Raw genomic sequence first — 43252 nt, forward strand, 5'->3', positions numbered from 1 at the left:
TACTCATCTACCTTCCCTTTGGAATTTATTTTGAAGAGAAAAAACTGCTACAAACCTTCGGCAAAACTTACGAGACGTATCAAAAAAATGTCACTGCTCTATTCCCTAAGCTCAAAAAATAAAAGGGCCGAAGCCCTTTTTATTTAATCTATTCCTCTGAAATCTATATCAAATCGTAAGATTGAATTCTCAGGTATTCTTTCATTGATCTTTTGGTTTCGATAAGCATAAGGTGAAGGAATTATTAACACCGCTTTAGACCCCGGTCTCAGCCTCCTATACCCAATATCCCAACCTTGAATAACCTGCCCAGTTCCCAAAGTGAATTTAAGAATTTCATATGTCGCTGTCTCAACATAGATATCGTTATCCCTGGCGACCTGCTCACTAGTAGTGTCAAATACAGAACCATCACTGATTAAAGAACCTGTGTAGTCTGTATATACTACTGTTCCTCCTGTAGGTCTGGAACCAACTCCTTCTACCTGTACGATTATAATAACCCCACTTGGATCATGGATTCTTCTGACACTGTCAATCTCTGCAGTTTTCAGATACTCATCTATTTTTACTCTATCAATTGCCAGATTGGCCTCCGAATCATAAATAGGGCCTGTTGCAAATGGATTGGTTGGTTCACAACCGTACATTAGCATCATTGCAAATAGAAGAGAAAAAAGAATTGAATTACGCTTTATCATTAGTTCTGTGGTCCTTTCTTTATTTCAACGAACTCGATTTCAAAAATCAAAGGTGTATTGGGAGCAATATTATCTCTTCCGGCAGGCCCATAAGCGAATGCAGAAGGCATTAGGACAGTGGCTTTATCTCCAACTTCCATGATAGCTACCGCTGTCTCAAAACCCTCGATCAGTTGCCTTCTCCCCTGCACATATCTGATAGGGCCATATTGCCTACTTTCAGAGAAAATATTATTCGCTCTCGCTACTGTTTCAATAGTAGTATCAAAAACCTTATTGGTTAGGAATTTTCCTGTGTAATTAACACGAACGGTATCACCTGGAGCGACCATTCTACCACTATTGGAAAGCTGTTGCCAAATCACTCTATAACCAGTCAACTCATCTACAAAATCCTTGGGTCCTGTCAGGGGGTTAGCTGCCAGATATTCCTCAATTGCCTTTTTGTCTTTTTCTAAAATACCTTGAAAAGTGGAGTCTTGATCAATACAAGCCATCATAGCAAAACCACTAGCAAGAATTAGCAATAAGGAAGTTAATCTGAGTTTCATAGTTTTTGAAATGAATTGGAATCTAGGTTACTTATTTTTGAACGTCTGTCACTTCAACGTCGAAAACCAAAATGGAGTTTGGACCTATCAATGCTCCCGCTCCGTTTTCTCCATAAGCTAGAGGAGAAGGAATCAAGAATTTAGCCTTGGATCCTTTTTTCAACAACATCAAACCTTCATCCCAACCTGGAATTACCTGACCCATTCCAACATTTACTGGAAGTGGTTCATATGGACGCTGTGGGTTATACATGTTGTTGTCTTTGGCAAGCTGCTCATAGGAAGTATCGAAAAGAGTTCCGTCGATTAGGTAACCCGCATAGTTCACATACATGGTAGTTCCTGGAGTGATAGCTTCGCCTGTTCCCTCTTCTTGAATCACATAATACAACCCGTTTTCAGTCTTCTGCACATCCAAACCGTTCTCTTTAGCGTACTCTTCAATGGTTTTTCCTTCCTCCACGATCAATACTTTTGCCCGCTCAGCTCTTTTGGCAGCTTCTGCCTCATTCGCTTTTGTGAAGAAATCCATCAAAGCCTGCTCTGACATGATATCAAAAGCTCCCAATCTGATTTTCACAGTTTCATTTTCTTCCAAGAATGGAGGATAGTTTTCTCCGAAAATGGTTTTAGCGGTAGATTCAAAGTGGATGCTATCTCCTTTTCTCAAAGACATAAAAATTTCATCCATCCCATTGTTGGTAGGCATGGAATCATTAGCCATCAAGTAACCAGGTACCGGTTGATCAATGGTAGTGTAGATCACAGAATCTTTGGAATTCATAATTTCCAAATGGTACATCAGGAAGTCACCGTTTGCTGGCTTCTCACTTCCTTCTTTGATATAAGTATATTCGATTCCATCCTTCTCGGTTACTTTAGTTTTTTTACAAGAAGAAAGAACAAGTGATCCTGTCAAAAGGACCAAAACTGCCAAAAGGCTAGATTTATTTTTCATAAAGATTAGGTGGTTATTCTATTTTTAAGGTTGCTGAAATCAATTGCTGGAAACAGGCTCTTGATCAAAAAGCTCATCCTGATGCTCTTCCACTAGATTTTCAAATTTTTCTATGGTCTCCTTCAGGTTTCTTTCGGATTTACCTCCTGCTGCATTTTTATGTCCACCTCCGTTGAAGTAAGACGCAGCAAATTTATTAACCGCTACTTCACTTGAGGATCTGAAGGAAATTTTTATTCCGTCTTCTCTCTCTGAAAACAATGCGGCTAACTTGATTCCGTCCAAAGATAAGGCATAATTGACCAATCCTTCTGTATCTCCGGTGCGGCTTTGATATTTTTTAAGATCTTTTTTGCTGATCGCAAAGTAAGCAGTATGGATATCTTCTCTCACTACCAGTCTTCGGCTAATTGCAAAGCCGATAAATTTCAGGCGATTGACAGAATTGGAATCATATATCCAATTTGCGATCTGTGAAGGGTTGGCCCCTAAATCGATCAGTTCGGCAACGACCAAGTGAACATTTTTAGTAGTGTTGGGATGGCGAAAACCACCCGTATCCGTCATAATGCCTGCATAGAGGCATTCTGCAATATCCTTGTCAATCAACTCCTTATCGCCTAATTCTACGATAAGCTCATAAACCAACTCGCAGGTGGCCGCAGCTTCGGTACTCCAATATTTGAAGTCAGCGAAGTCCTCCGGATCCTGATGGTGATCTATATTGACAATAAATGCATCCGATTGACGGATCATTTCACCCAATTCATTGACTCTGTTGAGCACAGAAAAATCCAGACAGAAAACGACATCCGCTTCATTCAAAGCTTTTGTTGCTGATTTCTGATGATCTTCCCTACTAAAGTCCAAGACTAAATCGTTCCCTTCCATCCAATTCAGGAAAGAGGGATAATCTGTCGGAGTCACCACAGTTACCTCGTGTCCTTTCTTCAGCAGATAGTTGGCTAATCCCAAGGAGGAACCCAGCGCATCCGCATCCGGCTTGACATGAGTGGTGATGAATATTTTTTTGGGTGAAGAGATTTCTTTTTTAAACGAGGCTAATGCTTCCATTTATATAGTTTCAACGGCACTTAGGCACTAGTAGTCCGCAAAGGTCAGGATTTTTTTGACAATTCCCAACTTAGTCATTTTATTGAAAATGAACGAAATAGAGGATTATTCCTCGGAATTTCTCGGATTCTGAATTCTATTCCCCTATTTTTGCGCCCGAATTAAACCAATGTAAACTCAAAACACATGGCAGGAAACAGAACATTCACCATGATCAAGCCTGATGCATTCGAGGCTGGTAACTCTGGAGCAATCCTAAAGATGATCGAAGAAGCAGGTTTTAAAATCGTGGCAATGAAAGCTACCCGATTGACTCCTGAATTGGCAGGTAAATTTTATGAGGTTCACAAAGAAAGACCTTTCTACAAGGATCTTTGCGCATATATGTCTTCTGGACCTATCATCGCCGCTATCTTGGAAAAAGACAATGCAGTAGAAGATTTCAGAAATTTGATTGGTGCTACCAACCCAGCAAATGCGGCTGAAGGTACTATCCGTAAAATCTTCGCTAAGTCTATCGAAGCTAATGCAGTTCACGGATCTGACTCAGACGAAAACGCTGCAATTGAAGGTAACTTCTACTTCTCTCAATTGGAAAGAGTACTTTAATCCGAGAGCAAGAATCATAAAAAAAAAGCGCCATCTGGCGCTTTTTTTTTATTAAACTTTTTTCAAAGTAGGGCTTTACCAGCTTCCACCGGCTCCTCCGCCTCCGAAGCTTCCGCCTCCGAAACCGCCGAAGCCTCCGCCGCCCCCACCAAAGCCGCCAAAGCTTCCGCCTCCTTTGGAGAAGTCTCCAAACTTTCCGCCTCCGCCTTTCAGCAAATTGGCCAGCATAATGGTAGTCAGGAGATCAATTCCTCCACCTCTTCCTCCCATGTGGTTGTCATTGTCATTCCGGTTTTTCAAAAGAGGTAAAATCACAAAGAGGAAAATGAACAACAAGAATATAAATATGGCCCCACCATGATTGCCATTTGAGATTACCTCCTCGGCTTTATATTCACCTGAAGCAAGCTTGATAATCATATCCGTGGCCTGATCCAAGCCTTGATAATATGACTGCATCTTAAAGTTGGGGACAATCAAATTATCGACAATTCGATTTGCCAAAGCATCAGGAACTACTCCCTCCATCCCGTATCCTGTAGCGATAAAGACTTTGCGATCGTCCATCGCTGCCAAAATCAGAATTCCATTATCACTTTTCCCCCCAATTCCCCATTGATCTCCAAGTTGAAAAGCATAATCAGATATATCATACTGCCCAATAGAGCGAATCATGACAATGGCTATCTGAGTGGATGTGCTATCGTTATAGGCTACAAGTTTGCGCTCCAGCCTTGACACTTCGTCCTGAGATAATGTTTGGGTAAAATCATTCACCAGTCTGGGAGGATTCGGAACAGGAGGAAAATCCTGAGCAAATCCCACAAGACTTACCAAAGAAAAAAGAAATAAAAACAGCGTTATGGATTTAAGATCCAAATGAAATCTCATCGGGTAGTTCGTTTTCGTCTGAATCCCCTTGGTATGGGAAATGCTCGGCAAGAGCTTCGCCGGCTTGATGGATTCCATCAATCAGACCTTGGGTGAATTGACCTTTTTTAAACAAATCGGTCATGTGGTTTTTGATATCTTCCCAGAAATTTTTGGGTACAACTGAATTGATCCCTGCATCTCCCAAAATGGCAAACTTGTGGTCTTTGACAGCCAAGTAAAATAAAACCCCGTTTCTGTCTTTGGTTTGATACATTTTCAAGGTTTCAAACACCTCAGCCGCACGGTCCAATACATCAATCTTACAGTGATTTTCTATATGAACCTGAATCTCTCCGGAAGTGGTAACTTCGGCAGTTTGGATCGCTGATACGATCAGCTTCTTCTCTGCCGAAGTGAATAATTTTTCTGCCATAATTTAGAATTCTACAGTAGGTGCATTTTCTGCTCCTGCTGCTGCTTCAAACTTCCCTTTGGTTTCAAATCCATACCAACCTGCAAAGAGGTTGTTCGGGAAGGTTCTTAAGGTGGTATTGTAAGCAACCACTTCTTGATTGAAATTTCTTCTGGCCACAGCTATTCGGTTTTCAGTTCCTTCCAACTGAGCCTGCAAATCCAAGAAGTTTTGATTGGCTTTCAGGTCAGGATAACGCTCCACGGTAACCAAAAGTCTGCTTAATGCACCTGAAAGCTGCTCTTGGGCTTGCTGGAATTGCTGAAGATTTTCTGGAGAAAGATTGTTAGCGTCCACATTGATAGAAGTAGCCTTCGATCTTGCTTCGATTACTCCTGTTAGAGTTTCTTGCTCAAAATCAGCATATCCTTTCACGGTGTTAACCAAGTTAGGGATCAAGTCTGCTCTCCTTTGGTATTGAGTCTCCACCTCAGCCCATTGACCGCTGACCTGCTCCTCGGCCTGAACAAAAGTATTGTAAGTGCCAACAGCTTTGGTATAAATAAAAATACCAACCACTGCCAGAATCAAAATTGGAATTAATAGCTTTTTCATTTTTTGCATTAGGGTTATAAAACTGAACTATTGACGAAATTACCTTAAAATAAGTTTCCCAGAGGATCTATTTCCCAAAAATAGGGAAATTTCAAAAGGAGAGAGAAATGGGCTATATCTGCTTTTCCAGCCTGATTTTATAAGTAAAGTCTTCATATCGGGTCAATTCTTCATCGAAATACCTTCTCACTTCGATCTCAATGACCTTTCCTTCTTTAGAGCGAAACAATTTGATTACATCCGAAAGCTCCCAAATCAAGGTTGGAATTTTATTAATGCTCAATATTTCATCAAGAGCCTCAACTCCAGCTTCATCTGCTGGAGAACCCTCACGAACCTGACCAATGTAAAATCGCTTATCGTCTGTGGGAATCTTTTTAACATTGAGCCCACTCATATCGTACTCATAAGGGGCATAAAAACTATCTCCTTTTTTCATCATAGCACGCTTCCTCGGATAGTCCAAAATCAACCTTGTCCTGCCCAAAACCTCTGATCCAAGACTCCCCATTCTTCCGGATTCCTTGATGATATAGCTGAACGCTGTCTCATCCGGGTAGGAAGTCAAGACCTCCTTTTGCTTCAAGCTTTGGATTTTCAACCAATCCACTCTTCCTATGTATCCATAAAGCAAGCCTCCCAAGCTTTGGCCCAATTCGGCTTCCAGGTTATCTTCAGGCAAATCTATTTTCTCGGATGTTTCCCGATTGAGAAGCAGTCCATGATTGGCTCCCGTATCTATCAATAATTTTGATTCCAATACCTTCCCGTTTTTCTGCTTGATTTTAGCCCGGATATAGGGTTTGTTTTGATCTATTTCCAACGGCATCTTTTTGTAAAGAGGAGGCCTCCACTTCATGGCATCCGTCCTGAAAAACTCTATTCTTTCATCATCATAATTGATTTTGACAGGATTAAATTTGAAAAATTCATAGCCAATGATGCCATAAATAGGTATTCCTACCACCGACTCCAATTCCAAAAAATCCTCTTCCAAAACCAATAAGCTTTGAGCTAAACCTTCTATCGGGCCTAAATCAATATGATTGACAGGAGATACCGATGCCATTATTTCTTCAGAACCGTCAGCCCCCATCAAATTCAGTCTCCGAGTATATTCCAGACCCATCGCATCCCCCAAATCTTTGCTGAATAAAATATTGGACCTCACACCAGTATCGATCAGGAAGTTTACGGGATAAGCTCCATTGATAGAGACCGGAACGATGATCAGAGAATTTGAGGCATAAAATGGAAGAATGACTCTTCTCTTGTCCTCTTTCATGAAGAAACCAGGCACTTGAGCTTGGGTATCAATAAGAGTTAGCCCAAGAAAGAATATGATCAGCAGGGTCTTTTTTATCATTCGATCCACAATCGGGTGATTGGTATAAGTTAAGGCTTTTTCAGAAACCTTTTTTCTATTTTTATAACCATTTTCTTCGGGATATTTGTTCAAATGAAGGGAAACAATCCTTAATTAGACTGAAATCAAATTAGCCTTCACAAATCCTGTATTGTTGCCAAAAATTGGAGAATACTCCATCTTTATTTTTACAAAATATTGGAAATGGCAGACAAGGCACTGATCGAGAAAGCGAAAAAAATCTTTGAAAACTTCCTCATTAAACAAGGAAGCAGGAAAACTCCGGAGCGTTTTTCAGTGATAGATGAGTTATACTCTCTTCCAGAAGATGAGCATATGGACGTGGAAGGCTTATTTTTAAGTATGAGAAATAAGGGTTACACGATCAGCCGAGCAACTATTTACAATACCTTGGACTTGCTGGTAGAAAGTGGCTTGGCAGTGAAGCATCAGTTCAAAGATAAAGTTGCCCTATACGAACAGGCCTTGACCTACAAGCATCACGATCATCACGTATGTAATCAGTGCAGAAAAATCCGAGAGTTCTCCGATCCAAAAATCAATGAGATCAAAGAATTAATCGGAAATGAGTTTGGCTCCTCAATCACTTCTCATTCCTTGGTTCTTTATGGGGACTGCAGGATTGAAAACTGTGAAAATCTCCCAAAGATTTAACTTCTGCTAAACACCTTTTTATAAATGGGCTTTCTGTAAAAAAACTGACCCAACATCGCAGGGTATAGCAAGAATGTGAGCAGCTTGTTAGGCCCTTCATACTCTATCTCATCCCGGATAATACTGCCTTCTCCCTTTTTGATAATCCGGTGCTTGTGAGTCCACTTTTTGAGAAAAAAGGGCAATACAACTCCCCGGTCAATGAAAAAGAATTCCTCTTCATTGGTTTGGTCCTCGGTAATTTCACTGGTCCACTTTTGCTTAAAAAAGATAAAATTCAACTCCAAAGAAACCATATCTCCCTTTTTGGAACCGTCAAATCTTATGAGTTTGACCGGAGGAAAAGGAGGACTCAGTCGCTTAAAAAGGGCTTCGTTGAAACCTTCTTTGACTGATAAATAATCCTGCTCTACTGGAGACTCTATGGTGAGTTTCATGATTTTCTTTTTAAAAGCTCAAAACAAATAGCATGAATAAGATAAGCCAAATTGCATCCATAAACTGCCAATAGACAGTAAAAAGTCGAATTCGCATTTTTTCATAAGGATTAGTCAACAAAATCAGATGCTTGATACTATCCTCCTGATTTTTTTGAAGCTGAACCCAAAGTATCACGGCAAAAATCATAGCTCCTAAAAGGTGGAAAATATGAATCCCAGAAAGTACGTAAAGAAAACTTCCACTAGGAATTCCTTTGAAGTTGATTCCCATGGCTTGTAGCTCCAGCCATCCAGTAAATTGTAAACCCGTAAAAACCAAACCCAAAAAGAGTGTATTCCTCAAAGACTGAAGGACCTTTTCGGTTCTTTCTTCTTGGTAAAATATTCTCATCCGGGTAGCCGTGTATCCACTAATTACCAGCAAAAAGGTAGAAATCATGAATGAAATAGGTATTCGCTGATTCATTCCTTCCAGCTGATCCAAGCCCGAGAATAAAAAAGCTGCCACCATAAATAGGAAAATAAGCCCACTACCAATCATCCCTAAATACAGTAAAGTTTCATAGGGATGAAGGCTCTCCAGTTTTTGAAACCAGGTTTTCGGTTCGTTTACATTGCTCACGTTGGCAAAACAATTTAACAGGCCTTAGGTTCACAATTTTATCGAATCTCTCTTCGATAAGACTCAAAAACGCGAAAAGCCCTAAATTGCGCTCCCAAACTTAAACCAGCTTACCTCTTGGACCGACAGGCATTCCTATCCATCTATCAATCGGACCCTTTTTTTCAGACCTTTTCCGAAAAAATCCTTCAGGAAGGAAAGACCGATTTCCAAATCAAAGGTCTTTCGGGAAGTCTTGATATGGTCTTGTTTGCCACCTTTTTCCAAAAACACGGTGGCTTTCATCTGATTATTGCTCAGGACAAGGAGGAAGCAGCTTACCTCAATTCTGATCTTCAGAGCTTATTGGCTACTGACGAGCATATGATTTTTCCTTCCAGCTTCAAAAAGCCTTATCAGTACGAGGAAGTAGACAATGCCAATGTATTGCTTCGCTCCGAAATTCTAAACCAGGTTCTGGATGCTAAAGAGGGTTCAAAAATAATCATCTCCTACCCCGAGGCCCTCTACGAAAGGGTGATCAATAAAAGGTCCCTCCAAGAAAACACTTTCACTGCCAAGGTTGGAGAGCAAGTGGATATGGAGTTTGTGTCAGAATTGCTTGCGAGCTATGATTTTGAGCGTACGGATTTCGTTTACGAGCCGGGTCAATTCGCGATTAGAGGGGGAATTTTAGATGTTTTTTCATTCTCAAATGAGCATCCCTATCGTTTGGAATTATTTGGAAAGGAGATCGAAAGTATCCGAACCTTTGATGCAGAATCTCAGCTTTCCATCGCTGAGGTTGAGCAAATTTCTCTCATCCCCAATACCCAAACCAAGCTATTACAGGAAGTTAGGCAGTCATTTCTAGGCTTTTTACCAGAGCAAACCAAGCTATGGATCAAGGATTATCAACTGACCATAGATGTGATGACGGAGTGTTTTCACAAAGCAGAGCAAGCCTTTGATTCCATTCTTGCCAAAACCAATCAAACCAAAACCCTATTAAAGCCGGCAGATTTATTTGAAACCGGGAAGGATTTTAAAGAACAGTCCGCTCAATTCAGTATCGTCGAATTCGGAAGACAGTTTTATTTGAAAGGCAGTGAGTCCATAACATGGGATTCCCAGCCCCAACCTTCTTTTAATAAAAACTTTGACCTGCTGGTGGCCAGTCTGGCAGAAAATGAGAAAAAGGGATTCTCAAATATTATCACTGCTGAAAATGAAAAGCAGATTGACCGCTTAATCGGAATTTTCAAAGAACTTGACCCTACGCTCCATGTGCAGAGTATGCTCTTGGGCTTGAGAGAGGGATTTGAAGACAGACAAAGCAAATTAGTCTGCTACACCGATCATCAGCTTTTTGAAAGATTTCACCGTTACAAGTCCCGAAAAAAGGCGAGCAAATCCAAAGCTCTAACGATTAAAGAACTTAAGGCCCTACACCCTGGTGACTATATCGTGCACGTGGATTATGGAGTGGGAAGATTTGCCGGATTGGAAAAAGTAGAGGTTGGGGGTAAAATGCAGGAAGCCGTTCGATTGGTGTTTAGGGACGATGACTTGCTTTATGTCAACATCCACTCCCTTCATAAAATCTCCAAATATTCCGGGCAGGAGGGGCAAGCTCCTTCCATGTCCAAGTTGGGTTCACCGGAATGGGAAAATAAGAAGACCCGTGCCAAAAAACAGGTCAAAGACATTGCCAAGGATTTGATTGAGCTCTATGCTAAAAGACGTGGTGCTCCCGGTTTTGCCTTTTCGAGAGATTCTGTTTTGCAGGTGGAATTGGAGAGTTCATTTATTTATGAAGACACTCCAGATCAGGCATTGGCGACCTCAGATGTCAAATCGGATATGGAAAAATCCTATCCAATGGATAGGCTAGTCTGTGGAGATGTGGGCTTCGGGAAAACTGAAGTAGCTATTCGAGCAGCATTCAAGGCTGTAAATGACCGAAAGCAGGTAGCTGTACTAGTTCCAACCACCATATTGGCTATGCAGCATTATCAGACCTTCAAGGAGCGTCTGGAAAATTTCCCCGTCAAAGTTGATTTTATCAATAGGTTCCGCACCACCAAGCAAGTCAAAGAAATTGTAGAAAAAGTAAAAAGTGGGGAAATAGATATTTTGGTAGGAACCCACAAGATTGTCAACAAGGATATTCAATTCAAAGATTTAGGACTTCTGATCATCGATGAAGAACAAAAATTCGGTGTTAAGGTCAAGGATCAGCTGAAAAACTTACGGGTCAATGTGGATGTGCTTACGCTTACCGCCACCCCTATTCCCCGAACTTTACATTTCTCTTTGATGGGAGCAAGGGACCTCTCGGTTATTGCTACACCTCCGCCTAACAGGCAGCCTGTTACTACCGAAGTTCAAACCTTTCAGGAAGAAGTTATCCGTGATGCGGTAGCATATGAATTAAGAAGAGGTGGACAGGTATTTTTTGTGCACAATAGAGTGGGTGAGATAGACAGCATTGCCAATTTGATCATGAAACTGGTCCCAGAAGCCCGTGTAGTTGGGGCACATGGTCAAATGGATGGCAAAAAACTGGAACAAGTCATGGTGGATTTCATCAATCATGAATACGATGTGCTGGTTTCAACCAATATCATTGAGTCCGGTTTGGATATAGCCAATGCAAATACCATCATCATCAATCGGGCCCATATGTTTGGATTGAGTGATCTGCATCAGATGCGGGGAAGAGTGGGTCGAAGCAATAAAAAAGCTTTCTGTTATCTCTTGACTCCACCTATGTCTGGTTTGACTCCAGAATCCAGAAAAAGACTTCAAACATTGGAAGAGTTTTCTGATCTGGGAGATGGTTTCAAGGTAGCCATGAAGGATCTGGATATACGTGGAGCCGGAAATTTACTAGGTGCAGAACAAAGCGGATTTATTACAGATTTGGGCTTTGAGATGTATCATAAAATCCTGGATGAGGCGGTACAGGAATTGAAAGAAAATGAATTTGCCGCCCTTTTCGAAACCGATCTTAAAGAAAAGGTCAAGGTATTGGTGCAGGATTGTACTATAGAAACCGATTTGGAGCTATTGATTCCAGAGGAATATGTCAGCAATATTTCTGAAAGATTAGGGCTTTATTCCAAGTTGGACTCCATCAAAAACGAAGAGGAGCTGAATAAATTTGCGACCATGCTGGAGGATAGATTTGGCCCTGTTCCTGAAGCTGTGGTGGACTTGATGGAAACCGTGCGCTTGAGATGGAAAGCAGAGAAACTGGGCATAGAAAAGTTGGTCTTGAAAAACAAGCAGATGAAATGCTATTTGTTGCCGGCTTCCAGAGATGATTTTTACTCATCCCCTGTTTTTCAACAAATTATGCAATTTGCGCAGTTGAATTCACGTTACTTTAAAATAAAGGAGCACAAGAATCGTTTGATTCTTACTGTATCGGATGTTTCCGACATTTCTGTGGCACAAAAATGGCTAAAAGAGATGCTAGCAAGCTGATTTTCAAAAAATTTAACTGGCATAAATATTGCAGTTTTGCACAAGAAATTTGCAGGATTCTCCCTATTTCGGGCTTTTTTGGCTCAAACTGAGAGAATAACAAATTTTCAAATCATTGGAAGTACTTAGGATTGACTATATATTAGCACTCTTAAACTAGATTTAAACTCCTAGAATATATGCGTTTCAGTAACAAATCATGGGGAATGTGGGCAGCAGCACTGATGATCGTCGGTGGTTCTGTTCTTTCTTCCTGTAACAAAACTCCGGGCTATGGTAGAAGAACTGCCAACAAGCCAGGAAAGAAAAGTGCTACAACCGGTGCGGAATTTTCATTTAATGAACAAGATTCGACCAACTTTTTCGTAGCTAGAAATGCCGAACAAATCCCTGGACCTAACTTGAAATTCATTCAAGGAGGTAGAGCTGTATTAGGTTCTCAGGAAGAGGATGTGATGGCTTTCAGAGACAACTTGGAAAGAACTGTCACGGTTGCCAACTTCTACATGGACGAAACCGAAATCACGAACAATGACTATCGTGAATTCCTTTTCGATATGAAGAAAAAAGTAAGCGCTGACTCATTGAAGAAATTAGAACCTAAAGATGATGTATGGGGTGGAGCTTTGTCTTTCAACGACATGTACCAGTCCTACTATTTCAGGTTCCCTGGTTTCAATTTTTATCCGGTAGCGGGAGTTTCTTGGTCTCAGGCAAACATCTACGCAAAGTGGAGAACAGATTACGTACAGGAGTTAGTTAGAAAAGAAAGAGGCTTGGACTCTACCTTTACCAAAACTCAATTAATCGAAAGAGGAGTTGCTTTGGCTGATTATCGTCTACCAAGTGAGGCTGAGTGGGAATATGCTGCAAAAGCCATGATTGGAACGCAATATTTGGACGAAAATCAAGAATACGGTAGAATTTATCCTTGGGATGGAAGAGGAGTAAGAAACCCATACAATGTAAAGCGTAAGGGTAAGCAAGGTGATTTCTTGGCGAACTTCAAAAGAGGTCGTGGTGACTACGGAGGTATCTCCGGTAACCAAAGAAATGACGGTGAAATCCTTCCTACGAACGTGTATGATATGGCTCCAAATGATTTTGGCTTGTATCACATGGCTGGAAACATGAATGAGTGGGTTTATGATGTTTACCGTCCATTGACTTACCAAGATGCAGATGATTTGAACCCATTGAGAAAAGATGGATACGGCGATGACGTATCTAACTATGAGGTATCAATGATCACTGACGAAATGAGAGTTTATAAAGGAGGAAGCTGGAGAGATGTAACATATTGGTTGGCTCCAGGTACCAGAAGATTTATGCATCAGGATTCTGCCACTAACCACATTGGCTTTAGATGTGCAATGATTTCAATCGGTGAGCGAGGTAAATAAACCTTATCCCAAATAAAAACTTAAACCCTGAATCAAAAATTCAGGGCTTTTTTTTCTGAAAGAGAAAAACCAGAAAGTGGCCTATTTAGCTATTTTCAGAACTGGGAGGGCATACTTTTTCTACCCTCATAGAGGTTGTAAAATGGTTTAAATAAGTTAGGCCAAGTAAGAGAGTAAAATTTTTTCTACATGCTCGAAGCAATAACCGTTTGTTCTTGGCCTTTCAGTTCAGTTTTTATTCCGGGACTTGTAGATCACCAATAAAAGCTCGAACTTTTACTTAAATTTAATTGGGACGGATGTCCACTTGGACCCCGAGCCCGCGCAGGCGCTCTAAAGATTTCTTAATCTGCGCCTGCTTTCTTTTTTGCTGATAAACCGTATCGTCAGGCTCAAGGTAGGGCTCTTTATTTTTGAGGATATAATATAGCGCAATCACTATTTTGTGGGCCACTGCAATCAGTGCCTTTTTGGATCCTCTTCGCGCAGCTATTGCTCCGTATTTACGGCTCAAATAGGTATCCTTGGTATGTGATGCGGCCCAAGCAGCTTCAACCAATGCAGTTTTCAGGTATTTGTTCCCATGTGTGATTCGGGTTGACTTTTTCTTGCCTGCACTTTCGTTGTTGCCCGGGGAAACTCCTGCCCAGGATGCCAGGTGTTTGTGATCAGGAAAAACCTCCATGTCAATGCCTGACTCGGCCAGCATATTTATGGCGGTTTCTTTTCCCACTCCCGGAATGGTCTGGAGTAACTCGACTTCCTGTTGAACCTCGACTGCATAAGTCTCAATTCTAGCCTCGATGTCCCCGATCTGTGAGCTGATCGAATCCATGGAATCACGCAGCGTAGATAGCATGAATCGGTGGTGCTCGGTGAGTCTTCCCTGAAGAGAAAGTTTGAGGTCTGCCATTTTTTTGCGCAACGAGCCTTTGGCAAGGTTGGCCAGGTATTCAGCATCCTCCTGTTTCTGGATCAAGGCATCGATGATCAGTGTACCCGTGACTCCAAAGATGTCTGAAGCCACCGAGGCCAGTTTGATATTGGCGTCTTCCAGAATTTTATGCACCCTGTTGCGTTGGGCGACACGCTGTGCAATCAGTTTACGTTTATACCTGCATAGATCCCGCAGCTCCCGTATCCACTCGGCAGGAACAAAACTCCCTTTTAACAGACCGCTCAGCAGCAACTTGGCAATCCATTCACTGTCTTTTTTATCCGTCTTATGACCGGGAACATGCTTGATGTGCCTGGCATTTACCAGAATAATCTTAAAATCCTCTTCCAGTATGTTATAGACAGGTTTCCAATAAACTCCGGTACTTTCCATGGCAATATGAGTAATGGAAAGAGAGTTTAGCCATACTTTAAGCTCCTCAATTTGGGAGGTAAAAGTCCCGAAAGTTCGGGTCTCAGTCGCAACGTCAATACCACTGACAGTAGATACGATCGTCTTTTGGTGTACATCTAGGCCGCAGCCACGGTGAATCACCTGCTCGAATTCAATTTGTGTCGACATAACTGATAAGTAAATCTCAATATTCTACTTATACGAAAAGTCAACTCTTTCATTCCCGTTTGTGAAGCTCTAATTCATGAATGTTTTTATGCATTGAATTGAATGTAGCGATCAGGCAAAGATTTTCTGAAAGGACTTTTTTTGCTAGCTTCTAAAGCTCAAACCTCAAACCAGCCTGTGCAAAAAATCCATTTGTTCTCCCAAAATCAATAGTTGCAAATTGGGTAGAGATATCGTTGACAGACCATTCGTAGGCCATATCAATAAAAACAATTGAAAGATTTAAACCTGTTCCGGCAAAAACTCCCCAGTTGGTCGACTGTATATCATCGGAGTAAGCCTCATTATCGCCTGTAAGAAAAAACACAGAAGGTCCTCCAAATACTCTCCAAGCTACAGCTGACTCTGAATTTCCTGCCAGATAAATACCCAAATTCACGGGTATTCTTATGCCTTCCAAATCAGGAAATGTGGCAGTTAAATCAGGAGAGGGGGAGCCTGTGAGATCCAGTTTTTTTACAGTATAGAAAATGCCTGGTTCCACGTACATTTTTCCTTCACCGAATTCAACTCCCAGGCCAGCTTGCCAGCCTCCTTTGCCATTCAAGACATCGTCTGAGGAATTTACATCGGAATAATTCAGCCCTCCACTGGGTTTGAACTTTTGGGCTTGAAGGGAAAAGGACATGAGGAAAAGGCATACGATACCTAGGTAAGTTTTCATAGCGGGGTGAGTTTGGGGTGAATACGAATATAAGCAATAAGCCATTTAAATACTTTAGCCATAGCCTCAAAGAATTCAATAATCACCAAATCCATCACTTGAAATAGGCATATCACCACTAATTGAGAATTTTGATATTCCTATAGCCTACGAATGTAACTTCAAAGAAATAAGCTTCTAAGAATATGAACCTCAAAAGAAAAATCAACTATTTACTCTTTGGGTTATTATTGGGAATCAGCGTACAGGCTTTTTCCCAAACAACCTATCAAACGCCCCCGAAGGCTATAGCGGATCTGGTCAATGCACCAAGTACACCATCTGTTTCTTTTTCAAAGAATGGAGATTGGATGATGCTTTTGGAAAGAGCAGACAATCCTAGCATAGAGGAATTGGCTCAGCCTGAACTACGAATCGCTGGAATGCGAATCAATCCAGCTACTTCAGGACCAAGCCGAAGCCGCGGAGTGGAAAATATCAAAATCAAAATGACCCGTAGTGGTGAGGAAATCCAGATCAAAGGGCTTCCCGAAAAAGCTTCCATTGGAGGCTTGGCACTATCCAGAGATGAAAAATATCTTGCATTCACTAATACAGAAGCAAACGGAATTAGCCTGTGGGTGGTAGATATGAGCAATTTCGAAGCTAAGAAATTAACAGATGCCATCTTGAATGATGTCTATGGAAATGTAATGACCTGGACTCCTGATAATCAGATTTTGGTAAAAGCTGTGAATCCAAGCCGCGGATCTATTCCGAAGGCGCCAGCTGCACCGGCTGGTCCTGTCGTACAAGAAACAACCGGAAATGCCGCACCATCCCGAACCTATCAGGATTTGTTGAGCAACCCTTATGATGAGGCTTTGTTTGCCTATTTCATGGATTCTCAGCTGATGTTGATCGGATTGGACGGCAGCAAAAAAGCAGTGGGAAACAGCGGAATGATCAAATCATTTGACCTTTCTCCGGATGGATCTTACATCTTGGTTGATGTCATTAGAAAGCCATTTTCTTATTTAGTTCCTGCTTCCAGGTTCCCTTATGATGTAGAAATATGGTCCAAGGATGGAAAAAAAGTAAAAACACTTGCTGAAATTCCTTTGGATGAAGAAAGACCTACCGGATTTGATGCAACTGTTACTGGTCCAAGAAGCATCAATTGGAGAGCGGATAAACCTGCGATTTTGTATTGGGTAGAAGCTCAAGACGGAGGAGATGGCAAAGTAAAAATGGAGGAGCGTGAAATAGTCTATACCCTAGCGGCTCCTTTTACAGGTCAAAAACAAAAGTTAGCCTCTACTTCCCTTCGATTTGGAGGTATAGCTTGGTCAACAGATGATTTTGCGATTTTAAATGAAAGATGGTTTGGAGCCAGAAGAGAAATCCGATCAGTGATCAACCCATCCAATCCTTCTCAGGCGAAAAGGGTCATCATCGATCGCTCCTATGACGACATCTACAATGATCCGGGAGATCCTATGTACACCGAAAACCAGTACGGCAGAAATGTATTATTAAGAAAAGGTGATTTGCTTTTCATGACTTCAGAAGGCGGAAGCCCGGAAGGAAGTATGCCTTTCTTATCCACTTTCAATGCTAAAACTAAAGAACAAAAAATCCTCTGGAGATCACAGGCACCTTACTATGAAAGAGTGGTGAAACTTTTGGATGAAGAGGGTTCTGAATTTATTACTGTCAAAGAAAGTACTGACATCCAGCCTAACTATTGGTTAGTAAACACCAAAAAGCGAATTGCTCCCCTTCAAGTCACCAATTTTGAGCATCCTTTCGAATCCATCAAAGGAATCAACAAGCAGTTGGTGAAATACAAGAGAAAGGACGGACTGGATCTTTCAGCTGTCATTTATACTCCAGAAGGATTTACCCCTGGAAAAGATGCTCCATTACCAGTCTTGATGTGGGCTTACCCTAGAGAATATAAATCCGCTGAAATTGCTTCTCAGGTAAGAGGATCCAAATACAGATTTACGAGACTTAGCTGGGGCTCCCCGATTTACTGGGTGACTCAGGGATATGCCATCATGGATCAGACGGAGATGCCTATCGTAGGTGAAGGGGACAAGGAGCCGAATGATTACTTCATAGAGCAGTTGGTAGCAAATGCAGAAGCAGCAATTGATCATATCGTGGAACTGGGAATCGGAGACCGAAATAGAATTGGTGTTGGAGGACATTCTTACGGTGCTTTCATGACAGCCAATTTGCTTTCTCATACAGATCTATTCGCGGCAGGTATCGCCAGAAGCGGTGCATATAATCGTACACTAACTCCTTTTGGATTCCAGTATGAGCAACGTACCTACTGGCAAGCGCCGGAGGTATATTTCAATATGTCTCCCTTCTCATTTGCTCATAAAGTAAAAACTCCGATTCTATTGATTCATGGAGAGGCCGACAACAACTCCGGAACTTTCCCGATTCAGTCTGAGCGTTATTACAATGCTTTGAAAGGTCATGGAGCGACTGCCAGATTGGTTTTCTTGCCTCATGAAAGCCATGGCTATGCAGCTCAGGAATCCATTTTGCATACCCTTTATGAAATGAATACCTGGTTGGAAAAATATGTGAAAAACAAGAATAAGATTGACCCTTCGAGATAAGTAGGCTCAACTTCCAAATAGTAAAAACCCTCCTCAGAATTAACTGAGGAGGGTTTTTTGTTAAATACATTTTACAAAAATTGATTGAGTTGTTAAATCAACTTTACAATCACCCCAAATCCGTACCCCACATAAAGATGAGGAAAAGTACACCCAAGGCAATTCTGTACCATCCGAAGGCGGTGAAACCATGGCTGGAAACGTATTTCAAAAACAACTTCACCGCAATCCATGCAGCAATAAATGCTACTCCTGATCCCACAGCCAACATTACAATTTGGGCTTGTGTAAATACCAATTCAGATTTGATTAAATCATAGCCTCCGGCAGCCATCATTGTAGGCACAGCTAATAAAAAGGAAAATTCCGTTGCTTGCTTTTTATCCAAGCCATTGAAAACTCCACCAATGATCGTGGCAGCAGCCCTAGACGTTCCGGGTACCATGGAAAGACACTGGAAAAGCCCGATAAAAAAGGCGCTTTTGTAAGAGATATCCTCCACGTCCACGTGAGTGGCTTTTTGACTCACTACTTTTTTATCAATGAAAATCAAAATAATCCCACCCAAGATCAGAGAAACAGAAACTACTACAGGGTTGAACAGATAGCCTTTGATAAAATCATAAGCCAAAAGACCCACAATCGCGGTAGGAATAAATGCAGCCAGCAATTTATAATAAATCGTCAGCGATCGAAAAAAACGCTTGATATACATTAAGGCAATGGCCAAAATTGCCCCTAGCTGTATGAAAACTTCGAAAGTCTTCACAAACTCATCGTCATGAATTCCCATGGCCGCAGAGGCTAAAATCATATGACCAGTGGAGGAAACAGGTAAAAATTCAGTAAGGCCTTCGACTATCGCGATAATAATGGATTGAAATAAAGTCATTCTTTAAAATTAAAATTTGGGCAAAAATAAGAAACCCTGCTTCAGTCACCAGAATTTTTATCAATTGATCTTTTGGGGAGAACGATTTTTTTATTTCTTTTCATAAAATTTAAAAAGCTATGAAGTATTCATTTTTCACCCTTCTTTATTTCTCTCTGATCTTTTATTCCTTTTCCCAAGGTTTTCCCGAGAAAAAAATCGAGTCTCAAATCCAGGAGGTGACGCTTTTTTTAAATGGGGCTCAGGTTTTTGAAAAGGCTCAGACCAGCATTCCCGCAGGAGAATCCATTATTATTATCAAAGGGCTCTCCCCCTATTTGGAAGAAAAAAGCATTCAAGTCAAAGCTTTTGGCAACTTCACCATTCAAGCGGTAAATAAGCGAATGGATTTTTTGTCAGAGAAAGACCAAAATGAGACTGTTCAAAAATTACAGGCAGAAATCAACAAATTGGATATCTCCATGCAGCAGGATGCGCTCCGACTGGAGGTTTTGAAGGAAAAAATCAGTCTGCTGGATGCCAATAAAAATCTACGTGGAAATCAGGGAGGGCCAACAGCTGCCGAATTCAGACAAGCACTAGAACTCTATGATACCGAATTGATGAAAATCAAAACGGAACAAATGAATTTGGATCAAAAAAGAGCTGAGAAAAGATTACAGATTAGGCAGTTAGAAAATCAAATTCGATCCATTCAGGAAAGTAAGCAAGAATCCAAAAGCGAAATCCGGGTTCGTATCAAGGCCCCATCTGCAGGTAATGCGCAGTTGGAGTTCAATTATTTGGTTGCCAATGCAGGATGGTATCCAAAATACGATGTTCGTGTAAAAAATGTGAATTCGCCAATGGCCATCAATTATAAAGCGGAGGTATATCAAAATACCGGCGTGGATTGGAATCAAGTAAAATTGCGTTTCTCCAATGGGAATCCCAATCAGAGCGGTATGGCTCCACAGATTGATCGCTGGGACTTAAATTATGCCCGATTAACCGTATTCCAGCCCAGAAATGCACAACCTTTTAATGGAACAATCAGCGGAGTGGTGGTGAGTGCAAGCGACGGACAACCTATTCCGGGAGTGAGTGTATTGGTCAAAGGCAGCACTGTTGGTACCTCTACCGATTTGGACGGGCGCTTTAATTTAACCATTCCTCCAAGAGCCGGAAGCTTAATGTTTTCATTTGTTGGCTTTCAATCTCAGGAAGTTCCTATTACAAACAAATCTACCATAAATGTATCCTTAATAGAGGAAATGATGGCTTTGGAGGAAGTAGTAGTTGCAGGGTATCAAGCAAGTCAAAAGAAAGAAATGACTGGAAATTCAATTAAAATAAGAGGAAATTCTACTCTTTCGGCGTCTCCTCTCCAAACCACATTTCAAGAAAATCAAACTACCGTAGAAATTTCCGTAAACGAACCCTACACTATCAAAACCAATGGGGAGCGGACTTTGGTTGATTTGAAAAATTATGATATCCCGGCAACTTATCAGTATAAGGTCATTCCAAAGCTGGATAAGGATGTGTTCTTGATTGCTCAGCTGGCAGATTGGAGTCAGTATAGCTTTTTAGAAGGTGAAAGCAATTTATATTTTGAAGATGGCTTTGTCGGCAGATCAATCCTAAATGCCGGAGTTCTGGAAGATACATTGGCTATATCGATGGGAAGGGATAGAAGTATCCTTGTTCAACGCGAGAAAGTCGAGAGCTTTACCAAGAAAAGGACCATTGGCTCCAATGTGACCGAGTCCAGAGGCTATGAAATCACACTTAGAAATAATAAGTCCCAAACTATAAGCATTGAAGTGAAGGATCAAATTCCGGTTTCGGTGAACTCCAACATATCTGTTTCTGCCATTGAATTATCCGGCGGAAAATTAGATAGCGATACTGGAATCATTACCTGGCAAATCACAGTTCCTCCTGGATCTCAACAGAAACTAGGGTTTCAATATGAGGTGAAGTATCCTAAAAATGAAAAGGTGATTTTAGATTGATTTTATGAAAAAATTTAGATCAAACGCTAGTCGTGCAGATTGGGCAAAAAAGATATCGCTGTTATACATTTTTTTTTCAGTGGTTGGGATAATTTTCAACACATACAAGCTGGACTTCTTACACAAGGTCAAAATAGGAGAGGATTTTAATCAAATGGATGCAGAGTTAATCGATCATATTGACCAGTTGTTGGGTGTGACTTTGATAGGACTGTATATCTCCTTTATGATCCTATTTATCATGTGGTTTAGAAGAGCTTATTTCAATCTCCATCAAAAATTCAATTACCTTCAACTGTCAGAAGGTTGGGCCGCTGGGGCTTGGTTTGTACCTTTTTTAAATCTTTTTAGACCTTATGTCATTATGAAAGAGATGGTAGAGGAGAGCGCCAATTATTTGAAAAAAGTAGGTGTAGATGTAGGTTCCAAAGCCAAGAATATCCTGAGTCCATGGTGGACATTTACTGTTATCTCAATGATACTAGGTCGAATAATCTGGAAGATGAAAACTGATAGTTTAGAGGAATTGATTGATTTGACCCAACTATTGATCGCCAGTTTTGCAATAGATATCATTACCTATTTCTTATTTTGGCAAATGATTAAATTTTATTCAGAGAGAGAAAAATTAATGGAAATAGCTGAAAAGGAATTGGAGATTGTAAACCATACAAGTTCTTCTCCTGAAAATGAAATGCTTACTATTTAAAAAAGCTCCGGAAATCATCCGGAGCTATATCTTTTTACTCAACCTTATCTAAGGTCATCTCAAAAAACTGAAACCAGCGATCGCCCATATTATATTCACCGATTTCAAACCACTGCCCTTTTTCGTTGAGAGTAATGATGTATCGGACTTGCTCATTTGGATACCAATAAAACTTCCCCTCTTTCATTTCGGCTTTGAAATTTCCCTTTTGCCCGCTTTGCAAGTAGGAGGCAAATTCAAACCGGTTTTCATCCTTGGTGGGACTGATCATTGCAATAGCATGATGAACGACCTTCCCATCCGAAATCCCCATACCTTCTATTTGAAGATGGGTTCCACTTAGCTGGAAAGAAACATCTTCGGTTTGATTAAAGGTATATTTCTTCTGGTCCTGAGCTAGACGCCAGCCCGAACCTTCCCATTTTCCTTCCAAAAAGGAAAGCTGCTTCATTCTTTCCTGTATTTCAGGATTTAATTCATATTGCTGCCCAGTTGCATAAGTTGAGATGCCTAGACAGATTAAAATCAAGCTGAGAATTTGAATTAGATTTTTCATTTGTAAATTGGTTTATATTATAAACTAAATAAAGAAATTTTTTTAACTGATATAATTTTTAAGATTTTCCACATAGGCCTCAAAGGCCTTCACACCTTTCTGAGTAATCTTGCAGGTAGTCAAAGGTCTCTTGCCTCGAAATGATTTTTCGATCGCCAGATAGCCAGCCTTTTCCAACTTATCCAACTGTACAGAAAGATTTCCCGCAGTGGATTCTGTCTTTTCCTTGATATAGGTAAACTCCGCCTCTTCCACACTTAATAGAAGGGACATGACTGCTAGCCGCAGCTGTGAATGTAAAAGAGGATCTAATGGCTTAAACTCGCTCACGATACTGTTTTTTGAGGTAATATCCGGGTGCAAGATAACCCAAAAGGATTGCAAAACCGGACAGTAAATACTGTTCTGAAACCGGCAACATAAAACTGATTACTGCCGCTACTAGAAGTAATAATCCACCGCCTTTGACAACTTTAGCTTTAATTAAAGCTCCAGTCACAAACATTCCAATCCCTGCCAAAATCAAAATGATAGGGTTTTGATTGAAGGAAATAATAGGCATAAAAGCCAGGATGATGATAATCCCCACGAATACCGTAATCCAAAGCTGGTTGATCACATCAGAAATATGAGATTTAACCCTTGCTTTTCTGGATAGCTGCATACCTTTCCAAAAACTGATAAAGGCAGCAGGCACCACTAACAACCATACGATGTAAGGATATTCATAGCCAAGATTAAATAGTATGTAATGGCCAAAATTACACAAGGCTATCACCCAGCCCCATAAGAGCATTTGAAACCCACCGTCCCCGGCCGTTTCTCTTTTTGCATTTGAAATCATCTCCGTAATAATGCGAAGTGATTCAGAACCTGAAAGTTGTTTTTCCATAGTGTCAGATAATTGATCTTCGATGCAAATATAAATAGGTTTATTTTATAAACCAATCTATAATTATTTTTTTAGAGAGAAAATAATTGATTTACTTGCTTAAAATTCAGACCCTAACAGCACTTGAAATCGAGCATGTCCGAATCGACAGACACAGGAATGTTTCTATTTTGCGAGATTCCATGTGACAATTGAAAAGCAAATTATAAACACATGAAAAACATTTTCAAAGCGGAAGTTACCGAAGAGCTAATCGACCGAATCAACCGATTAAATCCCGATACGCAACCAAATTGGGGTAAAATGAAAGTGGATCAAATGCTGGCACATTGTGCAGTGGCATATGAAATGGCCTTCACAGATAAGCATCCCAAACCCAATGCTTTGATGCGTTTTTTGCTCAAAACTTTTGTAAAAAAAGGAGTGGTCAATGAAAAACCATATCCTAGAAATGCCCGTACAGCACCTGTTTTCATTATTTCAGACAGGAGAGATTTTGAAAGAGAAAAGAACCAATTGATTACTTACTTACGGAAAACTCAAAAATTCGGCGAAGATCATTTTGAAGGGAAAGAATCACCTTCTTTTGGGCCTATGACTGCTCAAGAGTGGAATAACTTGTTTTACAAACATTTGGATCATCACCTTACTCAGTTTGGTGTATAAAAACCATAAAGCCATCATGGACACATTCTCTTCTGAGATCTTTGTACCAATGATTTGATCCCAGAGAATAATTAGCCTCACACATTTTTTATTTTTAGTTGAACTTCTTATTATCGAGGATCAGTAAAATCTCTCGAAATGAAACAGCTTTTAGGAATTCTTCTTTTTTTCTCTTTGACCTCGGCATTTGGACAGGATAACGCTCTTCTAAAATTGGAAGCAGAAAGAGCTTGGGAGAGAGGCTTCTATCAATCAATGCGATTCCCAAGGGAAGCATTGAGAAGTAAAACTGGGGGTTATGTGAGTTTGGCCTTAAAATTTGATTCTACAGGTGCAATTGATAGTTACCGACTTGATCAGGAAGACAAAGCTTTTTTCAATAAGGAAGTTCTGAAAGGATTTGAGGCAGCTCAAAAAAATTGGAATCCGATCATTGTAGATGACAAAGATCTAAATCAGGAATATCTCCTTGTTTTCAGTTTTGAAATGTTGAGCGAGGAAAAGGAATCAAATAAAAATCGTGCAATCCGCTACGTGCAAAAAAATAAGCCTGAGAAGGCATTTAAAATTGTCAATAGATTGGTTCAGGACTATCCTTTCGACCAGGAATTTTTAAGGTTTCGTTCGCAAATACACCGGCAATTGGGACAAGAACAAGAGGCAACGGCAGATCTTTTAAAAGCTCAAAATCTGGAAAGCAGTATTATTTCTTCCCTGTCTTTTAAGGTTTTTGGTGTTACGAGCACGCGACAGATTTCTGGAAAGACTTTTTAAAAGTTCAGTTTTTTTCAAGACACTAATAATCAAGGAGTGATGGAAAGCATCAAAATAATATTTGGCAAAAAGCTAAAAACCTTGATTTCCTAATTATTTTTTAATACAGATACTAACTTAATAGGTTTTACTACGTTAGATTATTAAATTCATACGCAACCAAATTCAATTAACATGAAAAAGCTACTTGTTTTATCCATTTTTCTCTTGAATTTTTCATTAGGGAGCATGGCACAAAATTCAGAAGGAATCCATGAGTTTAATAAATTTATGTCCAAAAATCTCCAATATGGTAGTGAACTGAGGTCGGAGCGCATTGAGGGACCAGTAACATTTGTTATTCAATTTGATGAAAGTGGAAAATTGAAACAAAACCCAATGCTAGTAGCAGGAAACAAAATGCTTGAAGAAGAGGTAACAAGAACCTTTGACAAATTAATTGCTGAAGGTAGCCCTGCTTTGGTAGGTCCTGAATACTTTGGGCAGGAATATTTACTGACGGTTCAATTTAAATTAGCGGGAACGGAAAAAACCGGCTTTTATATTCCAGAAAGATCAGAGTCTGCAGCTCATATTCTTGAAAAGCTGAATAAAAAAATTGCCGAAAACCCTTATTTCGTAAACTATTATAAAGAGAGAGCAGCTTTCTACGAAAACATGGGAAATTCTATTTTGGCTGACTTGGACAAAAAACAAATTGAGCTACTTGAAAGCAAGCAGTTGACAACTATACTAGTTGTTGGGTATAACAGCACGAGAAAATCTCTTTCAGCGGAATAAATCTGAGTGATTGAAAAGCCTTTCAATGAAAAAGCATCGCGTATTCCTATTGAAACTTTGTTGAAGTTTTCAGATAGTCCATCTTCTTTCAACGATGAAAACTATGTATAAAATCCTAGTCCTTCCACTCATTTTTTTGGGTCTAATTTCCTGTGGAAAACAAGAAAAAAAGGAGTTCTCTGATTCTGAATTAGAAAATGAAACGGGGCAAGTAGCTATGGGAGATTTTCCAGATACAATAGAAATACCTATTGAATCAGGAGATAATTCTCAAAACTCATTAGACTGGGAAGGAACTTACAGGGGTATTCTACCCTGTGCCGACTGCGAAGGAATAGAAACCAAAATCACACTTTCTGCCAATGGGACTTATGAATACAAAGCGTCCTATTTGGGGAAAAATGACGCATTGGAAGAGTCTTACACAGGCCCATTTGTTTGGGATGAAAAAGGAAGCGAAATCACACTTTCAGGATTAGGCGGAGCTTCAAGAAGATACAAGGTAGGAGAAGGCAAAATTTGGCATTTGGACAATGAGGGAAATGTCATCAAGGGCGATCTTGCTCAAAGGTATATTCTGAAGAAAGAATAATTACTTAAAACGGACGATCTTGCCATGAGCCTTTGAGGTCATCTCTTGTGGGATGGCCTCTGTTATTTCATTGTACAGCAGTTCCACTAGTTTTTGTTTCAAAAAACTTCTATTCAGAATAATACTCACTTCCCTAGTTGGCGGGAGCCCTTCAAATGGTCTTAATCTTGACTTTTCCTCATCAGATAATTCGAACGTTGCCAACTCCGGAAGCAGCGTCATTCCTTGGTAGCGATTGACCATATTTTTCAAACCTTCCAAAGACCCACTCTCATAATGGAAATTTTGATGGCCACTATTACTCTGATCGCAAAAATTGATCACCTGATCCCTAAAACAGTGACCCTGTTGCATGATCCAGAGCTCTTCTGATTTAATTTGATTAGCCTTTATTTCCTTTTGTGCTAATAGTGGATGACTTTTGGATAGGTAAGCATAAAACTTTTCATAAAACATGGGTTTTTCCACAATCCCAGACTCCCCGAGAGGAGTCACTATGATACCCATATCCAATTCATCATTTTTCAACTTTCTTACTACCTCCTCGGTGACCATTTCTTGAACATCCAGTTTTACATTGGGATATTTCTCCAAGAAACTCCTCACAAATCGATATAAAAGATATGGAGCTAGAGTTGGAATAATTCCCAATTTGATAGTGCCAGAAATATCACCCTTCAACTGAGCAACCAGTTCCAAAACGCCTCTACTTTCGGATACCACCTTTTTCGCCTGAGCGATAATCTGCACTCCAATCTCAGTAGGAATAACAGGCATTTTACTTCTATCAAAAAGTATAACTCCAAGCTCGTTTTCCAATTTGGATAGTTGAGCACTCAAAGTTGGCTGCGTTACAAAACAAGACTCAGCTGCTTGGCCAAAATGCCTGTGTTTATCCACAGCTATTAGGTATTCGAGTTGTTGAATGGTCATAGTCAAAAATACTTTCTTTACTAATATAGAAAAAGGCTCAAGAGTTCAGCCAACTCAAAAAATCATCTATCACTTATTTTTCATGTGTCTATAATTGATTTTCAAAGGTCACATGGAATCTAGCGTTCTTGATAGTCATCTCTGTGTGTAACGGCTACTTCATGCTCGATTTCATCAATTCATCCCTACAATAGCATTCCTATCAAACAGTATTTCGCTTTCCTCAGGAATTAAAGTATTTTAATCATTCATAATGCATTCAAACCCAATAACCTATCATCATGTCAAAACATTCTTTTTCCAGAAGGAAATTTCTAGGAACCAGCTTACTCACCGGAGCAGGACTCAGCCTTGCTCCTCAATTCGGATTTGCTCAAACTTCTAAGCCAAACCCACAAACCATTCGACTGGGTTTTATTGGAGTAGGACGACAGGCCATGGGCTTGCTCAATAGAATGATGAGCATTGAAGGAGTTGATGTCTTAGCAGCTGCAGATGTTTACGAGATCAAAAGAAGGAGATTTGAACAGCGTGTTCAAAAAGTATATGCTGATCAAAAAAGAACAGCTCCACCCTTCAATTTATACGAGGACTACCAGGAGCTCCTAGCCAATCCGAATATCGATGCAGTAGTCATTGCCACTCCAGATCATTGGCATGCAAAAATTGCAATAGATGCCTGCAAAGCGAAGAAAGATATCTACCTCGAAAAGCCCTTAACATTTACCGTATTTGAAGGTCAGGAATTGATCAAAGCAGTAAGGGAAAATGCAATCGTTTTGGCAGTTGGAAGTATGCAGCGCTCTGCAGTGAACTTTCAAACTGCAGCTCATCATGTGCAAAAGGGAAGATTGGGAAAAATTAAACAAGTCCTAGTCCATGTAGGAGATAATCCTCATCCCAAGCCTTTTGATTTAACACCTGAAGCGATTCCAAGCGGATTAAATTGGGAAAAATGGCTGGGCCCGATTCAAGAAATCCCGTATCACCCGAATTTGAACCCGCCTATTTCTTTAAATCCAGAGGAGAATGAAAAACTCTGGGCAGCCTGGAGATGGTTTGAAGAAACAGGAGGTGGTCTGATGACTGATTGGGGAGCGCATATGATTGATGTAGCTCAATGGGGATTAGGAATGGACAGAAACGGACCCGTGAAAGTTATCCCAGCTACCGAAGGAAAGCCTCTCACCTATCAATATTCAGACGGAATAGAAATGTTGATAACTTCATTTGATGAGGGAAGACAGGGAGTAAAGTTTATGGGAGAAAAAGGCTGGATTAAGGTCTCAAGAGGAAATTATGATACTTCAATCCCTGAATTAGCCTTGGATAAGAGTTCAGATAATTTTTCATTCAATCAACATCATGTGGATTTTATTGAATCGATAAGAAGGAGAAAAGACCCTATTGTTCCGGTAGAAATCGGCCATAGCACCTGTACAGTTTGCACCATTGGAAATATCGCTAAGAAGTTGGGAAGACCTCTGGATTGGGACCCAATCAATCAAAATTTCGGGAAGGATTATGAAGCCAATACCCATTTGCACTATACCTATCAAAATAATATAGCCTTAACCTAAGCAAGCAATTTCTATGAAGATAAATAATACATTCCTAATGTGGATAACTCTCCTTGGAATCAGCTTTTCCTGCTCTCAAAAGAAGGAGTCAGTATTGATTCAAGATGAGTTGAAAGAAGACTTATCCACATTTGTTGCTAACCCCCAGCTGGTGGAAGAGCAGCCCATCAATCAATTGCAAATAGGCGATTCCGCTCCTCCATTCAACCTTCCAGCTGTAGATGGAAATTACTATAGTCTGGAGGATTTTGGGGATTCTGATGTATTGGTGGTCAATTTTACCTGTAATCACTGCCCGACAGCGCAGGCCTACGAAGACAGATTTATCCAAACTGTGGATAAATACAAAAATGAGTCTGTAGCTTTTGTAGCAATATCCTCCAATAGCCCCATTGCCATTCTTCCTGAAGAATTGGGTTACACGGATTTGAGTGATTCATTTGAGGAAATGGGAATCCGTGCTGAAATGAAAAATTTCAATTTTCCTTACCTCTATGATGGGGATACGCATGAGTTTTCCACAGCCTATGGCCCAACTGCAACCCCACATGTTTTTGTTTTCGACAAAAACAGGAAGTTGACTTATTCCGGAAGGATCGACCGTTCTGAAAAGCCCGGAACTGCCAATGCAGAGGATCTACATCAGGCAATAGACTTTACTTTAAAAGGCGAGGCATTACCAGCGGATCAGGCTCAAACCCCGGCATTCGGTTGCTCTATGAAATGGGCATGGAAAAATGAATACACCATCAAAATGAACAAAGAATGGGAAGAAAAACCTGTGACTTTGGAAAAGTTATCCACATCGGGATTAGCGGATTTACTTCAAAATAAAACGGATGAACTGATGCTGGTAAATTTCTGGGCCACTTGGTGTGGGCCCTGTATCATGGAGTATCCTGAATTCATCACCATGCAAAGAATGTATGGAGAGCGGGATTTCCAGTTTGTCTCCATCTCCATGGATAGTCCGGATCAAGAAGCCAAAGCTTTGAAATTCCTGAAAGGAAAAGCCTCTGCTCTGCCTAATTATATCATGGATGCAAAAGATAAATATGAGGTCATTGATGTAGTAGGAAAAGAATGGGATGGGAGTTTACCCGTCACATTATTGATAGAACCAGGAGGAAATATTTATTACAAAAAACATGGCCCTATTAATGACTTACTCTTGAAACAGAAAATAGTAGATCATCCTATGATTGGGCGGTATTATTAGACTAGAAAATTGAAAACCATCCAGTTAGGATGGTTTTTTTTATGATTAGACTTTATTTAAAGCATTTTTCCAATTAAATTGAGTCAAATACAAATTAGCTATGTCAGATCTTAAAGACCTTTCCCTCCTGCTTTATACGAACTCCAGACTTTTGATTCAGGCTTTCCAATTGAGGCTTAAAGAACTGGAATTGACTTATCCACAATATTTAACTCTTTCGGTTCTTTGGGAAGAAGATGGTCAGTATGTCAATCAAATAGGTGAAAAATTGGAATTGGACTCCGGAACTTTAACTCCCTTGATCAAAAAGCTCGAATCTCAGAATTATGTCAAGAGAATTAGAAGTGAGGCAGATGAAAGAAAAGTAAAAGTGGAATTAACCTATCCAGGGAAAAGTCTTCAAAGTAAGGTGGAAACCATTATTCAAAATTTAGAAGCTGAATTCGAGCAAATTGACAGTTTGGATATCTCAAAATTGAACAAGCAGCTCCAAGACTTGTTTAGGGAGATAAAAACAGCCAAAAAATAATATGGAAAAACTGAATATCGATTACACTGCGGTTGCTGTCAACACCGGAGGTAGAAAAGGTCATGTCCGCACTGACGACGGAAAATTAGATTTTGATGTATCCATGCCTAAAGAAATTGGGGGAGATGGAGAAAAAACCAATCCGGAACAATTATTTGCTGCGGCCTATGCTTCCTGCTTTGGAGGAGCCTTGGGTGCCGTTGCCGGCAAAACGAGTTTGAGAGATTCAGAAATTAAAGCGAAAGTACATTTGGGAAATTATGGCCCAAATAGCTTTGGTTTGGCTGTAGATATAGAAGTGAAAATCCCTCATGCACAATCTTTGGAGCATGCTCAAAAATTAGTAGAAGCGGCTCATGAAGTTTGCCCTTATTCCAAAGCCACTCGCGGGAATATTGAGGTCAATGTGAAGGCGGTTTAAAAGTTATAAGAAGGCTTTAAAATCAGGATTCTAATGCAAATCAGCGGTGTCGGGGCCTAATTTTTGGAATTAGGGCTTCGACTCCCTGCTTTTAGCAGGCAGGCGCTCAGCCTGACATCTTGTATCTCACTTCTCGCCTCTCGACTCTAATTTCTAATAACAACCACTCCTTTTCCGAGCATTTTTCTATCTAATATAGCCTGCAAAGCTTCTGGAGCTTCTTCCAATGAATATTTCCGGCCGATATGCTGTTGAATCTTTCCTTCTTGAATCCACTGCATTAACTGTCTGATATTCTGAAAACTTTTCTCCGATTCCAGTTTGGAGAACTGCCCCCAAAACACTCCCATGATAGAGCATCCTTTCAATAGGGGTAGATTCATTGGGATTTGAGAGATTTCTCCGTTTGCGAAACCCACGATCAAATACCTTCCTTTCCAAGCAATACCACGTAAAGCTGCTTCGGTAAAATTTCCTCCGACAGGATCATAAACTACGTCCACGCCTTTTCCACCGGTCAACTCTTTGATTCTATTCTTAAGGTCCTCCTTTTCATAATTGATCGTTTCCGAAGCACCTTTCTTTTTGCATAAATCCAACTTTTCTTGGGAAGATGCCGCAGCAATAACATGGGCTCCGAGTAACTTCCCCAATTCAACTGCTGCAAGTCCTACTCCACCTGCCGCTCCTAATACCAACAAGGTTTCTCCTTCTTTGAGTTGGGCCCGGTCTTTTAAGGCATGAAATGAGGTGCCGTAAGTATACAAAGTGGTCGCGGCAATTTCTGAAGGTAAACCCGGAGGTAGAGGAAAAACACGGTCAATATCCACTGCTACCTTTTCAGCAAAACCTCCCCATCCACATAAGGCTAAAACAGAATCCCCAAGCTTAAATTGCTTGACTCCCTCTCCAACCTCAATAACTCTTCCCGCCACCTCCCCTCCTGGAGAGAAGGGTAATTCTGGTTTGAATTGATATTTGTTTTGAATGATCAGAACATCAGGAAAATTTACCCCACATGCCTCCACCTGAATTACTATTTGCTTGGCAGCTGCTTTGGGATCTGGCAAATCCCCAAAGATCAGGGATTCAGGCATTCCGTGTTCTTGACAAATAATCGCTTTCATAAGATCTTTTGCTTTCTACTAAGTAATCAATTTTAAAGCTCTTTACCATGGAGAGGGCTGGTTTTTGTTAATTGATAACTAGTAAAATTTATTTGAGAGAATATTGAATTTCACCGCAGAGGCGCGAAGGCCGCAAAGAAGATCGCAAGGTTTATGTCTTTAAGTTTTGAAAAATATCCTCTGTTTGGAATAGGGGCAAAATCTTAATAACTAATAACTCAGTAACACATAGCTCTCCCCTTGGCCGCTGCAAGCTATTTTTTAAAACCACAGAGAAATGATAGAAAGCATAGCTTAATAGATTCTTCGCCTCTTGTATCCTTTGCGGGATATTAAGTTAGCAATTCGTTTGATGCACTTTTAAAACCACATAGGCACAGTAGCCCACATAGCATTGGACAAAATTGAGCTTTTCCCTAAACGAGAACTCAATAACTATTAACAATTAACTACTTGAATCCTGTTGTATTTTTCCACAAAATAAAATCGATAGTAAACATAGCTTCCTAAATCTTTGGCCTCTTGTATCCTTTGCGGGAGATAAAACTTTGCGCTACTGCGGCTCCGCGAGAATCTTATTTACCGCAGAGACGCGGAGGCCGCAAAGAAGATCGCAAGGTTTATGTCTTTTAGTTTAGAAAAGTATCTTCTGTTTGGACTAGGAACAAAATCTTAGTAACTAATAACTCAATAACCCATAAGTCTCCCCCTGCACCTCTGCAAGCTATTTTTTAAAACCACAGAGAAATGATAGAAAGCATAGCTTAATAGATTCTTCGCCTTTTTTATCCTTCTCGGGAGAATTAGCGGGCTTTGAAGTAGAACAATGAACCCTGAACCCCGAACAAATTTGTCTCAATTAATCAGTTACTCCATTAGACAATTACTCATCTTCCATCCTTTGCGGGAGATCATAAACCGCTTTTCCCCAACAAAACCGCAAACATAATAGGCATTTCCTCCTGAAAGCGATAATTTTAAGCCTTTAACAAAAAACAGAATCAAAACCCATGGCAGTAAACGATTTTATCCAAGCAAACAAAGAGCGATTTCTCAATGAATTGATTGACTTATTGAAAATTCCTTCTGTCAGTGCTGATCCCAAATTCAAAGACGAAGTATTTCGCGCAGCGGAATTTGTAAAAGAAAGTCTGGAAAAGGCAGGAGCTGATATGGCTGAAATTTGCCCTACGCCTGGATACCCTATCGTTTACGGAGAAAAAATTATAGATCCATCCCTTCCAACTGTATTGGTTTATGGACATTACGATGTGCAACCAGCCGATCCTTATGAATTATGGGATTCTCCTCCTTTTGATCCTATCATCAAGAAGACTAAAAATCACCCTGAGGGAGCCATTTTTGCCAGAGGTTCTGCCGATGACAAAGGACAATTCTACATGCATGTAAAGGCTTTCGAAGCCATGATGGCAGCAGGAGATTTACCCTGCAATGTCAAATTTATGATAGAAGGAGAGGAAGAAGTGGGCTCCGACAACTTAGATGCTTTTGTCATAGAAAATAAAGAGAAATTAAAATCAGACGTGATTTTGATTTCTGATACCCATATGATCAGCATGCAAGATCCATCAATTACAGTGGGCTTGAGAGGATTAGCTTACATGGAAGTAGAGGTGACGGGACCTAATCGTGATCTTCACTCCGGAACTTACGGTGGTGCTGTGGCTAACCCAATCAATGTACTGTGTAAAATGATTGCCTCTCTCAAAGATGAAAATGAGCACATCACTATTCCTGGATTTTATGACAAAGTGCAGGAACTGACAGCAGAGCAAAGAGGAAGATTAAATGAAGCTCCTTTTGACTTGAAAGAGTATGAAGAGAAACTGGACGTAGCTACTGTTTTTGGAGAAAAAGGATATACCACCATCGAGCGGGTAGGCATCAGACCTACATTGGATGTGAATGGAATTTGGGGTGGATATACCGGTGAAGGAGCTAAAACAGTGCTTCCTTCAAAGGCTTATGCAAAAATTTCCATGCGTTTGGTTCCTGATCAAAACTGGCAGGAAATCGCACAGCTTTTTGAAAAGCATTTCAAATCCATCGCTCCGGCTGGTGTGAAAGTTAAAGTGAAAAGCCATCATGGAGGTTCTCCCGCTGTTGTATCAGATTCTTCTGTGGGTTATAAAGCCGCCGAAGCAGCTATGGAAGAAACCTTCGGCAAACGTCCAATTCCTACTCGTGAAGGAGGATCCATTCCAATTGTTGCGCTTTTCCAAAAGGAATTAGGTTCGGATCCTATTTTATTTGGTTTTGGCTTGGATACAGATGCCCTTCATTCTCCAAATGAACATTATGGGGTTCAGAATTACTTCATAGGAATAGAAACTATCGCCGCTTTCTTCAGGCATTTTAAGAAATTGAGTGAATAGGTTTTACTCAAATTTGAAAACGTGCCAATCCCCCTTTTCAAGAGGCTAGGGGGATTTAAAAGTTTTCTATTTTGAAAAGAAAAAAAGAAATAATTAAAATCTTGATTCAGAATAGTCACAAAAAGTAGAGATTGAAAATTGAAGTGAACCAAAAGGCAATTTTCAATGCTTAAATAAACAATAAACACTTATCATTTCGACCAATTAAATCTATCCTGATTTAATTTTCCATCAGTTTATGAGCCTCAGATCCCTTCAAAATATCAGCTTTCTCAGTTTAATTTTTATACTGATAAGCTTCAATTCCTTAGCTCAAATCATCAAAGCTCCGGTTTGGACTAGTAGAATTGAACCCGCCAATCCTCAGGTAGGAGAAGAGATAAAGCTGATTTTAGAGGCTGAAATCCCTGCAGGTTGGTATGTTTATGGAACCAGCTTCGATCCGAATCTTGGCCCTTTATTGACCACCTTGAAACTCAGCAATTCTGATGCTTATGTAGCCAAAGGTAAACTTCAGGAAGTAGGTGCTAAGAAAAAATACGAGGAGGTCTGGGAAGGTGAGGTAACGTATTTTATCAAAAAAGGGGTTTTTGAGCAGGGTTTGATCCTTTCTAAACCTACCGGGGAAATCCGTGGCAGCTTAGAATATCAGATGTGCTCAGACCTGACAGGGCAATGTATCAATTATGAAGAAGAGATAATCCTTGATTTCAAAGCCCAGCCAAATGCATCTGTAACAGAAAGCCCAACTGAAGCAAATGTTCAAACTTCTGCTGATAGCGGGCTATTTAATTTAGCGGAGGAGGAGGTTTTGCCGGCAGATGAAACGGCAGAGAGAACTCCCGCTCAAGAGCAGGTGATTACCATAGAAATCGAAGGGACAGAAAACCCCGGTTTATGGGGCTTTATGGTCTTGGCCTTTTTAGCTGGACTGGCAGCTCTTTTGACTCCCTGTGTTTTCCCGATGATTCCAATGACCGTCAGTTTTTTCACCGGAAGAGCTAAAACCAAGGTAGCAGGAATTCGAAATGGCTTTATTTATGGGATTTCTATCATTGCAATTTATACGATTGCAGGAACTGCTGTTGCAGCTATTCAAGGGCCGGAGTTTGCAAACTGGCTGGCGACCCATTGGCTTCCCAATCTCTTTTTCTTCGGAATTTTCATTGTTTTTGCCTTAGCCTTTTTGGGTTTATTCGAAATCACCTTGCCTTCTTCATTTGTGAATAAGGTAGACGCCAAATCCGAAAAAGGAGGTTTAATCGGAATCTTTTTTATGGCCTTCACCCTGGTATTGGTTTCATTCTCATGTACTGGTCCCATTGTAGGTTCTATTTTGATTTCTTCAGCTGGAGGAGAGTTGATCAAACCAATTTTAGGCATGTTCTCATTCTCCTTGGCATTTGCAATTCCATTTACTCTTTTCGCAGTTTTCCCGGGTTGGATGAGTAGTCTTCCAAAGTCTGGCGGATGGTTAAACTCTGTCAAAGTTGTTTTAGGCTTTTTGGAGCTTGCGCTGGCCTTCAAATTTTTGTCCATCGCAGATCAGGTCTATCACTGGGGCATACTAGACCGAGATATTTTCTTGGTAATCCACATTGTCATCTTCTTTGCTCTAGGTCTGTATCTCTTTGGGAAAATCAAATTACCTCATGACTCTCCGCTAGATTTCATAGGTGTTCCCAGGCTATTGCTGGCATTGCTCAGTTTGATGATTGCCGTATACATGATCCCAGGACTTTGGGGAGCTCCTTTGAAATATTTGAGCGGATATTTACCTCCCCTTACTTCTCAGCAATTCAAAATAAACGGAACAGCTGCTGTGGGAGAATCATCTCAATATATCTTGGATGAGCCAGTGAAATATTCGGATTTACTGGAAATCCCTCATGGCATCAAGGGCTATTTTGATTATGAACAAGGTTTAAAGGCCGCAAAAAAAGCCAATAAACCCTTATTGATTGATTTTACCGGTCATGGATGCGTGAATTGTCGCAAAATGGAGGAAAATGTGTGGTTGGATCCGGAAGTTCTGAGAAGGCTGAAGGAGGATTTTGTGATGGTTGCGCTGTATATCGATGAACGATTTGAGCTTCCTGAACGTGAATGGTACACTTCAGAATACGATGGGAAAGTGAAAAAAACCTTGGGCAAGCAAAATGCTGATTTCCAAATATCCCGATTTCAAAACAATGCCCAGCCCTATTATGTGATTTTGGATCATGAAGAAAACCTGCTAGTAAACCCCCGTTCCTACGATACCAGTATTCCGGCATTCATTGAATTTTTGGATAAGGCAAAAGCAGAATTTGAGAATAGGAACTAAGGAAAAAATGCTATAAGCAGGAGTTTTCTTTGATTAGTTCCAGTGCTTTGGGGAATTTATCTTGCATAAATTCCAAATGCTCATCCATCACATCTATTTCCACTTCTAGTTTAACAGTATTTTTTCCCTCAATTAGCTTATAGGTTTCATTGGCTCCTGACCATGTTTTGGTTTCTTCATCTATAGGCTGGGGCTTTGCATCTGTCACTTTACCGATATGCTTAAAAGATATGATTGAATAAGGAATGAATTGCTCAATTTTACTGTATATGCCACTTTGATCTGGCCCAAGGAAATGTACAACTCCTCCCTCTTCCCAATTTTCAGCGAGCATATAAGATCCTTCCAAAAAGACAGCAGACCATTTCCTATAGTACTCATCCTCCCAAAGGGCTTTCCAAACACTGGGTTTTTCAGCTGGGATATCTATGGAAAATATGAGTCGATTGAGCATCTATTTTGAAATTTGATGAGACACTAGAAGTAAGGTCGTTTAGGGATAATTGGAGAGGTTTTTTATGGGAATGAAGGTTAACGTCTCCGGTTAACGCAAGTAGCGGCTTGGGAACGTGAATTTGTCGTTAAATTATCTTTTACAGGTAGTGAAAAATGTCATTTTAGATGGTCTGCCGCTATTTGTTCGTTAACCGATGTTCCACCACAGTTATTTTTAAGCAACTCCATTTACTCGAAAGTCTATAAACTTATTTTCGTCAACAAGGTATTTAATATTCCAAAATCGGCTTCCTCCATCAAAAGTCATTTGCCATTCCGTTTTCCAACGATCGTCGGGTTTTGTCCAGCCACGAATACTGTCCAATAAGCTGTAATGATTCCAGAGAAAATTTACGTGTATAACTTTCTGGCCGTCTTCATCAATGAATCCGATATATTGTCTGACATACTTGCTTAAATTTCGATGGATTACAGGTCCGTAATCTTTTCCATGGTTGGGTTTATTTTTATTAATTTCTCTTATGTCTTTTCTCAGTTGAGTTTCCAATTTCTCAATCTCAGCTATTGTGGGAGTAAACCTCCTTTCTTCTGGAGGATTTTGAGTGTAAAGAATCTTATAAGTCTCCGGAAAAACTGCACCTTTAAAAGTCGGCTTTTCAATCAGCTTTATGCTTTGGGAAAAACCCAGAGTAAAATTTAGCAGAATTAATATGGAAAGCAGTCTTTTCATAATTGTGGGCAACGGATTGCAGCTACCCGAAGGTGGCGATTTCGGAGCACTTCACTGTCAACCAAGCAGAAACTTTGATAGAAGCATCCGCCGCGGCGGAATTTAACCACTGAACCGCCACTTTTGGGTATGTTTTGTTATAGCCAGTTGTTCTTTGGTCAGTATAACTCTTCATTGTATTCAATTTCAAAAGTTTCTAGTCCAAAGTCAATTTGAAAATTACTTTTAACTTCCTTTTTAATACATAAAAACATTGGTAAATCTTCAGAAGTTGTCAAGCACCAACTTAAGTCGTCTGGAAATAAATAAGTACAATAATCGAAGTAAAAGTCTTCTTGAAGTTCAAGGTATTTTTCAACGTCAATTTCTGTACGTTCTTGTTTAGGGTCTTCGTCAATCGAGTACCTATAAACATCATCAATAAAAAGATTTAACAACCGTCCGTTTGCTAATTTTATAAGACTTGTTTTTAAAGCAATTTTACTTTGTTTTTCAAGAATTTTAACCGCAGGTGTTGGTTTTATTCTGTTTAATAATTTGTAGTCATATGGTTTTTCAAAAGTCTCTGAAATTTGTTTTAATGATATTTCCCTAAATAATTTGTCCTTGTCAGGATTAATAAAAAGTCCAAATTCTCTTTCAATCTTTATTCTCTGGTTTGTTTGTTCGATTGTTTCATTTTGTTCTGGATATTCGTCAAAAGGAAAATTGTCAACAATTCCAACTTTCCAATGAATTAGATAATATTCATCAAAAACATTTGGAACTATATAAGAGATATGATTCCAAGAATTCTCTTGTCTATTTGAAAAATGTTCTTTTATCCAGTTGAATTTGTCCATTGTCGGTTTTCAAAAATTGGCTGCAACGTTTTGCATATGGCTTGTGGCGGTTTCGAAGTAATTTCTTGTCCACCGAAACCAAAGCTGGCTTCGGAGCGAAAACCTTGCTGGCAGCCGTTAACCCGCCATAAGCTATATGCGTTGTTGTGGTGCGTTTTTTTATTTTTCTCCAAGCCAAACATCTCCTTTTTTGAATGAATATGATTCAGTAGCTTCTCCAATTGGCTCTTTAAATTTCGTTGTTCTGTGTGGCTTTTTTAGCATTTTTTCAAACCACTTTTTATCTTCTTCATAGTCCGCTAATGTTGCGTAAAATTCTGGGTCACCTGGTTCGCTGTTGTCAAAGTGGTCTTCGTCAAGTCTATATTCCCAATTAAAATTTTCAATTTCATCTTTTAACTGTCCATATTTCTCGGGGTTCAACTTCTTTGACTCGTCTGGTTTAAAAAAAGTGTTTTCATAAAAGTCCAAATATTCTCCAATCGCACAGACAACTTGAGAATTCGCAAATCTTGGTTCAAAGAGCCATATTCTCAAATAATAGTTTTCATCAAGTTTGTCCAATTCCCTTTTCCAAGAATCATAAATTTCAATAAGTCCACTTAGGATTCTGGACTTTGTTTGTCCTTTTGGACTAGGTGTTTGGCTGTTGGTTAAAGAAATTCCGCTCCAAGGGTGAACTCGAATTTTCGCATAATCTCGCTTGTACTCTTTCAAATAGATCAAATCGAGATTCTTATGCGTTTCAACCCATTGGTCAATGTCATTCCATCTTCTGTTATGTCCGCGGATTTTCTTTGTTTTCACGATTTCTTTTTAATGCACCACAACATTTGTATTTACGCATATCACCTAAGGTAATTGCGTCTATATTTCTTATGTATAAAGGCGCAGATTTTTTAAAAACTCTTTTCTAATATTTTTTGGCTATTTGTCCGACGGAAAACGATAACAAATGCTAACTGTCGGCTATTTCAGTCAAAAAATTCTTACCTCATTTCTTTGACTAAGAACGTCATTTCAACTAATTAATCCAATAGGAAAAATACTGCCTTTAAAAAATATAAAGAGTCAATGAAACCTTCTAGGTTTGAACAAAACCCAAAGTTTTGATTGGGTCTAAACATAAACCTTCGAGGTTTGAAAAACCTCAAAGGTTAGGGTTTACTGCTGTGCTGCCTTATAGATTGCATCCAATAAGGAGCCGGATTCTTTGGTATCGTTGCCCAATTCCCAAAACATGATTCCGCCCAGACCTTTTTCCTTGGCATAGGTAGTTTTAAGCGCTACCGAAAGAGTATCATCGTAGGATAGCATCAGGCTGTCTTTCGCATTGTACATAAAAGGTGCTTGGGCTTTCTCATCCCAAAATCGCTGAAAATTGGGGTCTTTTTCGTAGGTATCTCTGATCCAATGATAAGCCATCCAACCTTGATGTAATCCTCCACTCATTTGATATAAGCCATTACTTAAAGGAGGTACTCCCTTCCAAACCCGTCCATAAAAAGCTGCTCCAATTACAATCTGATTCGGATTTACTCCCTTTTCAATCAAGTAGTCCACAATTTTCTGAGCAGATCTTGGGTCAGAATCAGGATTAGCTCCACTTTGGAATAAGCTATCCAGATGTGCTTGAAACGGCGTTCCGGAGATATCTTCACTTTTCACATCTCCTAATGGAGTATGATGACCTGTATAGATCGATACCCCCGACACTTGATCATAGGTCATTACATTGGTGTAATCTGCATATTTCATGACTTCGTTGATCTCTATAAAATCATAATAACGCTTCCACCCTGCAGAAGCGAAAGTCAGAATTTTGGGAGAATCAAAGCTATCTAGCATCTCTCTCAGACCTTTCATCAAGGCAGTGAAATTCTGGGTATCCTCAGGTCTGGCTTTGGTGCTGGCACCGGAAATACCCGGATATTCCCAATCCATATCCATTCCATCGAGCTTGTATTCCTGGATAAAGGTCTTAGCACTTTGGATAAACTTAGCTCTACTTTCCGGAGTCAAAGCCATATCTGAAAAGCCATCCGCTCCCCAGCCTCCGCAGGCTATCATTACTTTTAGGTTTGAATTTCTCTCTTTTTGAGCCACCAATGCCTGAAGCTTAGGTCCTGCTTCTTCCGGCTTTCGGAATTTCATCTCTCCGTCTATGACATGGGTAAATGAATAAATAATATGAGTCAGTTTCTCAACAGGTATTTGTTCAGGTTTATAATCCCGTTCCGGCACATAATAGGCCATGATGACGGGTGTGGATTTATCTACATCTTCAGCTTGCTTGGATGAATTCGTGGAACAAGCAAAAAATAGGAAGGAACTAAAGAGAGCGAGGAGAAAATTAACTTTCTTGATCAAAATCTAGGAATATTAACTTGATTAAAATTTTTACTAAAGTTAATCTTCTTTATTTATTTTTTATAAATGTTTTGAAAAATTATACTCTCAATAGTCAAGAGGGCCTCATCTGGATTAAATCCATGAATCAGTAGATAGATAATCTTTACTCCCTATGCCTAAATTAAGGGCAGCAAGTAGTCTTACAAGCTTAATTCTCCTTGCTAAAAGGGTTACTCCATTTGGGATTTGTACTTACTGTATTGTCAGTAAGAGTTTTTAGAAAAGCGACTAAAGCAGCTTTTTCTGCATCTGAAAAATTCAATCGAACCGGATTATTATTCACATCAGTTAAGGCCGGAGAAAGAGTGGGATGATTTTTTATGCCACCATTATAATGCTCAACTACCTCCTCCAGCGAAGCAAAACGCCCATCATGCATATATGGCGAAGTCAATTCAATATTTCTTAAACTACTCGTTTTAAACCTACCTGTGAAAATAGGATTGTTAAAAACCTCGCCAGCTCCTAAATCTGTTGTAGATAATTCATCCAGTCCATTATTCTGAGGTCCTGGGTTGGCACTGATAAAAGCTTCTGTAGTATGGCATCCAAAGCAAGCACCTCCACCATTAGGAATGGTTGCAAAAAACAATGTTTTACCTAAATTTTCTTCTGCCGTAAAATTCGGAAAATTGGCGCCAGGTGTAGTAACCATCGCTCGGCCTTCATCATACTTACTTGAATAACTTACAATGCTGCGAACAAACTGTGCCAAAGCCTTTGAAATTTTATCAGATGTGACTTCCTGCGAGCCAAAGGCTTTTTGAAATAATTCTGGATAATAGGATTGGTCTTGAACTTTGCTTATCAGTTCATCAATACTCAAACCCATTTCCACTGGGTCCTGAAAAGGCATCAAAACCGGTTCTTCCAAGCTACCGGCCCTTTCATCCCAAAAAAACCTTCCTCGCTGATAAAATCGGGCATTAATTAAAGTCATAGAATGCCTTCTAGTTTCACCCCCATTAAACCCTACACTCAGTATTTTATCATCGGAAAAGCCTTTTTCTTGTTTGTGGCAGGATGCGCAGGAAACGCTGCCATTTGCACTTAGGTTTTTGTCATAGAACAATACTCTGCCCAAAGTTGCACCATCATTGGTGATTGGATTGGTTGAGGGAGTATTGTCTGTTCCATTGATTGAAGTGGGAAGTGGTCCTCCCTGAACATTCATCGTGAAATGTCTGGGCAGATTTAGGGTGCTGTAATCAAAAGGAACTTCCGGTAAATCCAGCACATCCAATTGCGGTGGGCCCTCAATATCTTCCTTACGACAAGAGGAAATAAGCAAAAGAACAAACAGAAAATGGACAATGATTAAAAAAGGTCTTTTCATTCTATCAGCGCTGATCTTGACCATTAGATTGTTTTTGAAAAAGAAGGTTTAAATCAAATTAAACTTTTCACTATAGCACTACCATTTGATAATACACTTGTATGAATTTTTTTCACAGAGAAATATAGCTTCATAAACCCTTTGCCTCTTAATTCCTTTGCGGGAGACATTATCGTTGCGCCGCTGCGCCACCGCGAGCCTGTTTTAAACCACATAGAGAGAATAGAAAACATAGATTCACACGCCCTTTGCCTCTTCTATCCTTTGCGGAGACCGAGACCGCAGCGATATTCTTTTTTACCGCAAAGTCGCAAAGTTCGCAAAGGAGATCACAAAGTTTATTTCTTCTAGTTTGGACAATTATCCTCTGTTTGGAATAGGGGTAAAATCTTAATAACCAATAACTCAATAACCCTTCTCCTGCACTGCTTTTTTGTTAATACCGCATCGAGA

Annotated in this window: 42 protein-coding genes (1 of these 42 running past the window's edge); 18 read left to right on the forward strand and 24 right to left on the reverse strand. The window is 40.0% G+C overall.

The features are described from left to right. Positions 1–122: the final stretch of a methyltransferase family protein gene (locus tag BM073_RS06070; RefSeq protein WP_091651886.1), read on the forward strand. Its footprint begins 457 nt before the window's first position; only the last 122 of its 579 coding nucleotides appear in the window; its start codon lies beyond the left edge, outside the window; the stop codon is at positions 120–122. A gap of 21 nt (positions 123–143) precedes the next feature. Here the strand turns inward: BM073_RS06070 and BM073_RS06075 are convergent, their stop codons facing one another. The 4 genes from BM073_RS06075 to BM073_RS06090 are packed head-to-tail and all read right to left on the reverse strand — an operon-like array spanning position 144 to position 3284. Beyond that, on the reverse strand, positions 144–701 hold the full coding sequence (locus BM073_RS06075) for an FKBP-type peptidyl-prolyl cis-trans isomerase (RefSeq protein ID WP_091651887.1): 558 nt from the start codon (positions 699–701) through the stop codon (positions 144–146). Further along, positions 701–1252: an FKBP-type peptidyl-prolyl cis-trans isomerase gene (locus tag BM073_RS06080; protein ID WP_091651890.1), complete on the reverse strand. Its 552-nt coding sequence runs from the start codon at positions 1250–1252 to the stop codon at positions 701–703. Before BM073_RS06080 ends, BM073_RS06075 begins: the two co-directional genes overlap by 1 nt. Before the next feature lie 31 nt (positions 1253–1283). Then, complete coding sequence (locus tag BM073_RS06085) at positions 1284–2210, reverse strand: FKBP-type peptidyl-prolyl cis-trans isomerase (RefSeq protein WP_091651894.1); 927 nt, start codon at positions 2208–2210, stop codon at positions 1284–1286. Between the two features lie 39 nt (positions 2211–2249). Further along, the gene (locus BM073_RS06090; protein ID WP_091651897.1) at positions 2250–3284 is read right to left on the reverse strand and encodes a DHH family phosphoesterase; all 1035 of its coding nucleotides are present in this window, start codon (positions 3282–3284) and stop codon (positions 2250–2252) included. Between the two features lie 186 nt (positions 3285–3470). Between BM073_RS06090 and BM073_RS06095 the strand changes: the two genes are divergently transcribed. Continuing rightward, positions 3471–3893, forward strand: coding sequence for a nucleoside-diphosphate kinase (locus tag BM073_RS06095; RefSeq protein WP_091651899.1), 423 nt, complete (start codon positions 3471–3473; stop codon positions 3891–3893). A 75-nt stretch (positions 3894–3968) separates the two neighbouring features. Here the strand turns inward: BM073_RS06095 and BM073_RS06100 are convergent, their stop codons facing one another. The 4 genes from BM073_RS06100 to BM073_RS06115 form a co-directional block, all read right to left on the reverse strand. Then, positions 3969–4784, reverse strand: coding sequence for a TPM domain-containing protein (locus tag BM073_RS06100; protein WP_091651903.1), 816 nt, complete (start codon positions 4782–4784; stop codon positions 3969–3971). Beyond that, a complete protein-coding gene (locus BM073_RS06105) occupies positions 4762–5199 on the reverse strand; it encodes a TPM domain-containing protein (protein ID WP_091651906.1) in 438 nt (145 codons plus the stop codon). The genes BM073_RS06100 and BM073_RS06105 overlap by 23 nt, the downstream gene beginning before the upstream one ends. Before the next feature lie 3 nt (positions 5200–5202). After that, the gene (locus BM073_RS06110; RefSeq protein WP_091652035.1) at positions 5203–5793 is read right to left on the reverse strand and encodes a LemA family protein; all 591 of its coding nucleotides are present in this window, start codon (positions 5791–5793) and stop codon (positions 5203–5205) included. Between the two features lie 112 nt (positions 5794–5905). Then, positions 5906–7159 carry an aspartyl protease family protein gene (locus tag BM073_RS06115; protein ID WP_091652038.1) on the reverse strand — a complete coding sequence of 418 codons (1254 nt, stop codon included), beginning with the start codon at positions 7157–7159 and terminating at the stop codon, positions 5906–5908. Positions 7160–7363: 204 nt separating this feature from the next. Here BM073_RS06115 and BM073_RS06120 point away from each other — a divergent pair, with 204 nt between their 5' ends. Next, a complete protein-coding gene (locus tag BM073_RS06120) occupies positions 7364–7834 on the forward strand; it encodes a Fur family transcriptional regulator (RefSeq protein WP_091651908.1) in 471 nt (156 codons plus the stop codon). Here the strand turns inward: BM073_RS06120 and BM073_RS06125 are convergent. Both BM073_RS06125 and BM073_RS06130 read right to left on the reverse strand, forming a co-directional pair. Then, the gene (locus BM073_RS06125) at positions 7831–8271 is read right to left on the reverse strand and encodes an SRPBCC family protein (RefSeq protein ID WP_091651911.1); all 441 of its coding nucleotides are present in this window, start codon (positions 8269–8271) and stop codon (positions 7831–7833) included. The genes BM073_RS06120 and BM073_RS06125 overlap by 4 nt on opposite strands. A gap of 10 nt (positions 8272–8281) precedes the next feature. Further along, entirely contained in the window at positions 8282–8896 is a 615-nt protein-coding gene (locus tag BM073_RS06130) for a cytochrome c oxidase subunit 3 (RefSeq protein ID WP_245756378.1), read from the reverse strand. A gap of 117 nt (positions 8897–9013) precedes the next feature. On the opposite strand from BM073_RS06130, the gene mfd reads away from it, so the two are divergent. Both mfd and gldJ read left to right on the forward strand, forming a co-directional pair. Further along, positions 9014–12367, forward strand: coding sequence for a transcription-repair coupling factor (gene mfd / locus BM073_RS06135; RefSeq protein ID WP_091651913.1), 3354 nt, complete (start codon positions 9014–9016; stop codon positions 12365–12367). 179 nt (positions 12368–12546) lie between these two features. Next, a complete protein-coding gene (gene gldJ / locus BM073_RS06140) occupies positions 12547–13770 on the forward strand; it encodes a gliding motility lipoprotein GldJ (RefSeq protein WP_091651916.1) in 1224 nt (407 codons plus the stop codon). A gap of 286 nt (positions 13771–14056) precedes the next feature. Here the strand turns inward: gldJ and BM073_RS06145 are convergent, their stop codons facing one another. Both BM073_RS06145 and BM073_RS06150 read right to left on the reverse strand, forming a co-directional pair. After that, positions 14057–15289 carry an IS110 family RNA-guided transposase gene (locus tag BM073_RS06145; protein WP_091651919.1) on the reverse strand — a complete coding sequence of 411 codons (1233 nt, stop codon included), beginning with the start codon at positions 15287–15289 and terminating at the stop codon, positions 14057–14059. Between the two features lie 151 nt (positions 15290–15440). Beyond that, on the reverse strand, positions 15441–16013 hold the full coding sequence (locus BM073_RS06150; protein WP_175557858.1) for an outer membrane beta-barrel protein: 573 nt from the start codon (positions 16011–16013) through the stop codon (positions 15441–15443). 185 nt (positions 16014–16198) lie between these two features. Here BM073_RS06150 and BM073_RS06155 point away from each other — a divergent pair, with 185 nt between their 5' ends. Then, positions 16199–18634: an alpha/beta hydrolase family protein gene (locus BM073_RS06155; RefSeq protein WP_091651926.1), complete on the forward strand. Its 2436-nt coding sequence runs from the start codon at positions 16199–16201 to the stop codon at positions 18632–18634. Between the two features lie 109 nt (positions 18635–18743). Here the strand turns inward: BM073_RS06155 and BM073_RS06160 are convergent, their stop codons facing one another. Then, positions 18744–19526, reverse strand: coding sequence for an undecaprenyl-diphosphate phosphatase (locus tag BM073_RS06160; RefSeq protein WP_091651929.1), 783 nt, complete (start codon positions 19524–19526; stop codon positions 18744–18746). Between the two features lie 119 nt (positions 19527–19645). Here BM073_RS06160 and BM073_RS06165 point away from each other — a divergent pair, with 119 nt between their 5' ends. Beyond that, complete coding sequence (locus BM073_RS06165) at positions 19646–21523, forward strand: DUF4139 domain-containing protein (RefSeq protein ID WP_091651931.1); 1878 nt, start codon at positions 19646–19648, stop codon at positions 21521–21523. Between the two features lie 4 nt (positions 21524–21527). Beyond that, positions 21528–22232, forward strand: a complete 705-nt coding sequence (locus BM073_RS06170; RefSeq protein ID WP_091651933.1) for a DUF4328 domain-containing protein — start codon at positions 21528–21530, stop codon at positions 22230–22232. 34 nt (positions 22233–22266) lie between these two features. Here the strand turns inward: BM073_RS06170 and BM073_RS06175 are convergent, their stop codons facing one another. From BM073_RS06175 to BM073_RS06185, 3 genes are read right to left on the reverse strand one after another with little or no spacing between them, the layout of a single operon-like run. Then, positions 22267–22788, reverse strand: a complete 522-nt coding sequence (locus BM073_RS06175; protein WP_091651936.1) for a hypothetical protein — start codon at positions 22786–22788, stop codon at positions 22267–22269. 42 nt (positions 22789–22830) lie between these two features. Further along, positions 22831–23118 carry a winged helix-turn-helix domain-containing protein gene (locus BM073_RS06180; RefSeq protein ID WP_217643093.1) on the reverse strand — a complete coding sequence of 96 codons (288 nt, stop codon included), beginning with the start codon at positions 23116–23118 and terminating at the stop codon, positions 22831–22833. Continuing rightward, positions 23105–23680 carry a hypothetical protein gene (locus BM073_RS06185; RefSeq protein ID WP_091651941.1) on the reverse strand — a complete coding sequence of 192 codons (576 nt, stop codon included), beginning with the start codon at positions 23678–23680 and terminating at the stop codon, positions 23105–23107. Before BM073_RS06185 ends, BM073_RS06180 begins: the two co-directional genes overlap by 14 nt. 213 nt (positions 23681–23893) lie before the next feature. On the opposite strand from BM073_RS06185, the gene BM073_RS06190 reads away from it, so the two are divergent. From BM073_RS06190 to BM073_RS06205, 4 genes are all read left to right on the forward strand, one after another. After that, the gene (locus tag BM073_RS06190; protein ID WP_091651945.1) at positions 23894–24346 is read left to right on the forward strand and encodes a DUF1569 domain-containing protein; all 453 of its coding nucleotides are present in this window, start codon (positions 23894–23896) and stop codon (positions 24344–24346) included. 138 nt (positions 24347–24484) lie between these two features. Then, positions 24485–25120 carry an energy transducer TonB gene (locus BM073_RS06195; protein ID WP_091651947.1) on the forward strand — a complete coding sequence of 212 codons (636 nt, stop codon included), beginning with the start codon at positions 24485–24487 and terminating at the stop codon, positions 25118–25120. A gap of 174 nt (positions 25121–25294) precedes the next feature. Further along, positions 25295–25900, forward strand: a complete 606-nt coding sequence (locus BM073_RS06200) for a hypothetical protein (RefSeq protein WP_091651949.1) — start codon at positions 25295–25297, stop codon at positions 25898–25900. A 103-nt stretch (positions 25901–26003) separates the two neighbouring features. After that, the gene (locus BM073_RS06205) at positions 26004–26492 is read left to right on the forward strand and encodes a copper resistance protein NlpE (protein WP_175557859.1); all 489 of its coding nucleotides are present in this window, start codon (positions 26004–26006) and stop codon (positions 26490–26492) included. Here the strand turns inward: BM073_RS06205 and BM073_RS06210 are convergent, their stop codons facing one another. Beyond that, the gene (locus BM073_RS06210; RefSeq protein ID WP_091651953.1) at positions 26493–27425 is read right to left on the reverse strand and encodes a hydrogen peroxide-inducible genes activator; all 933 of its coding nucleotides are present in this window, start codon (positions 27423–27425) and stop codon (positions 26493–26495) included. Between the two features lie 281 nt (positions 27426–27706). Between BM073_RS06210 and BM073_RS06215 the strand changes: the two genes are divergently transcribed. The 4 genes from BM073_RS06215 to BM073_RS06230 all read left to right on the forward strand — a co-directional run bounded on the left by BM073_RS06215 (position 27707) and on the right by BM073_RS06230 (position 31174). Then, complete coding sequence (locus BM073_RS06215; protein ID WP_091651956.1) at positions 27707–29005, forward strand: Gfo/Idh/MocA family protein; 1299 nt, start codon at positions 27707–27709, stop codon at positions 29003–29005. A gap of 13 nt (positions 29006–29018) precedes the next feature. Next, the gene (locus BM073_RS06220; RefSeq protein WP_245756379.1) at positions 29019–30224 is read left to right on the forward strand and encodes a redoxin domain-containing protein; all 1206 of its coding nucleotides are present in this window, start codon (positions 29019–29021) and stop codon (positions 30222–30224) included. Positions 30225–30324: 100 nt separating this feature from the next. Further along, the gene (locus BM073_RS06225) at positions 30325–30753 is read left to right on the forward strand and encodes a MarR family winged helix-turn-helix transcriptional regulator (protein ID WP_091651960.1); all 429 of its coding nucleotides are present in this window, start codon (positions 30325–30327) and stop codon (positions 30751–30753) included. 1 nt (position 30754) lies between these two features. Then, positions 30755–31174, forward strand: coding sequence for an organic hydroperoxide resistance protein (locus BM073_RS06230; protein WP_091651961.1), 420 nt, complete (start codon positions 30755–30757; stop codon positions 31172–31174). Between the two features lie 146 nt (positions 31175–31320). On the opposite strand, the gene BM073_RS06235 is transcribed toward BM073_RS06230, so the two are convergent. Further along, the gene (locus BM073_RS06235; protein ID WP_091651962.1) at positions 31321–32301 is read right to left on the reverse strand and encodes an NADPH:quinone oxidoreductase family protein; all 981 of its coding nucleotides are present in this window, start codon (positions 32299–32301) and stop codon (positions 31321–31323) included. 1010 nt (positions 32302–33311) lie between these two features. Between BM073_RS06235 and BM073_RS06240 the strand changes: the two genes are divergently transcribed. Continuing rightward, a complete protein-coding gene (locus BM073_RS06240; protein ID WP_091651965.1) occupies positions 33312–34697 on the forward strand; it encodes a dipeptidase in 1386 nt (461 codons plus the stop codon). 238 nt (positions 34698–34935) lie between these two features. Continuing rightward, complete coding sequence (locus BM073_RS06245) at positions 34936–37023, forward strand: protein-disulfide reductase DsbD family protein (protein WP_091651967.1); 2088 nt, start codon at positions 34936–34938, stop codon at positions 37021–37023. Positions 37024–37033: 10 nt separating this feature from the next. Here the strand turns inward: BM073_RS06245 and BM073_RS06250 are convergent, their stop codons facing one another. The 6 genes from BM073_RS06250 to BM073_RS06275 all read right to left on the reverse strand — a co-directional run bounded on the left by BM073_RS06250 (position 37034) and on the right by BM073_RS06275 (position 42823). Next, entirely contained in the window at positions 37034–37477 is a 444-nt protein-coding gene (locus BM073_RS06250) for a hypothetical protein (protein WP_091651968.1), read from the reverse strand. Positions 37478–37693: 216 nt separating this feature from the next. Further along, entirely contained in the window at positions 37694–38209 is a 516-nt protein-coding gene (locus tag BM073_RS06255) for a hypothetical protein (RefSeq protein ID WP_091651971.1), read from the reverse strand. Between the two features lie 158 nt (positions 38210–38367). Beyond that, positions 38368–39051 (reverse strand): hypothetical protein, encoded by a 684-nt coding sequence (locus BM073_RS06260; protein ID WP_091651973.1) that lies wholly within the window; start codon positions 39049–39051, stop codon positions 38368–38370. 159 nt (positions 39052–39210) lie between these two features. Then, positions 39211–39858, reverse strand: coding sequence for a hypothetical protein (locus BM073_RS06265; RefSeq protein WP_139217454.1), 648 nt, complete (start codon positions 39856–39858; stop codon positions 39211–39213). Positions 39859–40215: 357 nt separating this feature from the next. Continuing rightward, entirely contained in the window at positions 40216–41421 is a 1206-nt protein-coding gene (locus BM073_RS06270) for a glycoside hydrolase family 18 protein (RefSeq protein ID WP_217643094.1), read from the reverse strand. Positions 41422–41611: 190 nt separating this feature from the next. After that, positions 41612–42823, reverse strand: a complete 1212-nt coding sequence (locus BM073_RS06275) for a cytochrome c peroxidase (protein WP_217643095.1) — start codon at positions 42821–42823, stop codon at positions 41612–41614. Between the last annotated feature and the right edge of the window lie 429 nt (positions 42824–43252).

It is taken from the genome of Algoriphagus ornithinivorans (assembly GCF_900115305.1).
GTDB lineage: Bacteria > Bacteroidota > Bacteroidia > Cytophagales > Cyclobacteriaceae > Algoriphagus > Algoriphagus ornithinivorans.

What these genes read in the sequence shown, in the direction of transcription:
- BM073_RS06075 (WP_091651887.1), bottom strand. Translation starts at nt 701, where the DNA reads ATGATAAAGCGTAATTCAATTCTTTTTTCTCTTCTATTTGCAATGATG.
- BM073_RS06080 (WP_091651890.1), bottom strand. Translation starts at nt 1,252, where the DNA reads ATGAAACTCAGATTAACTTCCTTATTGCTAATTCTTGCTAGTGGTTTT.
- BM073_RS06085 (WP_091651894.1), bottom strand. Translation starts at nt 2,210, where the DNA reads ATGAAAAATAAATCTAGCCTTTTGGCAGTTTTGGTCCTTTTGACAGGA.
- BM073_RS06090 (WP_091651897.1), bottom strand. Translation starts at nt 3,284, where the DNA reads ATGGAAGCATTAGCCTCGTTTAAAAAAGAAATCTCTTCACCCAAAAAA.
- BM073_RS06095 (WP_091651899.1), top strand. Translation starts at nt 3,471, where the DNA reads ATGGCAGGAAACAGAACATTCACCATGATCAAGCCTGATGCATTCGAG.
- BM073_RS06100 (WP_091651903.1), bottom strand. Translation starts at nt 4,784, where the DNA reads ATGAGATTTCATTTGGATCTTAAATCCATAACGCTGTTTTTATTTCTT.
- BM073_RS06105 (WP_091651906.1), bottom strand. Translation starts at nt 5,199, where the DNA reads ATGGCAGAAAAATTATTCACTTCGGCAGAGAAGAAGCTGATCGTATCA.
- BM073_RS06110 (WP_091652035.1), bottom strand. Translation starts at nt 5,793, where the DNA reads ATGAAAAAGCTATTAATTCCAATTTTGATTCTGGCAGTGGTTGGTATT.
- BM073_RS06115 (WP_091652038.1), bottom strand. Translation starts at nt 7,159, where the DNA reads ATGATAAAAAAGACCCTGCTGATCATATTCTTTCTTGGGCTAACTCTT.
- BM073_RS06120 (WP_091651908.1), top strand. Translation starts at nt 7,364, where the DNA reads ATGGCAGACAAGGCACTGATCGAGAAAGCGAAAAAAATCTTTGAAAAC.
- BM073_RS06125 (WP_091651911.1), bottom strand. Translation starts at nt 8,271, where the DNA reads ATGAAACTCACCATAGAGTCTCCAGTAGAGCAGGATTATTTATCAGTC.
- gldJ (WP_091651916.1), top strand. Translation starts at nt 12,547, where the DNA reads ATGCGTTTCAGTAACAAATCATGGGGAATGTGGGCAGCAGCACTGATG.
- BM073_RS06145 (WP_091651919.1), bottom strand. Translation starts at nt 15,289, where the DNA reads ATGTCGACACAAATTGAATTCGAGCAGGTGATTCACCGTGGCTGCGGC.
- BM073_RS06150 (WP_175557858.1), bottom strand. Translation starts at nt 16,013, where the DNA reads ATGAAAACTTACCTAGGTATCGTATGCCTTTTCCTCATGTCCTTTTCC.
- BM073_RS06155 (WP_091651926.1), top strand. Translation starts at nt 16,199, where the DNA reads ATGAACCTCAAAAGAAAAATCAACTATTTACTCTTTGGGTTATTATTG.
- BM073_RS06160 (WP_091651929.1), bottom strand. Translation starts at nt 19,526, where the DNA reads ATGACTTTATTTCAATCCATTATTATCGCGATAGTCGAAGGCCTTACT.
- BM073_RS06165 (WP_091651931.1), top strand. Translation starts at nt 19,646, where the DNA reads ATGAAGTATTCATTTTTCACCCTTCTTTATTTCTCTCTGATCTTTTAT.
- BM073_RS06170 (WP_091651933.1), top strand. Translation starts at nt 21,528, where the DNA reads ATGAAAAAATTTAGATCAAACGCTAGTCGTGCAGATTGGGCAAAAAAG.
- BM073_RS06175 (WP_091651936.1), bottom strand. Translation starts at nt 22,788, where the DNA reads ATGAAAAATCTAATTCAAATTCTCAGCTTGATTTTAATCTGTCTAGGC.
- BM073_RS06185 (WP_091651941.1), bottom strand. Translation starts at nt 23,680, where the DNA reads ATGGAAAAACAACTTTCAGGTTCTGAATCACTTCGCATTATTACGGAG.
- BM073_RS06190 (WP_091651945.1), top strand. Translation starts at nt 23,894, where the DNA reads ATGAAAAACATTTTCAAAGCGGAAGTTACCGAAGAGCTAATCGACCGA.
- BM073_RS06195 (WP_091651947.1), top strand. Translation starts at nt 24,485, where the DNA reads ATGAAACAGCTTTTAGGAATTCTTCTTTTTTTCTCTTTGACCTCGGCA.
- BM073_RS06200 (WP_091651949.1), top strand. Translation starts at nt 25,295, where the DNA reads ATGAAAAAGCTACTTGTTTTATCCATTTTTCTCTTGAATTTTTCATTA.
- BM073_RS06205 (WP_175557859.1), top strand. Translation starts at nt 26,004, where the DNA reads ATGTATAAAATCCTAGTCCTTCCACTCATTTTTTTGGGTCTAATTTCC.
- BM073_RS06210 (WP_091651953.1), bottom strand. Translation starts at nt 27,425, where the DNA reads ATGACCATTCAACAACTCGAATACCTAATAGCTGTGGATAAACACAGG.
- BM073_RS06215 (WP_091651956.1), top strand. Translation starts at nt 27,707, where the DNA reads ATGTCAAAACATTCTTTTTCCAGAAGGAAATTTCTAGGAACCAGCTTA.
- BM073_RS06220 (WP_245756379.1), top strand. Translation starts at nt 29,019, where the DNA reads ATGAAGATAAATAATACATTCCTAATGTGGATAACTCTCCTTGGAATC.
- BM073_RS06225 (WP_091651960.1), top strand. Translation starts at nt 30,325, where the DNA reads ATGTCAGATCTTAAAGACCTTTCCCTCCTGCTTTATACGAACTCCAGA.
- BM073_RS06230 (WP_091651961.1), top strand. Translation starts at nt 30,755, where the DNA reads ATGGAAAAACTGAATATCGATTACACTGCGGTTGCTGTCAACACCGGA.
- BM073_RS06235 (WP_091651962.1), bottom strand. Translation starts at nt 32,301, where the DNA reads ATGAAAGCGATTATTTGTCAAGAACACGGAATGCCTGAATCCCTGATC.
- BM073_RS06240 (WP_091651965.1), top strand. Translation starts at nt 33,312, where the DNA reads ATGGCAGTAAACGATTTTATCCAAGCAAACAAAGAGCGATTTCTCAAT.
- BM073_RS06245 (WP_091651967.1), top strand. Translation starts at nt 34,936, where the DNA reads ATGAGCCTCAGATCCCTTCAAAATATCAGCTTTCTCAGTTTAATTTTT.
- BM073_RS06250 (WP_091651968.1), bottom strand. Translation starts at nt 37,477, where the DNA reads ATGCTCAATCGACTCATATTTTCCATAGATATCCCAGCTGAAAAACCC.
- BM073_RS06255 (WP_091651971.1), bottom strand. Translation starts at nt 38,209, where the DNA reads ATGAAAAGACTGCTTTCCATATTAATTCTGCTAAATTTTACTCTGGGT.
- BM073_RS06260 (WP_091651973.1), bottom strand. Translation starts at nt 39,051, where the DNA reads ATGGACAAATTCAACTGGATAAAAGAACATTTTTCAAATAGACAAGAG.
- BM073_RS06275 (WP_217643095.1), bottom strand. Translation starts at nt 42,823, where the DNA reads ATGGTCAAGATCAGCGCTGATAGAATGAAAAGACCTTTTTTAATCATT.